The organism is Halococcus hamelinensis 100A6, from assembly GCF_000336675.1.
In the GTDB taxonomy this organism is placed as follows: Archaea; Halobacteriota; Halobacteria; order Halobacteriales; family Halococcaceae; genus Halococcus; species Halococcus hamelinensis.
Genome location: NZ_AOMB01000014.1, coordinates 55769 through 97049 on the forward strand (window position 1 = coordinate 55769; position 41281 = coordinate 97049).

At 66.8% G+C, this 41281-nt stretch carries 44 protein-coding genes and 1 pseudogene (1 of these 45 only partly in view); 21 read left to right on the plus strand and 24 right to left on the minus strand.

The genetic code is table 11. The annotated features are described in order from the left end of the window. A protein-coding gene (locus C447_RS05295) for an RNB domain-containing ribonuclease (RefSeq protein WP_007691613.1) crosses the window boundary here: on the plus strand, positions 1-101 show its 3' end. The gene continues 1177 nt to the left of window position 1, outside the view; the window shows 101 of its 1278 coding nt (coding positions 1178-1278); the start codon falls outside the window, past its left edge; the stop codon is at positions 99-101. 68 nt (positions 102-169) lie between these two features. On the opposite strand, the gene C447_RS05300 is transcribed toward C447_RS05295, so the two are convergent. The 3 genes from C447_RS05300 to C447_RS05310 all read right to left on the minus strand — a co-directional run bounded on the left by C447_RS05300 (position 170) and on the right by C447_RS05310 (position 1640). Next, positions 170-493, minus strand: a complete 324-nt coding sequence (locus tag C447_RS05300) for a DUF5615 family PIN-like protein (RefSeq protein WP_007691615.1) — start codon at positions 491-493, stop codon at positions 170-172. A 2-nt stretch (positions 494-495) separates the two neighbouring features. After that, positions 496-810, minus strand: coding sequence for a DUF433 domain-containing protein (locus tag C447_RS05305; protein ID WP_007691617.1), 315 nt, complete (start codon positions 808-810; stop codon positions 496-498). An 80-nt stretch (positions 811-890) separates the two neighbouring features. Beyond that, positions 891-1640 carry a CehA/McbA family metallohydrolase gene (locus tag C447_RS05310; RefSeq protein WP_007691618.1) on the minus strand — a complete coding sequence of 250 codons (750 nt, stop codon included), beginning with the start codon at positions 1638-1640 and terminating at the stop codon, positions 891-893. Between the two features lie 94 nt (positions 1641-1734). Here C447_RS05310 and C447_RS05315 point away from each other — a divergent pair, with 94 nt between their 5' ends. Then, positions 1735-1953 (plus strand): hypothetical protein, encoded by a 219-nt coding sequence (locus C447_RS05315; protein WP_007691620.1) that lies wholly within the window; start codon positions 1735-1737, stop codon positions 1951-1953. An 18-nt stretch (positions 1954-1971) separates the two neighbouring features. Here the strand turns inward: C447_RS05315 and C447_RS05320 are convergent, their stop codons facing one another. Then, positions 1972-2361: a DUF2267 domain-containing protein gene (locus tag C447_RS05320; protein WP_007691622.1), complete on the minus strand. Its 390-nt coding sequence runs from the start codon at positions 2359-2361 to the stop codon at positions 1972-1974. Positions 2362-2551: 190 nt separating this feature from the next. Here C447_RS05320 and C447_RS05325 point away from each other — a divergent pair, with 190 nt between their 5' ends. The 3 genes from C447_RS05325 to C447_RS05335 all read left to right on the plus strand — a co-directional run bounded on the left by C447_RS05325 (position 2552) and on the right by C447_RS05335 (position 5641). Beyond that, complete coding sequence (locus C447_RS05325; protein ID WP_007691623.1) at positions 2552-2845, plus strand: hypothetical protein; 294 nt, start codon at positions 2552-2554, stop codon at positions 2843-2845. Between the two features lies 1 nt (position 2846). Then, positions 2847-3809, plus strand: coding sequence for an ArsA family ATPase (locus C447_RS05330; RefSeq protein ID WP_007691625.1), 963 nt, complete (start codon positions 2847-2849; stop codon positions 3807-3809). 104 nt (positions 3810-3913) lie between these two features. After that, positions 3914-5641, plus strand: coding sequence for a carbon starvation CstA family protein (locus C447_RS05335; RefSeq protein ID WP_007691627.1), 1728 nt, complete (start codon positions 3914-3916; stop codon positions 5639-5641). 30 nt (positions 5642-5671) lie between these two features. Here the strand turns inward: C447_RS05335 and C447_RS05340 are convergent, their stop codons facing one another. Beyond that, positions 5672-6295, minus strand: coding sequence for a hypothetical protein (locus C447_RS05340; RefSeq protein ID WP_007691629.1), 624 nt, complete (start codon positions 6293-6295; stop codon positions 5672-5674). Continuing rightward, positions 6288-6662: a cupin domain-containing protein gene (locus tag C447_RS05345; protein ID WP_007691631.1), complete on the minus strand. Its 375-nt coding sequence runs from the start codon at positions 6660-6662 to the stop codon at positions 6288-6290. The genes C447_RS05340 and C447_RS05345 overlap by 8 nt, the downstream gene beginning before the upstream one ends. 82 nt (positions 6663-6744) lie before the next feature. Here C447_RS05345 and C447_RS05350 point away from each other — a divergent pair, with 82 nt between their 5' ends. Further along, positions 6745-6954: a hypothetical protein gene (locus tag C447_RS05350; protein ID WP_007691633.1), complete on the plus strand. Its 210-nt coding sequence runs from the start codon at positions 6745-6747 to the stop codon at positions 6952-6954. A 59-nt stretch (positions 6955-7013) separates the two neighbouring features. Here C447_RS05350 and C447_RS05355 read toward each other — a convergent pair whose 3' ends face one another. Further along, entirely contained in the window at positions 7014-8567 is a 1554-nt protein-coding gene (locus C447_RS05355) for an O-antigen ligase family protein (RefSeq protein ID WP_007691634.1), read from the minus strand. A gap of 120 nt (positions 8568-8687) precedes the next feature. Here C447_RS05355 and C447_RS05360 point away from each other — a divergent pair, with 120 nt between their 5' ends. Together C447_RS05360 and C447_RS05365 are read left to right on the plus strand one after the other, a co-directional pair. Beyond that, a complete protein-coding gene (locus tag C447_RS05360) occupies positions 8688-9503 on the plus strand; it encodes an undecaprenyl-diphosphate phosphatase (protein ID WP_007691636.1) in 816 nt (271 codons plus the stop codon). A 42-nt stretch (positions 9504-9545) separates the two neighbouring features. After that, entirely contained in the window at positions 9546-10736 is a 1191-nt protein-coding gene (locus C447_RS05365; protein ID WP_007691638.1) for a GNAT family N-acetyltransferase, read from the plus strand. A 28-nt stretch (positions 10737-10764) separates the two neighbouring features. Here C447_RS05365 and C447_RS05370 read toward each other — a convergent pair whose 3' ends face one another. From C447_RS05370 to C447_RS05390, 5 genes are all read right to left on the minus strand, one after another. Next, entirely contained in the window at positions 10765-11916 is a 1152-nt protein-coding gene (locus C447_RS05370) for an acyl-CoA dehydrogenase family protein (RefSeq protein WP_007691640.1), read from the minus strand. A 73-nt stretch (positions 11917-11989) separates the two neighbouring features. Beyond that, a complete protein-coding gene (locus C447_RS05375; protein ID WP_007691642.1) occupies positions 11990-13639 on the minus strand; it encodes a long-chain fatty acid--CoA ligase in 1650 nt (549 codons plus the stop codon). Positions 13640-13702: 63 nt separating this feature from the next. Further along, complete coding sequence (locus tag C447_RS05380) at positions 13703-14605, minus strand: FAD-dependent oxidoreductase (RefSeq protein WP_007691644.1); 903 nt, start codon at positions 14603-14605, stop codon at positions 13703-13705. Then, positions 14602-15891, minus strand: a complete 1290-nt coding sequence (locus C447_RS05385; RefSeq protein ID WP_007691646.1) for an ABC transporter substrate-binding protein — start codon at positions 15889-15891, stop codon at positions 14602-14604. Before C447_RS05385 ends, C447_RS05380 begins: the two co-directional genes overlap by 4 nt. A 75-nt stretch (positions 15892-15966) precedes the next feature. Then, the gene (locus C447_RS05390) at positions 15967-16533 is read right to left on the minus strand and encodes a thioredoxin family protein (RefSeq protein ID WP_007691648.1); all 567 of its coding nucleotides are present in this window, start codon (positions 16531-16533) and stop codon (positions 15967-15969) included. Positions 16534-16614: 81 nt separating this feature from the next. On the opposite strand from C447_RS05390, the gene C447_RS18515 reads away from it, so the two are divergent. The 6 genes and pseudogenes from C447_RS18515 to C447_RS17610 all read left to right on the plus strand — a co-directional run bounded on the left by C447_RS18515 (position 16615) and on the right by C447_RS17610 (position 25409). Further along, complete coding sequence (locus C447_RS18515; protein WP_007691650.1) at positions 16615-21528, plus strand: PAS domain S-box protein; 4914 nt, start codon at positions 16615-16617, stop codon at positions 21526-21528. 73 nt (positions 21529-21601) lie between these two features. After that, positions 21602-21886 (plus strand): annotated as a pseudogene (locus tag C447_RS18930) (response regulator); the annotation flags it as partial. A gap of 199 nt (positions 21887-22085) precedes the next feature. Further along, positions 22086-23306, plus strand: a complete 1221-nt coding sequence (locus C447_RS18520) for a bacterio-opsin activator domain-containing protein (protein ID WP_007691654.1) — start codon at positions 22086-22088, stop codon at positions 23304-23306. Positions 23307-23389: 83 nt separating this feature from the next. Beyond that, positions 23390-23878 (plus strand): Lrp/AsnC family transcriptional regulator, encoded by a 489-nt coding sequence (locus tag C447_RS05405; protein ID WP_007691657.1) that lies wholly within the window; start codon positions 23390-23392, stop codon positions 23876-23878. Beyond that, positions 23875-25014 (plus strand): pyridoxal phosphate-dependent aminotransferase, encoded by a 1140-nt coding sequence (locus C447_RS05410; RefSeq protein ID WP_007691658.1) that lies wholly within the window; start codon positions 23875-23877, stop codon positions 25012-25014. The genes C447_RS05405 and C447_RS05410 overlap by 4 nt, the downstream gene beginning before the upstream one ends. Before the next feature lie 113 nt (positions 25015-25127). Beyond that, positions 25128-25409, plus strand: coding sequence for a hypothetical protein (locus C447_RS17610; RefSeq protein ID WP_152416134.1), 282 nt, complete (start codon positions 25128-25130; stop codon positions 25407-25409). Between the two features lie 98 nt (positions 25410-25507). On the opposite strand, the gene C447_RS18935 is transcribed toward C447_RS17610, so the two are convergent. From C447_RS18935 to C447_RS17615, 4 genes are read right to left on the minus strand one after another with little or no spacing between them, the layout of a single operon-like run. Then, positions 25508-26458 carry a S8 family serine peptidase gene (locus C447_RS18935; RefSeq protein WP_394295343.1) on the minus strand — a complete coding sequence of 317 codons (951 nt, stop codon included), beginning with the start codon at positions 26456-26458 and terminating at the stop codon, positions 25508-25510. Between the two features lie 53 nt (positions 26459-26511). Beyond that, on the minus strand, positions 26512-26814 hold the full coding sequence (locus tag C447_RS05415) for a hypothetical protein (protein ID WP_007691659.1): 303 nt from the start codon (positions 26812-26814) through the stop codon (positions 26512-26514). A gap of 55 nt (positions 26815-26869) precedes the next feature. After that, positions 26870-27082, minus strand: coding sequence for a hypothetical protein (locus tag C447_RS05420; protein ID WP_007691660.1), 213 nt, complete (start codon positions 27080-27082; stop codon positions 26870-26872). Beyond that, on the minus strand, positions 27082-27573 hold the full coding sequence (locus C447_RS17615; RefSeq protein WP_152416135.1) for a hypothetical protein: 492 nt from the start codon (positions 27571-27573) through the stop codon (positions 27082-27084). Before C447_RS17615 ends, C447_RS05420 begins: the two co-directional genes overlap by 1 nt. A gap of 141 nt (positions 27574-27714) precedes the next feature. On the opposite strand from C447_RS17615, the gene C447_RS05425 reads away from it, so the two are divergent. Further along, a complete protein-coding gene (locus C447_RS05425; protein ID WP_007691661.1) occupies positions 27715-28128 on the plus strand; it encodes a Rieske (2Fe-2S) protein in 414 nt (137 codons plus the stop codon). 1 nt (position 28129) lies between these two features. On the opposite strand, the gene C447_RS05430 is transcribed toward C447_RS05425, so the two are convergent. Continuing rightward, on the minus strand, positions 28130-28438 hold the full coding sequence (locus tag C447_RS05430; RefSeq protein ID WP_010612693.1) for a lycopene cyclase domain-containing protein: 309 nt from the start codon (positions 28436-28438) through the stop codon (positions 28130-28132). 94 nt (positions 28439-28532) lie between these two features. Here C447_RS05430 and C447_RS05435 point away from each other — a divergent pair, with 94 nt between their 5' ends. Continuing rightward, the gene (locus tag C447_RS05435) at positions 28533-29675 is read left to right on the plus strand and encodes a CBS domain-containing protein (RefSeq protein WP_007691665.1); all 1143 of its coding nucleotides are present in this window, start codon (positions 28533-28535) and stop codon (positions 29673-29675) included. 38 nt (positions 29676-29713) lie between these two features. Here the strand turns inward: C447_RS05435 and C447_RS05440 are convergent, their stop codons facing one another. Then, on the minus strand, positions 29714-30574 hold the full coding sequence (locus C447_RS05440) for a cytochrome c oxidase subunit 3 (protein ID WP_007691667.1): 861 nt from the start codon (positions 30572-30574) through the stop codon (positions 29714-29716). A 133-nt stretch (positions 30575-30707) separates the two neighbouring features. Between C447_RS05440 and C447_RS05445 the strand changes: the two genes are divergently transcribed. The 5 genes from C447_RS05445 to C447_RS05465 all read left to right on the plus strand — a co-directional run bounded on the left by C447_RS05445 (position 30708) and on the right by C447_RS05465 (position 34596). Beyond that, entirely contained in the window at positions 30708-31112 is a 405-nt protein-coding gene (locus C447_RS05445; protein ID WP_007691669.1) for a DUF7541 family protein, read from the plus strand. Positions 31113-31177: 65 nt separating this feature from the next. After that, on the plus strand, positions 31178-31534 hold the full coding sequence (locus tag C447_RS05450; RefSeq protein ID WP_007691671.1) for a DUF6684 family protein: 357 nt from the start codon (positions 31178-31180) through the stop codon (positions 31532-31534). Positions 31535-31683: 149 nt separating this feature from the next. Next, the gene (locus C447_RS05455; RefSeq protein ID WP_007691672.1) at positions 31684-33468 is read left to right on the plus strand and encodes a cbb3-type cytochrome c oxidase subunit I; all 1785 of its coding nucleotides are present in this window, start codon (positions 31684-31686) and stop codon (positions 33466-33468) included. Between the two features lie 177 nt (positions 33469-33645). Then, entirely contained in the window at positions 33646-33921 is a 276-nt protein-coding gene (locus C447_RS05460) for a DUF7520 family protein (protein ID WP_007691673.1), read from the plus strand. A 240-nt stretch (positions 33922-34161) separates the two neighbouring features. After that, positions 34162-34596 (plus strand): universal stress protein, encoded by a 435-nt coding sequence (locus tag C447_RS05465; protein WP_007691674.1) that lies wholly within the window; start codon positions 34162-34164, stop codon positions 34594-34596. A 37-nt stretch (positions 34597-34633) separates the two neighbouring features. On the opposite strand, the gene C447_RS05470 is transcribed toward C447_RS05465, so the two are convergent. From C447_RS05470 to C447_RS05495, 6 genes are all read right to left on the minus strand, one after another. After that, positions 34634-35071 (minus strand): hypothetical protein, encoded by a 438-nt coding sequence (locus C447_RS05470; RefSeq protein WP_007691675.1) that lies wholly within the window; start codon positions 35069-35071, stop codon positions 34634-34636. A 24-nt stretch (positions 35072-35095) separates the two neighbouring features. Continuing rightward, on the minus strand, positions 35096-36961 hold the full coding sequence (locus C447_RS05475) for a sodium:solute symporter family protein (protein ID WP_007691676.1): 1866 nt from the start codon (positions 36959-36961) through the stop codon (positions 35096-35098). Beyond that, positions 36962-37273, minus strand: a complete 312-nt coding sequence (locus C447_RS05480; RefSeq protein ID WP_007691677.1) for a DUF4212 domain-containing protein — start codon at positions 37271-37273, stop codon at positions 36962-36964. Between the two features lie 229 nt (positions 37274-37502). Further along, positions 37503-38117, minus strand: coding sequence for an acetate uptake transporter (locus tag C447_RS05485; RefSeq protein WP_007691678.1), 615 nt, complete (start codon positions 38115-38117; stop codon positions 37503-37505). 13 nt (positions 38118-38130) lie between these two features. Then, a complete protein-coding gene (acs, locus tag C447_RS05490) occupies positions 38131-40107 on the minus strand; it encodes an acetate--CoA ligase (RefSeq protein WP_007691679.1) in 1977 nt (658 codons plus the stop codon). Positions 40108-40246: 139 nt separating this feature from the next. Further along, complete coding sequence (locus tag C447_RS05495; RefSeq protein WP_049904382.1) at positions 40247-41212, minus strand: bacterio-opsin activator domain-containing protein; 966 nt, start codon at positions 41210-41212, stop codon at positions 40247-40249. Positions 41213-41281: the final 69 nt, after the last annotated feature.

A 41281-nucleotide genomic window follows, 5' to 3' on the forward strand; every position in this document is an offset into this window, starting at 1 on the left:
CCGAGAAGTGCGAACGCGAGTACAAGCAGTTCCTAGAGGAGGTCGGATTGGACGCGGATGCGGTGAACAACCGGGGGATCGAAGTCGTCGAAGAGGACTGATCAGGGTCCAACGATGTGTCCCTCCAGTGAACTGACTCGCGAACGAACTTCTCGTTCGCTCCCCGGCGTTACGCCCATCCATCGGGAAGGAAGAACTCGCCGTCGGTTAGGTCGATACCGTACTCCTCCAACCGATTGATCGCACCGATGGTCCGTACCACTGTTGGCGAGTCGTTCGGCATGAACAGGATGGGAGCGTGCGGTGCGTCCAGCCCGACGAAATCCTCATCGTGAGTTAGCACGGCCCGGTCGTCGGTGCGCGCCCGACGTTCGATTTCGGTGTCGTCGGTCCCCATTCCGTAGGCACCACGGACGAGTTCGACGTCGTGACCTGCCGAACGGACCGTGTTGACGATTGCATCCGAGACGTTCTCGTCGGCGACGATGCGCATTGTCAGTCGTCCGGTTTCGGTCCCGCATCCGCAGCGCTTCGTGGTTCGATACCGAGGTCTTCGGGGCGCGTCGGGTTCGCGTTCTCGATCGCTTCCCGACGACGCTTCTGCACGGTTCGAATCTCCTCGGGGTGGTCGTAGTAGTAGGCGATCGCACGGTGAATATCACCGAGTTCGAGGTCGTACCGGACGGCCATCTCCTCGGGCGTGAGGTCACCGTCGACCACCAACGAGACGACCTGGTGAACCCCGATCCGCCGCCCCTCGATCCTGGGCTTCCCGCCGAGCACCTCCGGCGTCGAGACGATCTCGGCCATGGTGGTACTTTGGCGTTCTCGGATAAAAACTTCGTGTGGCTACCACGGCTCCCCGCGCTACGTTCGTCGGTGACGACCCCTCACATATCCCGCATCGAGGTCGGCAACGTCGGGAGGAACGGCATGTGGGAGGTAGCGAGGTAGGTCCCCTTCCTCACTGCGCCCTTCGCGTACTGGCGCGCGCTCCGGTGGATCGGGGTTCGTTTGCCGCGGATCTCGGTGTGGCCCTCCCGGATGGCCTCGACGACGTCGCCACCGTCGATGGCATTCGCATCGAGCGAGGCCCCGTCGAGGTCGATGCGGATGTCGGTGTGCGCTCGCCCGAGGTTCGGGAGGAAGTGGGCATCGCTGCCGCCGACGACGGGGTAGCGCTCGGCAGTGGCGAACGTCTTCGCGCGGCGGTTCCGGTAGCCGGTGAAGACCATCGAGTTGTAGGCCTCGATCGCGTCGCAGTCGGTGAGGTTTCGTCGCTTGACGCCGTGACGGCTCCGCTGGAAGGGATGGGGTACGATGGCCACCCCGCCCAGCTCGCGGACCCGCTCGACGGTGGCTTCGAGCGGCCGACCGCGTTGCGGGCGGGTCTCGATCCCGATGGCCAGCAGGTGGCCGTGGGCGGTCGAGACCTCGACGCCGGGGATCCCCAGGAGTCCGTACTCGGGTGCGAGTTCGGCCGCGCGACGGGACTCCTCGATGGCGTCGTGGTCGGTGACGACGACCCCGTCGAGGTCGATGTCGGCGGCGTGTTCGAGGAGCAGCTCGACCGGTTCGCGGCCATCGTAGGACCCCTCGGAGTGGACGTGGGGGTCGATGGTGACCGTGGTCCCGTCCATTGACCACCCTTCGACACCCCGCTAGTTAATCGTTGTTCTCTACCCGGTGAGTGCAGGCAAAGCGCTCTTTAGGCTCTCGTCGTTCTATCGAACCATGATCGGGAGCTCGGTCGTCATGAAGGCCGCGAAGAAGGGGTACAAACGCTACGGGATTCCGGGTGCGGTGGTCGCCGGTGCCGGCACTCTCCTCGGGTTTCGGTTCGTCAAGCGCCGGTTCCTCTCGGGGAACGAGGGCGACGGCAACGATAGCAGCGACACGGACCTCGGCGACGTCGCCGACTCGGTGACCGACTCCAGTTCGAGCAACAACTGAGTTCTACGCCGTTCCGTCTTAGCCGGCCTTGAACAGCCGCTCGTACTCGTCGGGGAGCTGCGAGCGGACCTCGTTCCAGGCCTCGCCGTCGACCGCCCGTTCGAGGCTCTCGAGGACCGCCTGTACGTGGAGGCGGGCGCTGGAGACGTCGAGGCTCGCCCCCTGTTCTCGTTCGGCCTCCCGAACCCAGTCGACGAACTCGTCGGGCGAGAACCCGGCGGCTTCGTCGCCCTCGTTCTTCATCGCCGTCGCGAGGTTCGCGGGGAGTTCGTCGGTGAGCGCGTCGGCCCCGTCCCCGAGGCGCTCGCCGAGCACGCCGAGGGTCGCCTCGGCCGCCGCGACCGCCTCCTCGCGCGAATCGAGGTCGGCACGCGATTCGACATCGCTGAAGAACTGCTCGTCGTCCATGTCCCGTCTCCTCCCGCCCGCTCCTTCGGTGTCGTGCCTGCACCCTCAGGGTGGCGAGCCGCTCCCAGGGTGGTCTCCCCTCACTTCGACCGTCGACCCGACGACCCATCCGACGCGGTCGACCGGAACGTTATTCGGCTCCGGGTGTTAGGTCGCCTCGAACGGGCCGTCACGACGGCCGACCCCCACCATGACAGTCTACGAGCAGTTCGCACGGTTTCGCGAGGCGGCCACGGAGGTGCTCCACGGTCTCTATCACGGGATGATCGAACACCCCGCGTTCGAGCGGATAGAGAACGAGGCGATGGACAGCGAGGACGCCTTCTTCTTCGCGTGTTTCGCCGACGCCTTCGGCATCCCGAGCCCGGTGTCGTACTACACCGCCGAGCTCCTGCCCTACCTCGCCGAGGACTTCGAGGCGTGGGAACGCCGGATGTGGGACCGCGAGAGCGTGCTCGACTGGAAGGGCGACTATCACTTCTAGAATGTCGAAGTTCACCTTCTTCGGCGGCAAGGGCGGCGTCGGTAAGACCACCGTCTCGGCCGCCTTCGGGGTCCGGTCGGCGAACGCCGGCGACGAGACCCTCCTGGTCTCGACCGACCCCGCCCACAGCACGAGCGACGTCTTCGGCCAGTCGTTCGGCGACACCCCGACCCAGGTCACGGGCTACGACGGCCTCTCGGCGATGGAGATCGACCCCGACGCCGAGGTCGAGGCCCACCTCCAGGGGATCCGCAAGCAGATGGCCGAGCAGGTCTCCCAGGTGGTCGTCAACGAGATCGACCGCCAGATCGAGATGGCCCACAACACGCCGGGGGCCTACGAGGCGGCGCTGTTCGACCGCCTGATCCACGTCATGCGCGAGGAGAGCGCGCCGTTCGACCGGGTGGTCTTCGACACCGCCCCCACCGGCGGCACGCTCCGCCTGCTCTCGCTCCCGGAGTTCCTCGGCGACTGGGTCGACCGACTGGTCGAGAAGCGCCAGCAGAGCCTCGACCGGTACGAGATGGCCGCCATCGGCGACACCGAACCCCGCGTCGACGCGGAGACCGACCCGATCATCGCGCGCCTCCGCGAGCGCAAGGAGCGGTTCGCGTTCGCGGGCCGCACCCTCCGCGAGGACGCCGTCTTCTATCTCGTCTGCAACCCCGACGAGCTCTCGGTGGCCGAGACCCGACGGGCGGTCGAGCATCTCCGGAGCCACGACCTCGCGGTCGCGGGTCTGGTCGTGAACAAGCTCACCCCCGAGCCCGACCCCGAGGAGGACGGGACCGGCGCGCGCTACCTCCGCGAGCGGTGTGCGCGCGAGCACGAGCGGGTCGAGGAGGTCGAAACCACGTTCTCGGTGCCCGTCGTCGCCCGGATCGCCGCCCGCAGCGGCGAGATCACCGCCGACGTGCTCGACGAGGTCGCGACCGAGCTCCCGGTTCGCCCTCCGTCAGCCTGAGACGGCTCCAGCCCTCGATCTCCCGGCAGGAATGGCCGCCGTCCCGCAGAATCGAGCGGCGAGGGAAACCGTTATGTCCCCACTTCGATAGTAGATCATGTCCTATGGTCGCACTCATCTGGCTGGTGGTCGGCATCCTCGTCCTGTTCAGCATCGGGTATCTCGGCTACTCGCGCTATCTCGCATCGTTCGTCGGGCTCGACGAGGACAACGAGACGCCGGCACACAAGTACGAGGACGGCCAGGAGTACGTGCCGGCGAAGAAGCCGGTGCTCCTCGGCCACCACTACTCGAGCATCGCGGGCGGCGCGCCGATCGTGGGCCCGATCACGGCGGGCCTGCTGTGGGGCTGGCTCCCGGCGGTCCTCTGGATCGCGATCGGCAACCCGCTGATGGGTGCGGTCCACGACTTCGTCTCCCTCAGCGGGAGCCTCCGTCACGAGGGCCGCTCGATCGGGTCGATCATCGGCGAGTACATCGGCGACGAGGGCAAGAACCTCCTGCTCTGGTTCGCCTTCCTCACCATCATCCTCGTGGTCGCGGTGTTCGCGTTCGTGGTCGGGCTGGTCTTTCAGGAGTTCCCGAGCGCGGCGACCGCGAGCCTGCTCTACATCGCGCTCGCGCTGGTCTTCGGGGTCTACCTCTACCAGCTCGACCTCCCCTTCATCCCCGGCACCGTCGTCTTCGTGACCCTCGTCTTCGCCAGCGTCTTCGTCGGGATCGAGTACCCGATCCAGCTCTCACAGGGTCAGTGGATCCCGATCGTGCTCGTCTACGCCTTCATCGCGAGCGTCCTCCCGGTCTGGACGCTGCTCCAGCCCCGGGACTACCTCTCGTCGTTCCTGCTCTACGCGGGGGTCGGCGGCGCGCTGATCGCCATCATCGTCGGCACGGTGCTCGGCAGCGCGGACCAGGCGCTCGTGACCAACATCCCGGCCTTCACCAGCTTCGGCGGCAACAGCGCCCTCGGGGCGGCCAGTCCGCTGTTCCCGATGCTGTTCGTCACCATCGCGTGCGGGACGATCAGTGGCTTTCACTCGCTCGTCTCCTCGGGCACCACGTCGAAACAGCTCAACAAGGAGACCGACGCCCGGCTGATCGGGTACGGGGGAATGCTCGGCGAGGGCCTGCTCGCCATCGTCGCGCTCTCGGCGGTCGCCGTCGTGGGCGTCACCGCGGGCGACGCCACCGGCGGGGTCGGCCTCGCGCTCCCGAAGTTCGCCACCGGCGGCGGGATCTTCCTCTCTAGCCTCGGGATCCCGACCTCCTTCGGCGCGCCGTTCATGGCGCTCGTGATGGTGAGCTTCCTGCTCACTTCGACCGACACCGCGCTCCGTCTGGGTCGGTACCTCTTCGAGGAGATCGTCGGCACGCCCGACAACACGGCCGAGGAGGTCGCCTCGAACCGCTACGCCAACAGCCTCTTCCAGTGCATCGTGGCCTACGTCCTGATCGCCTCGGGCACCTGGACCCCGCTCTGGCAGCTCTTCGGCAGCGCGAACCAGCTCCTCGCCGCGCTCGCGCTGCTGACCGCGACGGTGTGGCTCGCGAACTGGGACGAGAGCAAACAGCTCATCAGCACCGGCGTGCCGATGGCGCTGATGTCGGTCATAACCGTGTGCGCGCTGGTCTACCTCGAATACTACCAGAACCTCTATCAGGGACTGATCCTCGGGAACGCCGAGACCGCGGCGTGGTCGCTGGTCCTCCAGATCCTCATCGGCACGGTGCTCATCGTTCTCGCGCTCGCGCTCCTCAGGCGCGGTATCGGCAACATCCGGAGCATCCGTGGCGGGACGCCTACCGCCACCGACGGCGGCACGGACGAGTAATCGAGGGTCGAGATCGGTTTTCGACCGACCTCACTCGAAGATCGCGTCGGCGAGCCGGCCGAACAGCCCCCGTTCCCGGGCGGGGGGCGCTCCCCACGTCCGGAACGCCGCGGCGACGTCGGCCTGCTCGCTCGCGACGAGTGTCTCGGTCTCGGGCGCGACCACCACGAGGTTCACCTCGTAGTGGCCGAAGTAGCCGTACTTGAGCAGGGTTCGGTCCCGAAAGCCGTCGACGTAGTCGGCGACCGGGTCCGTGATTTCGGGGACCACGAGCACGAAGGTGAACTCGGTGCTGTAGTGGCGCTCGTCGGGCACGACCCACTCGTCGGCCAGCCGGTGGCCGAGGTCGACGAGCGAGTCCAAGCGGCTCGAATCGACCGTCTCCACCCGCCGAGCGAGGAGGTGTTCGTCGGAGTCGTGCTGACCGTACGAGAGCGTCGGGTGGAGGAAGTACTTCTCGCGTTTGAGAACGAGTTCGCCGTAGAGTGCCCACCCCGTCCCCTCGACGGGGTAGTCGGGTTCGAGGTCGTAGGAGGTTTCGAGACGGCCGGCCACCTCGTCGAGATACGCGTCGTCCCACGTCGGTCGCGTCTCGTCGGGCTCGGCCGCCGACCGCGTCTCGTCGGGGCTCGCCTCGGAACGACCCTCAGCCATCGGCCTCGTAGGCGTGGGCGTCGTCGACCGCGGGCGCGCCGACCGCGACCGCCCGGACACCCGAATCGGCGTCCGCGGGCACGAACGCCCGGTGTGGGCTCCCGGGCTCGGCGACGAACACCTCGCCCGTCGCGGCGGTGTACTCGCGCTCGGGCGTCTCGACGTGGAGGGTCCCGTCGAGCACCACGAACGCCTCCTCCTGTTCGTCGTGGTAGTGGTACTTCAGGGGAACCGTCTCGCCCGGTTCGGCCGTGTAGACGTTCAGCGCGACGTTTTCGAGCCCCGCCGCCTCCCCCACCGCCCGGCGGTCGGCGTCGCGGTCCGGGGTCGGGTCGAGGTCCGCGGGGTCGATGACGTGGTAGCTCACATCGCCCGGAAGACGGCCACGAGTAAAGCCGTTGTCGCGCTCCGGGCAAAGCTATAGGTGAGTCGAACCCGATCGATCGGGCATGGGAAATTCCGACGACGTCGAGGCCTGCGGCCGGTGTGCGACGAGCACCGTCGTCGACGCGACGGGCGTGAGCGCCGACCCCTACGCCGGCGGCCACATCGAGGTCGACGAGCGCGAGGCGCGCACGGTGTCGGGCCACGTCATCGCGCTCGGACGGCTCTCGGAGTGGCTGACCGACCTCGGCCGGCGGCTCACCTACGGTCGGTAGACCGCTCCCCGCACCGGGGTCGGCGGTAAAACAGCACCTTCGACGAACGCAGGAGGGAGTCAGGAACCGAGCTGTCCGGAGGGCTGACTTATCTCCCGCTTCGTGGCCTCGTAGCCGCCCGCCGCCGCACCGACCGTCGCCCCCGCGAGCAGCCAGAAGCCGGTGTTGCCGACGACCCAGCTGTACGAGGACATCCACGAGGAGTAGGCGCAGAAGGCACAGATCGCGGCCAGCACCGCGGCCCACAGCAAGCGGTCGTCCCCGCCGTTCGCCAGCGCGAGCCGGAGCGCGACCCAGAGCACCGCCACCACGGCGAGCACGTAGAACCCGAAGCCGACGTAGCCGGTCGCGGCGAGGTTCGCGAGGACGGTGTTGTGGACCCCGATGTCCGCCTCCCCGATGTAGCGCTCCGAGCGAATGTAGAAGTTGCCCCCGCCGATCCCGAACCAGGGGTACTGTCCGGCGAGCCGGATCGCCGCGGCGTACTCCTCTAGCCGGATGTCGAGCGAACTCGTGCGGAACACCTGCGCGCCACCGTCGGCCGACGTGACGATCCACTGGACGACACGGGCGAGCGCGAGGAGCGCCACCACGATAGCGCCGACGACCGGAAGCGCGGCGAGCGTCGAGTAGCGCCGCTTCGTCCGAATCGCGAGCGTCCCGAGGAGGTAGAGCCCGAAGAACCCACCCAGCAACAGGAGCGTCGCCCAGCCAGCGTCGGTGTCGGCGACCCGTATCGAGAGCACCGCGCCCACGACCCCGACACCGACCGCGAGCAGCGCGGGCCACGACCGCCGGGCCGCGACCGCGACCGCCAGCGGGATGACCATCAACAACAGCATCGCCAGCTCGCGGCCGTGGCCGACGAACCCGCCGGCGTAGAAGCCAGTGGCGACCTCGTAGGGCCCCAGCGCGAACGCCCCGAGATAGCGGTCGGGCGGTTCGCCGAGGAAGGGAAAGCCGAGCATTCCACCGTTCACGACCTGGACGAGCGAGACGACGAGGTTCCCGCCGACCGCGACCACGAACGGCGTCACCACACACCAGGCGTTCGTTCGGCGCGCCACCAGCGCCGCGACGCCGAACACCACGAGATAGCGGAGCTGTTCGACCCCGTACATCAGTCCGGCCGTCTCGGAGCCGCCGTTCGCGACGGCCCCCGCGGCGACCGTCCAGCAGACGAACCCGGCGAGACACGCGGCCGCGAGCCACCCGGCGTTCAACCCGACCGAGGCACCGTCCTCGACCGCGTCGGCCACCAGGAACACCGCGAGCGGTATCGCGACGAGGTCGACGGCGACGAGGTCGAGGGTGGCGATCCCCGGGCCCGTCACGAGCGTCGCACCGATGTCGAACACCGCGAGGACGACGACGGCGCTCGCGAACCCCTCGAACGCCCGGCCGGCCGCCACCACGGCCACGAGATAACACAGGGCCGCACCGACGACGACGGCGGCGGTCGGGAGGTCGAGCGCCGCGGCGACCGCCGGGACGCCGACGGCGAGCAGCCCCGTCAACAGCACCGCGGTCCGGACGAAGGGGGTGGACGCGGAGGGCCGGGTGGAGAGGGCGTTCTCGACCCCGTCGAACCGATCCCTGGTGAGTTCGATCACGGCAGTACTTCGATACGGTACGGAACGTGTGATAATACTTGTGCCGATCTCTTCCACGAAACGGCATGTGGGAGGAGCGGCGACCGGATCGGTTTTATCCGGGCGCTGTGCGGCGTCGGTATGGACCTGTCGGTCGTGGTGGCGTTCATCGTCGGCGTGCTCCAGGGGATCTTCGAGTGGCTCCCGATATCGAGCGAGGGCAACATCACCATCTACCTCCGAGTGATCGAGAACCTCCCGGCGACCGTCGCCGTCCAGCTCTCGTTGTTCCTCCACGCCGGCACCGCGCTCTCGGCGGTTCTCTACTACCGCGGCGTGATCGCCGACGTGCTCCGGGACGTCCCCGACTGGCGACCCACCGACCCCTTCGCCCGCGACACCGCGGAGCTCTCCTTCTTCGCGGTCGCCACAGTGGTTTCGGGCGTCGTCGCGATCGGCTCTTACGTCGCGCTGAGCGAGCTCGTCACCGGCCTCGGCGGCGGGGTGTTCATCGCGGCCATCGGCGTGTTGCTCGTCGCGACCGGGCTCTTCCAGCGGCTCGCGCGCGACGAGGGCGGCACCCGAACCGACCCGGACCTCCTCGACGCCGTGCTCGTCGGTCTCTTCCAGGGGTTCGCGGTGCTGCCCGGCGTCTCGCGGTCGGGCGGGACCACCAGCGCGCTCCTCCTCCGTGGCCACGACGGCCCCTCGTCGTTCCGGCTCTCGTTCGTGCTCTCGATCCCCGCGGCGCTCGGCGGCGCGCTCCTCGGGGTCGTCGACGACGGACTCCCCGCGCTGGCCCCCACGACCGCGCTCGTCGCGCTGGTCACCAGCGCGGTCGTCGGCTACCTCACCATCGGCGCGCTGATGCGGATCGTCGAACGGGTCTCGTTCTGGCTCGTGTGTGTGGTACTCGGAGTACTCGCGGTTCTCGGCAGCACCGTCTTCCTCGTCTGAAACTCGAATAGCTATTTCACCGACCGCGTCGGCCATCGATCCATGCCCACCTACCGGGCGGTCCCCGACGACCGGATCGACGCGTTCCGCGGGATCCTCCAGTACGCCTTTCGCCCCGCCGAGCCACCCGAGCACTACGACACCGTCGAGGAGCTTCCGGGCCCGGCACGACTCGGCGTCCGTCGCGGGATCTTCGACGGCGACGACCTCCTCTGTACCGGCGTCCACCACTGGTTCACGGCCACCGTCCGCGACACTGACCTCCCGATCGCGGGGCTCTCGGGGGTCGCGACGCCGCCCGAGAACCGCCATCGGGGATCGGTCGCCCGGCTCCTCCGCGAGTCACTGGTCGAGTACCGCGACGAGGGCTCCTCCCTCGCAGCGCTCTGGCCGTTCGATTACGCCTTCTACCGACGGTACGGCTGGGCTCAAGCCGGCACTACCGCGACCATCGAGTGCGACCCCGAGATTCTGTCGTTCGCCGCCGACGCGGCGGGCGGTCGATTCCGCGAGCTCGGGCCCGACGATTTCGAGCGGCTGAACCCGGTGCTCGATTCCGCTGGCGAGGGTGTCTCGCTCTGGATCCGCCGCACGGAGGAGTGGTGGCGCAACCGGGTCTTCGAGGGCTGGGAGCAGGACCCCTACGTCTACGGTGTCGAGCGCGAGGGGGAACTCCGGGGCTACGTCGTCTACGAGATCGAGAACGACGACGGCCGGACGATGCGGGTTCGCGAGTGTAACGCGCTCGACCACGAGGCCTCTCTGGACCTCCTCCGATTCCTCTCCTATCACGACTCGCAGGTCGAACGCGTCCGGATCCGTAGTCGACCCGACACCCTCCTGTTCGACCTCGTCGACGACCCGCGCGCCCTCGACTACGAACTCACGCCCGGCGGGATGGTCCGGATCGTGGACGTCGAAGCCGCCCTCGCGGCGCTCGACTATCCCGGGATGGAGGGCCGTCTCGTGCTCTCCGTCGCCGACCCGGTCGCCGACTGGAACGAGGGGCGGTTCGCGCTCGACGTGCGGGACGGCGAGGCGACCTGCACGCGTGTGGACGAGCCGGCGGACGCGCGTGTTCCCATCACGACGCTCTCACAGCTGTTCGTCGGCCACTGCTCGGTCGAGCGCGCGACGGTCGCCGGCGACCTCGCCGTCGAGTCCGCGGACGCGAAGCCGCTGCTCGACGAACTGTTTCCCCCACGCGAGGTCTGCCTCAGCGAAGGGTTCTGAAGACGGTCACTGCGGTGGACGGTTCGCCTCAGCTGGGTCGCTGGCGGTAGATCAGGTTACGCTGGACGGCGTTCGCACCCTCGTAGATCACCGGCACGCGGCAGTCGCGATAGACCCGCGCGATGCGGTTCTCGGTCAACACCGAGCGCCCGCCGTGGAGCTGCATCCCGCGCTCGGCACACTCGACGGCGGCCTCGGTGGAGTTGGCCTTCGCGAGCGCGGCCCAGTAGCCCGTGTTCTCCTGTTCGGCCACCTTGTCGGCGGCGCGCCAGTTGAGCGCCCGAGCGCGTTCGAACTCGATCAGCATCTCCGAGAGGTCGTGTTGGACGGCCTGAAACTCGCTGATGTCCCGGCCGAACGCCTCGCGGTCGTGGACGAACTCCCAGGCCTCCTCGATGGCCGCCGCCGCCATCCCGAGGCCGTGCCCGCCGACCACCACGCGACCCTGGTTGAAGAACTCCGCGAGCATGTAGAAGCCCGCGCCCTCGACACCGACGAGGTTCTCCTCGGGGATCCGGCAGTCGTCGAAGACGATGTGGCCCTGCTTCGAGGCGCGGTAGGCCATCTTCTCGGGGATGTGTTCGGCCTCGTAGCCCGGCGCGTCGGTGGGCACGATGAACATCGAGTAGTTCCCGTATCTATCGTCGCCGTCGCCGCTCTTGGCGTAGACGGTGAGCCAGTCGGCCTCGACCGCGTTGCCGACCCAGTACTTCTCGCCGTTCAACACCCACTCGTCGCCGTCCTTCTCGGCCGACGCCGTCATCCCCGCCAGGTCCGAGCCGGTCTGGGGTTCGGAGACCGCGAGCCCCGTGATCTGGTCACAGGCTGCGACGGGTGCGATGTACTCCTCCTTCTGTTCTTCGTCGCCGTACTCCTCGACTATCTCCGCACCGAAGCTCGCGAGCTGGAGGGTGAGCGCGATGCCCGCGTCGGCTCGGTAGAACTCCTCGGCGATGGCGAGCATCTCGTGGAGCCCGTAGCCTTTCCCTCCGTACTCCTCGCCGATGTCCTGGGCCACGAGGCCCGCCTCCTGGCCCGCCTCCAGGACCTCCCAGGGATACTCGCCGCTGGCGTAGTACTCCTCGGCGTTCGGCATGATGTACTCCTCGGAGAACTCGTTGGCCTCTCGCTTGACCTCGCGAACGTCCTCCGGCACGATGGATTCGTCGAGCAACTCCATGCCACACGTTTCGGTCGCGGTCCCCAAATAGTTCGTGTAAACCGGGGGTCGTTCGTGAATCGTTTATTCTGTCTTACTCCGGGGCGGCCTCCTCGGGGGCACGGCCCTCGACCAGGGACTCGTCCGAGAACTCCTCGCGGAGGTCCTTCTTCGAGAACTTCCCGGTCGCGGTCTTCGGAACGCGCTCGATGTAGACCACCTCGTCGGGCACCCACCACTTCGGGTAGTCGGCGGCCACGAGGTCGAGCAGCTCCGCCGCGAGCCGCTCCTCGTCCGTACCGGCCGCGGGCACCACGAACGCCACGGGCCGCTCCTGCCACTTCTCGTGGGGCACGCCGGCGACCGCCGCCTCCGAGACCCCGTCGTGGGCCATCAGCGTGTTCTCGAGTTCGACACTCGAAATCCACTCGCCGCCGGACTTGATGACGTCCTTCGCACGGTCGACGATCTTGATGTAGCCGTCCGAATCGACGCTGACGACGTCACCCGTCTTCAACCATCCGTGTTCGAAGTCCTCCTCGTTGGCCTGTGGGCGCTCGAAGTACTCCGTCGTGACCCACGGCCCGCGGACCAGGAGTTCGCCGAAGTCCTCGCCGTTCCACGGGACTTCTTCGCCGTCGTCGTCGACGACCTTGAATTCGAGGCCTGGCATCATCAGCCCCTGGGTGGCGCGTTTCTCGTATCTCGCATCCGCCTCCCACGACTCCATGCCGGACTTGAGCCGCGCTGCCGACCCGATGGGACTCATCTCGGTCATGCCCCACGCGTGGAGCACCGTGACCCCGAGGTCGTCGAAGCGCTCGATCACCGACTTCGGCGCGGCGCTCCCGCCGATGACGATCTCTTCGAGTGATGAAAGATCGACCTCGTGGTCGTTCATGTATTCGAGCAGCCCCAACCACACCGTGGGAACCCCGGCGGTGATCGTCACGCCCTCGCTTTCGATGAGGTGAGCGAGGTCTTCGGGCGTGGGTGACGGACCGGGATAGACGTGTTTCGCGCCGGCGGAGGTGGTCGAGAAGGGCATCCCCCAGGCGTTGACGTGGAACATCGGGACCACCGGCATCACCACGTCGGTGTCCCTGATGTCGAGGCCCTGGGGGCTGATGGTCGACATCGCGTGCGACCAGAGCATCGACTGGGTGTACTCGACGCCCTTCGGTCGGCCCGTCGTCCCCGAGGTGTAACACATCCCGGCGCGGCGTTCCTGGGACAGTTCGGGCCAGTCGTACGCCTCGTCCTTCCCCCCGATGAACGACTCGTAATCCACTACCGGGTCGAGGTCCGTCTCGGGAACGTCCTCGCCCATCACCACGAACTGCGTCACCGAGTCGAACGAGTCGGGGTCGTAGGCGGCCCCGAGTTTCTCGACCAGTGAGGGATCGACGAACAGGAGTTGGTCGCCCGCGTTCTCGACGATGTACTGGATGTGCTCGTCGGGGAGGAGCGGATTGATGGTGTGGAGTTGGCGGCCGGAGTCCGGCACCGCGAAGTAGGCCTCGAAGTGGCGGTGGTGGTTCCAGCAGAACGTCCCCACCCGCGCGTCGTCGGCGATGCCGGCGTCGTCGAGGGCGTGGGCGAGCCGTGCGACCCGGTTTCCGTACTCCGCGTAGTCGTAGCGCTCGATGCCGTCGTGGGTTCGCGAGACGATCTCGGTGTCGGGGTACAACCGCTCCGCGCGCCAGCGGAACGGCCGGATGGTCTGGTCGGTGCCTCCGGGCATACCCCGTAGAGGCGCTCGTCAATAATGATTCTTCGCCACGGATCGCCATGCGAAGCGGGGTCGTCAGTCCGAATCCGCCGCGTGCTCAGTTTCGATCTCGCGTGCGGCGGCGAGGATCCGGTCGTCGTCGATGTGTTCCAGCAGTCGGTCCTGTCCCCGTTCGGTTCGGGCCCCGACCGCCTCGTCGTCGATGTAGGTGTCGAACCGCCGGTCGATCTCGCGCTCGCGGAGGTCGACGGCGCGCTCCTCGTCGAGCCCGTGGTCGTCCGGCGTTCGCTCCGCGAACAGCTCCCGCCACCGGTCGCGGTCCGCCCACTCCCCGGTCAGTTCGGCCTCGCTCCGTCGCCAGTCGTAGTGTGCCGCGAGGTCGTCCGGATAGCCGCGTTCGCGGCGCGCGTCCGCGAGCGCGGTGCGGGCGACGTGTGCGCCCCGACCGGCCGCGACGACGACCTGGACGTCGGTCTCGCCACCTGGAGAGGCGACGTAGAGCCCGTCGACGGGCGTGCTGCCGTCGCGGTCGGCGTACTCGGGGTCGAAGCGCTCGTAGGTCTCGCCGTCGTGGACGTACTCGTCGAAGGCCGCCTCCCCCACCACTGGTCGAAGGTAGTCCGCGCCCTGTCGGGTCGCCGCGACGACTCGCTTCGCGCGGACGGCCTCGCCCTCCTGTGGTTCGACGACGAACCCGCCGTCGGTCGCGCGCTCGACCGACCGAACCATGTCCGGGACGAGGTCGGCCCCCGACGCCTCGACGTGGTCGTGGATGAGGTCGTAGAACGTCCCCACGTCGATGCCCGCCGGGAAGCCGAGGTAGTTCTCGAGGTACGCACAGCGCTGGAGCGACGACTGGCCGCGGTCGAAGACGGTCGTATCGAGACCGTAGCGCGCGGTGAACACCGCCGCCGAGCAGCCCGCTGGCCCGCCGCCCACCACGACGACGTCGGACGTGTCGTGCGCCGTCTCGCTCACGTCGTCCCCTCGCCGGTGATGATACGCGCGACGCGCTCGCGGTCGAAGAGCCGTTCGTTCGGGGGGATCTCCGGGTACGGTCCTTTCTCGTAGGTCGGCCACTCGCCGAACCGGTCGGGATAGAGCTGCTTCGCGCTCATCTCGAGCTGGAAGAGGTTGAGGATCGGACCCTGATACCGCGCGCCCTGGGCGTAGACCCGGTCGTTCTCGACCGCCGTGACGTCCGCCGCCACCGGGTCGTCCGCGAGACCGCTCCGGATGCCGGGCATGTCGGTATCGGGGTGCATCCCGCCGAGCGCGAGGACCACCTCTGGGTCCGCCGCGAGCAGGGTCTCCGTGTCCACCGTGTCACCGGAGGAGACGTCGTCGCCGAACGTCTCGGCCGGCTTCAGCGGTCGGATGTGCGCGACCAGGAAGCCGGGGACGCTGACCTTGTAGGCGTAGATGCTTTCGAGGTCGCTGAGGCCGAGCAGCGCCACCGTCGGGCGCTCGCCCGTCGCCGGGAGCTCCGATTCGATGGTGTCGCGCAGGTCCGAGTGGATGGACGACAGCGCCCGATACCGTTCCCGTTCCTGAAACACCGCCGCGACCTTCTCGAACATGTCCCACAGCGAGTAGTAGCGATACCGGTCCTGGTAGGCCTCCGGCGGGGTCGCGTGGGTGTCGCTGTACTGGTTCCCGAACCACGGCGCGACGTTCTCGCCGATCTCGGCGAGGTCGCTCTCGTTCCAGCCCTCGACCGCGAAGACGCTCGCGGGGTCGGCGAGATGCACGTCGCTGTCCAGTTCGTAGAGCTTCTCCTTGCTCGGCTCCCACGAGGAGTAGAGCCCCGACCAGTCGAGCGAGACGCCCGGCAGCCGCGGGGTGAACTGGTTCCAGAGCGCATCGTAGTAGTCGGGCGCGTGCATCGCGTTGACGTCGTTGCCCCGACCGAGCGCGAACGCCATCCCCGCGAGGTGGGTCAGCCGCGTGAAGACGGTCTTCGGGACCGCCTCGAAGCTCACCTCGCCCATCGGGGCCATCGTCACCGAGTACGCGTTCCCCGACCCGTCCGTCGTCCCGTCGGTTCCGTTCGTCCCGCTACCCGTCTCGGTACCCCCGGCGGACCCGCTCGAAGCGGTGTCGGCCTGCGTTTCGGACGACCCGTTCGCCCCACCCGAACCGTTCGAGCCGCCGCTCCCTCCGTTAGTACAGCCGGCGAACAGCCCGCCGCCGATGAGCGCGCCGCCGTACTTCACGTAGTCGCGCCGCGTCGGTACACCGTCTCCCGTCTCGTCGCTCGCCATACGTTTTAGGCCAGCCTAAGACATAAAGCCGTTTTCCTTTTCGGCCGGCCGAATTTCGTGACGGGGGGTCCGGACCTACTTCCACTTGATCGAGCAGCCGCGCGACGGCTGGAACTGCTGGTCGACGGGGACCCCCGTCAACACCGACTCGATCGCGCCCGCCATCTCGAAGCCGTGTTCGCCCGAGGGCTCCTCGTCGGGGCCGGTGGCGTCGTCGAGCCGGCCGTGGTAGGCGAGCTCGAAGCCGCCGTCACGCTTCGCGAACAGGAACGGGTCGGGGGTGCAGACCGCGCCGTAGGCCCGCGCGACCTCCTGGGACTCGTCGCGGAGGTAGGCATCGTAGCGGACCGTGCCGTCCTCGACGAGCTCCTGCATCCGGTCGAAGGAGTCCTCGGGGTACTCCTCGGCGTCGTTGGCGTTGATCCCGACGACCGCGACCTCCTCGTAGCTCTCGGCCAGCCCGTTGAGCGCCTCGATCTTCGCCTGGGCGTAGGGACAGTGGTTGCAGGTGAAGGCCACGAGGAGCGCGTCGTGGTCGTGATAATCCGCGAGCGCGTGGCTCGCGCCGTCGGTCCCCGGGAGTTCGAAGCCCGGTGCGCTGTCGCCTCGTTCGAGGTCGCGTGCGGACTCTTCGAGCGTCATACGCCCTTCGAACCCCCGAAGACGCAAAGGTGTTTTCGCCCGCGAAGCTTTTTCTCAGTTCGGCATCATTCGACGATATCGATGGACGAGATCTCGGTGCTGTGGGTTGACGACGAGCGCTCGGTCGCGGACCTCGGGGCGGCCCATCTCGACCGCCTCCTCGATGGCGTCGACGTGACGACCGAGACGTCCGCCTCGGCGGCGCTCGAACGGTTCGAACGTGCGCCGGGGGCGGTCGATTGCATCGTGAGCGACTACACCATGCCGGGGATCGACGGGCTCGAGTTCCTCGCCACGGTCCGCGAGTCCCACCCGGAGCTGCCGTTCATCCTCTTCACCGGCAAGGGCAGCGAGGAGGCCGCGAGCGAGGCGATCTCGGTCGGCGTCACCGACTACCTCCAGAAGGGCACCGGGAGCGAACAGTACGAACTCCTCGCCAACCGGATCGAGCACGCCGTCGAGGCCGACCGCGCCACCGACCGCGCCGCCGACCTCGCCCGGATCAACGCCNAGTACGAACTCCTCGCCAACCGGATCGAGCACGCCGTCGAGGCCGACCGCGCCACCGACCGCGCCGCCGACCTCGCCCGGATCAACGCCGTGGTGGCGGAGGTCCAGCGCGAACTCGTTCGCCAGTCGACCCGTGAAGGGATCGAAGCACGGGTCTGTGAGTGCCTCGCGGGTTCGGAGTCGTACAGCCAGGCGTGGATCACCACGGCGACCGACGACGGCGGGTTCGCGGTTCGCGAACGCGCCGGCGACGGAGCGGCGGCGTTCGACGACCGCCCGACCGACGACGTGACGCTCGAGGACGGTCCGATCGGTCGAGCGATACGCACGGGCGAACCACAGGTCTATCACGAGGGTCACGACGGGGCGTTCGAGTCGTGGCGCGAGACGGTGGACTGCCACGGGTTCGACTCGGTCGTCACGTTGCCGCTGTCGTACAGCGAGGCCTCCTACGGCGTGCTCGGGATCTACGCCGACCGTCGAGCGTTCGAGCCCGACGAACGCGACGCGCTCACGGAGCTGGCCGGCACCATCGCACAGGCGATCCACGCCGCCGAGACGCGTGGCCAGCTCGAACGCCGCGAACGCGCGCTCGCCGAGTCCGAGCGGAAGTATCGGGCGTTGCTCGATACCGGGCCGGACGCGGTGCTCGTCGTCGACGCGGTCACGGGGGAGGTCGTCGAGACGAACGCCGCCGCCACGGAGCTCCTCGGTCGCGACCGCGAGTCGCTCCTCGGGGCGGACTACACGGCGATCTATCCCCCGGACGAGGCGGAACGGTATCGGGAGTTCTTCGACGAAGGGTCGTTCGTTGACGGGAAACGGTCCGTGGGCGTCCACGACGGGTCACCGCTGGTGGTCGAGCGTGCCGACGGCGAGCACGTCCCGGTGGAGGCCGGCGCGAGCATCGTCGAGCTCGACGACCGGCGGTTGATACAGGGGGTGTTCCGAGACGTCTCCGAGCGGCGGGCGCGCGAACGCGAACTCCACGAGGAACGGGCGGTCATCGGGAGCCTGTTCGACGCCACGCCGGACCCGATCTTCGCCTTCGACGCCGACGGCCGGATGCGCAGGTGGAACGAGACCTTCGAGTCGGTGGTCGGCTACTCGCCCGAGGAGATAGCCGGGATGAACTGCCTCGAGTTCATCCCGCCGGCCGACCACGCGCTGATCCGAGAGGAGATCGAGGCGGTGGTCGAGCGTGGCGAGAACGTCACCGTCGAGTCGGCGTTCGTAACGAAGACCGGTGAGACCATCCCCCACGAGTTCAGCGGCGCGCGGATCGCGACCGAGGCGTTCCAGGGGGTCGTCGGCACCGGGCGCGACATCACCGACCGAAAGGAGCGCGAGCGCGAGTCCGAACGCTACCGGACGGCGACCGACGCGGTCGACGACGCGGTCTACGTGCTCGACGGCGAGGGCCGTTTCGAGTTCGTCAACCAGGGCTTCACCGACCTCACGGGCTACGAGGTCGCGGACGTCCTCGGCGAGAGCGTCGAGCGTATCAAGGACCCCGAGACCACCGAGATGTTCGAGGAGCTCGTCGGCGAGATGCTGTCGGCGGGTGCCGAGGAGACCACCGTCGAGTTCGAGGTCCGGACCGCCGACGGCGAGTACGTCCCGTGTGAGGACCACCTCGCGCTTCGGCTCGTCGACGGCGAGTTCCGGGGGGTCGCGGGCGCGATCCGCGACACCACCGAGCGCCGCGACCGCGCGAAGACCGTCGCCGCGCTCCACGAGGCGACCCGGGACCTCATGCGCGCCGAGGACCGTGTGGACGTGGCGGACGCCACCGCCGCGGCCGTCGAGGACGTCCTCGGCTTCTCGCTGGCCGCGGTCCGGTTCTACGACCCGGAGACCGACAGCCTCGACCCCGCCGCGCTGACGCCGAGCGGTGTCGACCAGTACGGCGACCGGCCGAGCTACGACCGCGACGAGGGGTTCCCGTGGCGCGCGTTCGAGGCCGAACAGCCCATCGTGGCCTCGGGGAACGCCGTGATCGACACTCACACCGACTTCGAGAGCGCGCTCTACGTCCCGATCGGCGACCACGGCACCCTCAGCATCGTCTCGGTGGACGGGGACTTCGAGGACGCCGACATCGAGCTCGCCCGGATGCTCACCGCGAACGCCGCGACCGCGCTCGACCGGCTCGCGCGCGAAGAGCAGCTCCGGCGCTACCGCCGGATGCTCGACACCGCCGGCGACAGCATCTACGCGCTCGACACCGAGGGTCGGTTCATGGCGGTCAACGACCGCCTCCTCGACGTCGTGGGCTACAGCCGCGAGGGACTGGTCGGCGAACACATCTCGGCGATCCTCGAAGGGGACGCGGTCGAGGCGGGCAACGACGTCGTCCGCCGACTCCTCAGCCACGACTCGGAGCGCGACACCGCCTCGTTCGAGTTCGAGGTTCGACTGGCCGACGGCAGTCTCCAGCCCTGCGAAGCCCAGATCACGCTGCTCCGGTCCGACGGCGTGTACGAGGGAAGCGTCGGCGTCATCCGCGACGTTTCGGAGAAGAAGGAGAACGAACGGTACCGACGGAAGCTCTACGAGACGACGTCGAGCAGCGGGCTCGATTTCGACGAGCGGATCGACCGGCTGCTCGAACTCGGCTGTGCGTATCTCGACGCCGACGTCGGGTTCATGACACACATCGAGGACGGGACGCTCCGGATCGAGGCGGCGCGCGGCTCGCACGAGGCCATCGAGCCGGGTTCGGAGTGTCCGCTGTCGGCGGTCTACTGCCGACGGACCGTCGAGACCGACGGCCCGTTCGCGGTTCACGACGCGGTCGCGGCGGGCTGGGAGGGCGACCCCGCGCGCGAGTCGTTCGGGCTCGACAGCTACATCGGCGGGAAACTCACCATCGACGACGAGGTCTACGGGACGTTCTGTTTCGCGGACCCGGCCCCGCGCGACCCGTTTTCGAGCGCCGAACAGGGCTTCGTCGACCTCGTCGCCCGCGGGGCGAGCCGCGAGCTCGAACGGCGAAAACACGAACACGACCTCGAAGCCCTCCACGACGCGACTCGACGGATGATGACGGCGGTCGACCGGGACGCGGTGGCCGAGACGGCCGTCGAGACGGTCGAAGACGTGCTCGATATCCCGATGAACGGGGTCTGGCGCTACGAGGACGACGAGGAGGTGCTCCGGCCGATGATGATGTCGGATAGATGCCATGAACTGTTCGAGACCCAGCCCACCTTCGAGGGGACGGATAGTCTCGCGTGGGAGGCGTACGAGACGGGCGAACCGCGCTATTACGACCACGTCGACGACGAACCGGGCGTCTACAACGCCGAGACGACCATGCGGAGCGAGATGATGCTTCCCATCGATGAGTACGGCGTGCTGATCGTCGGGTCGGTCGAGCCGGGGGCCTTCTCCGACCGGGAGTTCTCGCTGGCGAAGCTCCTGGTGACCAACGCCGGAGCCGCGATGCAGCGCGCCGAGCGCGAACACCTCCTCCGCGAGCGACAGCACGACCTCGTGACCGAACGCGACCGGCTGACCGCGCTGTTCGAGAACGTCACCGACGCCGCGGTGAGCTACGAACTGGTCGACGGCGAACCGATCGCCAGGCGAGTGAACGCCCGGTTCGAACGGATCTTCGGCTATCCCGGCGCGGAGGTCATCGACGAGAACATCGACGACTACATCGTCCCAGCCGAGCACGAAGCCGAGGCGGATTCGTTCAACGAGGCGCTCATCGAGGGTGAGAGCCTCCAGACGACCGTGCGCCGGCGGACCGCGGACGGGGTTCGGGACTTCCTGCTCCACATCGTCCCGCTCGAACCCGACACGCGCAACCTCGCTGGCTACTCGCTCTACACCGACATCACCGAGCAAAAGCGCCACGAGCGCGAGCTCGAACGTCAGAACGAACTTCTCGACGAGTTCGCGAGCGTGATCAGCCACGACCTCCGGAGCCCGATGAGCGTCGCGCGCGGCCGGGTCGAACTCGCCGAGGCCGAAGCCCCCTCCGAACACCACGAGGACGCGCTGTGGGCGCTCGACAGGATGGACACCCTGATCGAGGGCGTCCTCACCCTCGCCCGTCAGGGCCAGGTCATCGGCGAGACCGAACCCGTCGCCTTCGAGGACGTCGCCGAGCGCGCGTGGCGGGCGACGGGCACCGAGACGGCGAGCCTCACCATCGAGGCGCTCGACACCGTCGAGGCCGACCCCGACCGCCTCACGCGGCTGTTCGAGAACCTCTTTCGAAACGCGCTCGACCACGCCGGCGAGGAGGCGTCGGTCGTCGTCGGGGCGCTCGAAAACGGGTTCTACGTCGCGGACGACGGCCCGGGGATCCCCGAGGGCGAGCACGAGAAGATATTCGAACACGGCTACTCGACGACCGAATCGGGGACCGGGTTGGGCCTGATGATCGTCCGGAACATCGCCGAGGCCCACGGCTGGGACGTCCGTGCGGTCGACGGAGCCGACGGTGCCCGCTTCGAGGTCACGACGTAACCGACGACGTCCCGTCCGTGGCCGAGAGGGGATATTTTTTGTAGCTCCCGGTGTAGAGATATGTATTGTGGCGATGCAGCGATCCGCCGATGCGGATGCCGACCCGATCCGGGTGTTGTTCGTGGACGACGAGCCGGCGATCGTCTCGCTCGCCGCGACGGTGCTCGGGGGGATCGACGGGTTCGTCGTGGACACCGAGACCAGCGCCGCGGCGGCGCTCGACCACCTCGACGACGCGTCGGTCGACTGTATCGTCAGCGACTACCGGATGCCGGGAACCGACGGGCTGGAACTCCTCGCGACGGTTCGTGAGTCCCACCCGAAGCTCCCGTTCATCCTCTCGACCGGCAAGGGCAGCGAGGAGGCCGCGAGCGAGGCGATCTCGATGGGCGTCACCGACTACCTCCGGAAGGGCGGCGGGGTGGACCAGTACGAACTCCTCGCCAACCGGATCGAGAACGCGGTGGACCAGCGTCGCGCCGAGAAGGCGCTCGCCGAGCGCGAGCGCCGGCTCGAACGCCNAGTACGAACTCCTCGCCAACCGGATCGAGAACGCGGTGGACCAGCGTCGCGCCGAGAAGGCGCTCGCCGAGCGCGAGCGCCGGCTCGAACGCCAGCGCGACGAACTCGCCCGGCTCGACCGGATCAACGTCGTGATCCAGGGGATCATCCGCGGGCTGGTCGGGGCCGCGACCCGCGAGGAGATCGAACGCACGGTCTGTGAGCGGATCGCGGCCTCCGACCTCTACGGGGTCGCGTGGATCGCCGAACGCGACGGTCGAGGCGACCTCGCGGTCGAGACCGGTGCGGGGGTCGAGGACATCGCGGCGGTCGCCACCGACGGCGGGCTGGCGGACCCGGGCGTGCGCGCGCTCGAAACCGGGACGGTTCAGGTCGTCGAGGAGCCGTCCCCCTCGGCCGCCGACGAACCCGGCGGCTCCGGGCCGGTGGCGATGGTGCCCCTCTCCTACCGGGAGGTCGTCTACGGCGTGCTCGGGCTCTCGGCGACCCACCCGGACGCCTTCGCCGAACGCGAACGAGCGGGTCTCACGGTGCTCGGCGAAGTCGCGGGCTTCGCGATCAGCGCCGCCCAGAACATGAAGCTCCTGCTCTCCGATACGGCGGTCGCGGTCACCCTTCGCCTGACGGACGACACCGCGTTCCCCATCGCGGTCACCGACCGGCTCGACTGCCGCTACCGCCTCGACGGCATGGTTCCGGCGGCCGACGACACGGTTCTCCAGTACGTGACGATCGAGGGAGCCCCACCGGAATCCGTGCTCGACCTCGCCGAGACGTTCTCGGGGGTCGCGGAGGCGCGCCTCGTCTCCGGCGGCGAGAACGGCGGGCTCTTCGAGTTCGCCACCACCGAGGGGCCGGCCGACGTCGCGATCGACGTGGGCGGGACGGTCCGACGGCTCACGTCCGAGGACGGCGAGGCGCGGCTGGTCTGCGAGGTCGCCGCCGACACGGACGTCCGGCGGGTGGTCGACGCCTTCGAGGCGGCCTACCCCGGAACGGCGCTCCTCTCGAAGCGCGCGGTCGAACTCCCCGTCGGGACCGAGGCCGGCTTTCGGCAGGCGGTCGACGACCGACTCACCGAGAAACAGCGCGCGGCCGTGCGGGCGGCGTTCTTCGCGGGCTACTACGACTGGCCGCGCGGCTCGACTGCCGAGGAGCTCGCGGCCTCGATGGGGATCTCCTCGCCGACGCTCCACAGCCACCTCCGGAAGGCCCAGCGAAAGCTCCTGACCGCGTTCCTCGACGAGGACGGGTAGTTCGGACTCGCGTCCGAACCGGCCCGCGCCGCAAAAACCGGCCGGGAGCCAACCTTTTTGCGACAGTGGCCGTATCTCGCGGTATGAACACCCGCGCGGAACTGGTGTCGTTGCTCCGCGAGAACGCCCGATACACGACCGTCGACCTCGCCCGGATGACGGGGGCCGAGGAGCGCGAGGTCGAATCGACCATCGAGGCGCTCGAAACCGAGGGAGTCATCCGCGGGTACAGCGCGGTGGTCGACTGGCGCAACACCGACGACGAACCCGTCCGCGCGCTGGTCGAGTGTAACGTCACCCTCGACCGCGAGACGGGCTACGACGACATCGCGAAGCGGCTCGTCGGCTTCCCCGAGGTGGAATCCCTCCGGCTCGTGAGCGGCGAGTACGACTTCTCGATGACCGTGGAGGCCGACTCGATGGGCGAGGTGTCGCGATTCGTCTCGGAGAAGGTCGCGCCGGTTCCCGAGATAACCCAGACCGTGACCCACTACCTGATGGAGTCCTACAAGGAACACGGCATCGAGTTCGACGGCGACCGGGACGACGACCGGCTGTCGGTTTCGCCATGAAGATATCCGAACGAGTGAATCAGGTGCCGCCCTCGGGCATCCGGCGCTTCTTCGAACTCGCCGAGGAGATGGACGACGTGATCTCGCTCGGGGTGGGCGAACCCGACTTCACCGCGCCGTGGAGCGCGCGCGAGGCCGCCATCGACTCGCTCGAACGCGGCAAGACCTCCTACACCGCGAACCGCGGGATGCGGGAGCTTCGAGAGGCCATCGCGGGTCGGGCGGCGACCGAGTACGACCTCGATTACGACCCCGACGAGGAGATCCTTGTGACGGCGGGGGCTTCCGAGGCCATCGACGCGGCGTTTCGCGCCTTCTGCGACCCGGGGGATACGGTCGCGGTGGCCCAGCCCTCGTACGTCTCGTACGTGCCGGGCGTGGTCTTCGCGGGCGGCGAGCCCCTGCCGGTGCCGACCCGCGAGGCCGACGAGTTCCGGCTCACGGCGGAGGTGCTCCGCGAGGCGGGCGCGGAGGAAGCCGAGGCGCTGGTCTACTGCTATCCCAACAATCCAACTGGGGCGACGATGCGCGAGGAGCACCTCGAACCCGTGGCCGCGTTCGCCCGCGAGCACGACCTGACCGTGCTCGCCGACGAGATCTACGCCGACCTGACCTACGACGGCGACCACACCTCGATCGCCACCCTGCCGGGGATGCGCGAACGAACGGTCGTCTTCAACGGCTTCTCGAAAGCCTACGCGATGACCGGCCTTCGACTGGGCTACGCGCTCGCCCCCCCGGAGGCGATTCAGGCGATGAACCGGATCCACCAGTACGGGATGCTCTCGGCACCCACCACCGCGCAGTACGCCGCGCTCGACGCGCTCGAACACTGCAGCGACGACGTCCAGGAGATGCGCGCCCAGTACGACCGCCGGCGGCGGTTCGTGCTCTCACGATTCGCGGAGATGGGCATCGAGTGTTTCGAGGCCACCGGCGCGTTCTACGTCTTCCCCGAGAGCCCGTGGGAGGATGCCGAAGCGTTCGCCGAGGCCCTCCTCGAAGAGTGCGGCGTGGCGATGGTCCCCGGCGACGTCTTCGGTGCGGGCGGCGAGGGCCATCTTCGAGTTTCGTATGCGACGGGACTGAACGAGTTGCGCGAGGCGATGGACCGGATCGAAGCGTTTCTGGAGTGAGTGCTGATTTCTTCGACAGGATATGTCCGATAGATTGGGGCTATCACTTAACACTACGATCTATTTCGCCGGTGGAATAAAGACTTATCAGAGGAATGATTGTATTGACCACCATGTACGATTTAGTAGTCAAGATGTCCGGTGGGTTAGTGATCTTAGGAGGGTTGGGATTAGCAGGACTCGTGTTGCTCTGGCCGGCCAGTTTTTCACACCCGGCAACAGTCTTATACTGGCTGCTCACGCTGCTTGTTAGCATATTCGTCTCAGGATGGATCATCGGCTACGGTGCGAGCTTAGTTTTCAGGCGGAGAAGATACACGACTTATGGAATTTGCATCAGTGTAGCAGGCGGGCTCGGTGCCGGTTTATGGATTGTGGCGGGACATCTCATATAGTGTTGGGATAGTTGCCGCCCGGCGGCTGGTTTTGTCAGTGCCATATCTCTGAGTACTGTACCCTCGCGCTGGAGAATAAACCCGGACCTCGCCTTAGTTCACGAAAGCCTATTCAACACTGCCTCAACGTTGAGCTTTCCGACAGGCCCCTTGTCGATTGGCACTGTTTCGCCTACGATAGCACGTTGTATCTGCTTAGGGTTGGGGTTCTTCCCGCGATTGAACAGCTCACCTAGTATCATTGCCAGCGACCCAGTTACGATAGGAGCAGCGTAGCTTGTACCGCTAGCGAGGAAGGGTTCACCGTCCGAAGTTGTATCCAGTTGGTGACAAGGAGCGAGTACGTCAGGTTGCCCCCGTTGATAACTGATGTTCCTTTCCCAGGGTCTTTCCAGTCGGTTGTTTTCACAGCTTATGTCTGGCGTACATCCTAAGTAGCCACAGTAGTGGTCGCGAGGGTACCCATACCAACCATCTGATTCAGAAGGGGGGCTCAACCAGTACGAGCCATTCGGTCTAATTGTGGGGGTTTGTCGGTGTAAAGGTTGTTCTCCGCCAACATCGGTGGTACAGACTGCTTCGTAAGCACCGACACTGATTACATCGTCCTGTAATGCCGGACAGAATAGTGATAGAGGCTCATCACGCCTGCGGTTACCCGCACCAGCAACCACACAGACACCGTCATTGATAATTCTCTTTGCCGCGACACAAAGTCTACAGTTTTGATTGCAATCTGGCCGGTGTTTCCCTGCAGAGACGTTTAGTAGATCCACTCCAGCGTTTCGGGCAGCATCAAGCGCCTTAAGCATATTCTGGGGAGTGAACAGGCGATCTTCTGCAATCGTACGATAAAGATGAAATGTCGCATCCTTGCAATAGTGCTGAAGTAGAGCGAATACTCCTATGCCATGACCAGTAGTGTCGGCTTCTGTGCTAGCGACGAAGTTTTGTCGTTCGGCAATTTCGTGGTCCGAGTCAAACGAGAGGTTGTATAATGAGTCAATCAGACCAACCTTGATAAATCTGCCATCAGGACCTGAGTTGATAGGACGACTGACTCCCGTGTCATGGGATTGGTAAACAAAGGCACGGAGATCATCTACCGACTCGAATTTCTCAGCGGGTTCCCGTTTCCCTGGCTTAGATCCTCCAGGCTTTCGTCAGTCTCGATAGACTCCAAGCCCTCTATTTCGAGTAGATTCGTGATGGCGTTCTCTGGAACAGTCACCTCCAACGTATCGAAGGGTAGTTGTTCGGTGACCTCACCCCCTATCGCTTCGACTTGTTCCTCAACAGCAGAGAGAGAGTCGCTCTCAACGCCCAGTAGGAGGGTAGTGGATGCGCTGCTATCGGGATCCTCCCGCATTTGCTCGACAGCGCGCTCCACGTACCTCGTGGACATCCTAAGTGAGTATTAGCCGCCGCCGGGTTAAGTCTGGTCATCAGTGTAACAAGGTCTATTGGTCAGAACGGCGCTCGATGTCCTCTCGCTGAATCGCCATCAGTGCCGAGATGGTCTCGGGCATGAGGTCGGTCACAGTGTCGGGATAATTATCCGACCATGACCACCCCTCGCGGGTCTCCGAGCCGACACTGTTGCCGTCGGGGTCGTAGACTGTGAGCGTCTGTTTCTTCGTTCCGAGGCCACTGATGCCCCATGTCCACGTCATTATATTTCTCCTATGAGGACCAATTTGGTCACATATACTGTCCCCGAACTACCAGATACCTTCATTTCCGTGGATATTCGAGCATATCCGTTCTGGCCAGGATTGTATGGTATCAAGCCCGAAACCACAATCGGGTATCCTGTATCGCCAGTGTGGGAAATCTCCGCTTCAGGTTCGTTAGAAGGCCCACCTTTCAGTTTGTGATAGACGGTTTCGTTGGCATCGTCGATGTGCAAGGTGGAGACCAATTGTAGGTAGTAATTCGAGTAATCCAGCGAGGTGGCGATACCATCTGTGAGAAGTCCCATTTCTGTGACTGACGTAAACGCATTTTCGTAGGTGGTCGATGTTGTCGACTCGCTCGTTCCACTATACACGGTCGCGTCGATGACTTCATGACCTTCATCTTGGAGCGGAATGGTGCTGACCCCTCCTCCTTCGCCGACCGATAGTACCAGTATCGGTCGTCGCCTTCCTGATTGTGTCCTCACTGGTGGCGGGTTCGTCCTCTACGAAGGGGTCGTTCGTGCAGATGAACAAAACGTCAACCGAAACAGCCTCGTGAGCTAACGACGGATCCCGAACAGCCCTCGAAGCATCACGGCTTTACCGCCCGATCCCATGCAACCGACATGGTCGACGGAGCGCACATCGCGGACGTTGCGGACGTTCCCGAGGGCGGATCGTATCTCTTCACCGCCGAGGACGCCTTCACCAACGAGCAGGAAGTGATCCTCGTTCACTGCGACGAGGAGCCAGGCATCGAGGCGTGGGTCAACACCTGTACCCACGAGACCCAGCGCTTCGACCGGGGTTCGGGCGCGCCGATCCGCGACGGGCAGATAATCTGCCCGAAACACGGTTCGCTGTTCGACACCTGCTCGGGGGAGTGCGACAACGGCGAAGCGGCGGGGACGACGCTCCCCGGCGTCGAGGTCGCCGTCACCGACGGCGAGGTGGTGCTGACCGACGACAACTACGACTACCTCCGGGACGGCGGCACCGGCGACGACGGGCCGTCTTCGAGTTCGCACCTCTCGTTCTGACTCAGGTGTCGTCTCTTGGATTGACGACTTCGTAGAACCCGACCACCAGCGAGGGCACCACGACCATGAAGAGGTGCTCCTCGATGGGGATCCCCAGAAATTCCTTGCCGGTGCGGAGGTTGATCTGGAAGACCCCGACCTCCAGGGTGTAGCGGTCCCAGACGTACGCCAGCGGGTAGAGCGCGACGACGGTTCTGGCGGCGCGGCCGAGCGCGCCGGTCGCCGAGAGGAGGGCGTAGGCGAACGCGCCGAAGACGACCTCCGTCACGAGATACGTGTACCGACCGAACACGTCGATATCGGGCACCATTCGGAAGGCTACTCGCGGTGTGAACAAGGCTCTGACGGTCACACGGGGCACAGTCTTGATTATCCCCGGCGTCCAACCCTACGGGGTGAGCACGATGAATATCGCCGATATCGCAACCACGGACTACACCGCAGTGAGCACCGACGAACGGCTCGGGAAGGTGCGGACGGCCTTCGACGAGGAGAGTCCGCGGGGGCTGATCGTCACCGACGACGGCGCGTACGCCGGCGTGCTAACCCAGCGTTCGTTGATGCAGTCCCACGTCGAGGACTCGACGAAGGTCAGCGCGGTGATGGACTCCGCACCGCGGATCGAGCGCACCGCCGACGTTCGCGAGGTCGCGCGGATGCTGGTCGAGGGCAACACCAAGGTCGCGCCGGTCGTCGAGGGCGAGGAGCTCTGGGGGATCGTCACCGCCGACGGGATCCTCGATGCGGTCCTCGAGAACCTCGACGCACTCACCGTCTCCCAGATCCAGACCGACGACGTGGTCACGGTCGCCGAGGACGCCCGCGTGGGCCAGGCGATCAACCGCCTCCGCGAGCACGGCATCTCGCGCCTGCCGGTCGTGAACGACGCGGGCTACCTCACGGGCGTGCTCACCACCCACGACCTCGTGGAGTTCGTCGTCCGGAACATGAACCAGCCGACCGAGGGCGAGCGCTCGGGCGACTCACAGCGGATGCTCGACATCCCGGTCTACGACCTGATGAACTCGCCCGTCGAGACCGTCTCCAGTGCGGACACGGTTCGCGAGGCGGTCGCGAAGATGCTCGACAACGACTACAACGGCGTCATCGTCACGCCCGGCGACGACGACCGCCACGTCGTGGGCGTCCTCACCAAGACCGACGTGCTCCGAGCGCTGACGTTCACCGAGGAGGACCACATCGACGTCCAGATCACCAACATCTCGCTGCTCGACACCATCACCCGTGACGGCGTCCGCGAGTCGGTGACGCAGGTCGCCGACAAGTTCGGCGAGATGCAGGTCCAACACGCCCACGTCCGCTTCCACGAACACAAGGAGAAACTCCGCGGGATGCCGCTGGTGCGGTGTGGCATCCGCCTGCGAACCGACAAGGGCCAGGTCGCGGGCACGGGCGAGGGCTACGGCGCGGAGAGCGCCTTCCGGGTGGCGCTCGACAAGCTCGAACGCAACGTGCTCGAACGGAAGGGGATCCGGGCGGACGAACAGCGCCGGGGCCAGATCCTCAGAAAGCTCAACGAGATCTGAGCCGCGAACCGGTCTTTTTGATGACTACCCGAGGTGGGTCACGGCGCGACCGCGCCGATGTAGATCACGGCGACGAGGAAGAGCCAGACCACGTCGACGAAGTGCCAGTACATCGAGACCGTGCTCACCGAGGTGTGGCGCTCGGCGGAGTACTGGCCCATCACGGCGCGGGCCAGCACGATGAGGATGAGGACCGCTCCCATCGAGACGTGGAGCCCGTGGAGGCCCGTGAGCCCGAAGAAGGCGCTCGCGAAGAGCCCCGACGTGAGGGTGAAGCCCTCGTGGATGATGAAGAGGTTGTACTCGTAGATCTGGCCGCCGATGAAGACCAGCCCGAGCAGGAGGGTGACCCCGAGCAGCGCGGTGAACCGCCGGTGGTTGTCCTTTCGGAGTTCGACCTCGGCGAAGTGGAAGGTGAAACTGCTGACGACCAGCAGGACGGTGTTGGCGGCGACGAGCGGGCTCAGGAGTTCGGGGGGGATCTCCGCGCCCGACCAGCTCCCGGTCCGGATGAAGAAGTAGTAGACGAAGCCCGCGCCGAAGGTGAATATCTCGGTACAGAGGAACAACAACATCCCGAACCGGAGCATGTTCCCCGAGTGCTCGTCGGCGGCGCGCTCCCAGTAGTTCGCGACGAAGGCGTGATAGAGCCAGCCGAAGATACCGGTCAGCGTGAGGACGACCGAGACCCCGAACACGGCGGGGCCCGCGATCGCGGGCACGATTGAGGCCCCGTTGTGTCCCATGAAGAACAGGGCCGCGCCGATGTAGATCCCCGCCGCGCCGACCGACGCGATGTAGGGCCACCAGCTGGCTTCGCCGAACCCGCGCGGGAAGTCCGTCACCGCCGGGAGGTGATGTCCGCCGCCGTCGTCGCTCGTATCGTCCGCTGTTCCCATGGCGGCGGTTGCACACCGACCAGTAAAAGTCCTCCTACACCGTTCGGGCTCGCCGCTTCCACGACGACCACCTCGGACCGACGGCGACGACCGTTTCCGATGGGTTTGTTACGCTCGCGGCCCTCCCGTCGGTATGGACGAGCAGCCGGGTCTCAGCGACCAGTACCGGATGTCGAGCCCGTGGCCGATCATCGTGGTGCTCGGGCTGGTGTTCTCGGAGCTGGGGCTGTTGTTCAACGTCTTCCCGGTCGCGGTCGGCGGCCTCCTCCTGTTCGTCGGCAGCGTCGCGGGGATCCTCCTCGAATCCGGCTACGCACAGCGGCCGTGGAACGTCCTGCTCGGGTTCGGGGTCGTGCTCGTGGTGCTCGGCGGCGCGCTCACCGCGACCCAGCTCGATGCGGTCTCGGTCGACGCGCTCGTCGGGGTCCTGACCCAGCCGAACGGGATCGTCGGTCGCGGCGCGGAGATGCTGATCGCCGGCGTCGTGGTCGCGGTCGCGGGCGCGGGCGGCCGGTTCGTGGAGGCCGGCTCGGCCTGAGGACCGCTCCCCCGACCGCCGACGAACCGACAGGCTATTGATTCGCGCGCCGCGAGGGTGGGCCAATGGCAGAGCGCACCTTCGACCGTGAAACCCTCCTCGACCTCACGGTCAACATCATTCCGCTCGGGATCATCCTGTTCTTCGTGGTGGTGTTTCTCATGATCCGGCCGTGGGGGCCGAACCTCTACATGGAGACCGTCAGCATGGGACTGTTGGTGATCCCGTTCGTCGCGTTGGCGGCGCTCACCTACTTCTCGGGCCGCATCATCTCGCGTGACGAGGCCACGACGACCGAGGCCGACCTCTCGTCGACCGACGCCACGCTCTCCGAACAGGAACCCGAGGAGGAGGCGGGCGAGGACTACGAGATGGTCGAGGACACCCTCGACGCCGAGCCCGACGAGGACGACACGAACTGAGTTTCCTCGCGGCCGCGATCCCGACGGCTCGGTAGCGCCGCGACCGAACACGGACCCGGGGGGACGGCGTGGCCGAGATCTAAGGGTTCTTTACCCCGTGGTTCATCCCACGATCCATGGCAGACGCGCAGCTAGTACTGACGGTGTTAATGGGGCTGTTACTCGTGGGGGTGGCGGCGTGGCTCTCCCGACTCGAGGACTGGCGCTCGTACACCCCGGTTGGTGGCGGCGGCGCGGTGGGTCGCGAGTCCGGCTACTCCAACGAGAAACCCAGCGGGCTGATCCGGTGGCTGACGACCGTCGACCACAAGGACATCGGGATCCTCTACGGCGTCTTCGCGGTCATCACGTTCGTGGTCGCCGGGCTGATGGTGACGCTGATGCGGACCGAACTCCTCACGCCGAGCGAGGCGATCATCGGGCCGCAGTTCTACAACTCGATGCTCACCAGCCACGGCATCACGATGTTGTTCCTGTTCGGGACGCCGATCATCTTCGCGTTCGGGAACTACTTCATCCCGCTGTTGATCGGCGCGGACGACATGGCGTTCCCGCGGCTCAACTCCATCGCGTTCTGGATGCTCCCGCCCGCCACACTCCTGATCTGGGGTGGGTTCATCGTGGTGCCCTTCACCGACATCCAGCCCGCCCAGACCGCCTGGACGATGTACACCCCGCTCTCGGCGGGCGTCGGCAGCGGCACCCAGTCCGGCACCGCCGGGCTCGGCGTCGACTACATGCTGCTCGGCCTCCACCTCTCGGGGATCGCCACCACGATGGGCGCTATCAACTTCATCGCCACCGTCTTCACCGAACGCGGCGAGGACGTGAGCTGGGCGAACCTCGACATCTTCAGCTGGACCGTCCTGACCCAGGCCGGGCTGATCCTCTTCGCGTTCCCCGTGCTCGGGAGCGCGCTCGTCATGCTCCTCCTCGACCGGAACTTCGGGACGACCTTCTTCGTCGGCGGCGGCGCGATCCTCTGGCAACACCTCTTTTGGTTCTTCGGCCACCCCGAGGTCTACATCCTGGCCCTCCCACCGATGGGACTCCTGAGCCTCATCATCCCGAAGTTCAGCGGCCGGAAGCTCTTCGGCTACAAGTTCGTCGTCTACTCGACGCTCGCGATCGGCGTGCTCTCGTTCGGCGTGTGGGCCCACCACATGTTCACGACGGGTATCGACCCCCGTCTCCGCGCGAGTTTCATGGCGGTCTCGCTCGCGATCGCCATCCCCAGTGCGGTGAAGACCTTCAACTGGATAACCACGATGTGGGGCGGTGACATCCGACTCACCGCGCCGATGCTGTTCTGCATCGGGGCGGTCTCGAACTTCATCATCGGCGGCGTGACGGGCGTGTTCCTCGCGGCGGTGCCCGTCGACCTCACGCTCCACGCCACCTACTACGTGGTCGGTCACTTCCACTACATCGTGATGGGGCTGATCGGCTTCGCGGCCTTCGCGGGGCTCTACTACTGGTTCCCGCTCTACACCGGGAAGATGTACCAGAAGACGCTCGCGCGCTGGCACTTCTGGCTCTCGATGGTCGGCACCAACCTCACGTTCTTCTCGATGCTCTTCCTGGGCTACCTCGGGATGCCCCGGCGCTACGCCACGTACAGCCTCTCGATCGGCCCGCAGGGGATGATGCAGATCTTCCACCAGGTCGCCACGCTCGGGGCGTTCTTGATCCTCGTCGGCCAGGCGATCTGGCTCTGGAACTTCGTCCAGTCGTGGTTCGAGGCCCCCACCATCGAGGACACCGACCCGTGGAACCTGAAGGAGACCAACCAGTTCACCCACGAGTGGCGCTGGAACGAGCGCCGCGTCGAGACCGCGCTGACCGACGGCGGCGAGGAGGAAGCGGCTCGAACCGACGGCGGCGAAGCCATCGACGCGGAAGCCGACGACGCGACGACCGACGCGGAAGAATAGGCGTTTTGTAGCGGTCTTCGATCGGCGGTCCTCAGCTGACGACCAGTACGAACGTCAGCACGACCATCGACACCGAGATCCCGACGAGGATGGCTAGCAGGTACTCCTTTTCGGCCATAGCGCGGTTCGGGGACGCGCGGACAAAAGGCTAATCCTCCGGCACCCGATAGACGAGGTATGTCCGAGAACCCGACGGCCGGACGCATCGCCGGCCGCGACGGCCGGAGCGTGGTGCTGTTCGTCTACGTCGTCGTCGTCGCCATCGCGGGCTTTTGGGGCTATCTCCTCGGTGCCCTCGGGATCCAGGACCTCCAGCCGGTCTCGCTGTTCTTCCTCTTCGAGATCCAGCCGACGCCGGTCGGCCTCGCGGTCTACGGTATGATCACCCTCGGCGTCGGGCTGGGGGTCGTGCTGTTGGCCGTCGGCTACGTCTCCCGACGCTACACGGCGTAATCGGTAAGGGCCGAGCGCGTCCATCGCCCCCGTATACACCGCCGTCATGGGGGCGGGCCACTACGACCGCGCGCTCACGACCGCCCGCGCCGCCCTTGTCACGACGGCGGGCGAGTCGAACGAGCGAGCCCCTCGATATCGGCCGAACAATCCCACCATCGAGCACCGACCGTCCTCTTCGTCTCCCGACGAACTATAATGGTCGATAAAAATAAATAACTGGATCGCGTCACGTCACCCATGTATCAGGGGATATTGGTGCCGACGGACGGGAGCGAACTCATGGACGAGGTCATCGAGCGGGCGGTGGATCTCGCCGGGAAGTACGACGCGAGCGTTCACGCGCTCTACGTCGCCAACATGGGGACGATCGGGACCCTCGACGTCGACGACCGCGAGCGCATCGAAAGCCGTCTCGAAGCCCGTGGCGAGCGCGCCGTCGAGGCGGTCAACGACGCGGCCGAGGGGGCGGGGCTCGAAACGACTACGGCGACCCGGCGAGGGACCCCACACCAGCGGATCACCGAGTACGTCGAGGACCACGACGACGTGGACCTCGTCGTGATGGGGACCCACGGTCGGACGGGACTCAGCCACGTCCTGCTGGGGAGCGTCGCGGAGAACGTGTTGCGACACACCACGGTGCCGGTGTTGCTGGTTCGGGTAACCGAGTGACCTGACCCACTGTCGTTGGGGAGGTCCCGGGCGACCGTCAGCGACCCAGGTCGAGGACGTCGAAGTCGGAGGCGTCCGCCCCCTCCTCGTCGTCGGTCTCGTCCTCGGTGATGAACGTCGACCCGAGCCAGGCCGCGAGCGCGAACATGGCGTAGTACGCCCGGTCGCCCTGGGGGCCCTCGATGAACAGTTGTAGCGCGATGCCGATACCGAGGGCCGGGATCGCGATCAGGGCGGTTCGGACGACCCGTGGCAGGCCGGTCTCGCGCGGGAGCGGCGAGGCGAAGCTGAACGCGACACCGAGGCCCACGCCGAGACAGACGACCACGAGGATCGCGACGAGGTCGACCGGCGTCGGGAACGGGTAGTCGAAGAGGTAGTAGCCCGCGAGATAGAACACGGACAAGCCCGCCCAGAGACCGATGGCTCGGCGGACCGCGAGCAGCGCGAGTTCGGTGTTGTCGGGCCGGTTCATTCGAAAACGAAACGAGTCACGACGTTAGTTCGTTTCGTCCCGGTCCGACGGGTCGTCCGTTCGGGCGTCGTGGGCGGCCGTCGCGAGGTCGGCACCGCCGTCGGTCCGGACCTCGCCACCGTCCGCCTGGACCTCGCCGCCGTCGGCGGCGGCCGTCTCACTGCCGGTCCGCGAGCCCTGTGGCAGCCGGATGTCCTCGACGAGGTTCTGGATCTCCTCGGGTGGCGGCGGCGTGACCCGCGAGACCGCGAACGCCACCACGAAGTTGAGGATGGTTCCGACGAGCCCGATACCCTGGGCTTCGAGCCCGAGGAAGGTGGGCAGGATCGGCTCCGGCGTCCCGAAGATCGAATCGGAGGTCATCAACACGACCATGACGAGCGTGAAGACCAGCCCGACGAGGATGCCGGTGATGGCACCCTCGCGGTTCATCCGTGGGTCGAAGATCCCGAGCAGGATCACCGGGAACAGGCTGGCGGCCGCGAGCCCGAAGGCGATCGCGACGACCTCGCCGACGAAGCCCGGCGGGTTGATACCCAGGTACGCCGCGACCGCCGCGGCGACGATGACGACGACCCGCGCGATGAGCAGGCGCTGGCGTTCGGAGGCGTCCGGATTGAAGATCTTGTAGTAGATGTCGTGCGAGACGGCGCTCGACATCGCGATCAGGAGGCCGTCGGCCGTCGAGAGCGCCGCCGCCAGCCCGCCCGCCGCCACGAGGCCGATGACGATCGGCGCGAGCCCCGCGACCTCGGGCGTCGAGAGCACGATGATGTCGGCGTCGACGACGACCTCGCTGCCCGCCGCGCCGAGGCCGCCCGCCATCTGGATGACGCCGTCGTTGTTGAGGTCCTGAATCGTGAGCAGGCCGGTCTCGGACCACCGACTGACCCACGGGATCGCTTGGGCCTCCTGAACGGGCGTGTTGTGCAGCGTGCTGATGAGATTGAACTTCGCGAAGACCGCGAGCACGGGCGCACACACGTAGAGGATCGAGATGAACAACAGCGCGAAGCCCGCCGACCGGCGCGCGTCCGAGGCGCTCGGCACGGTGTAAAAGCGCATGATGACGTGGGGCAGCCCCGCGGTCCCGAGCATCAGCGTCATCGCGATGGCGAAGACTTGGAGCTGTGAGTACTCCTGGAAGGGTAAGAAGTACTCCCCGGCACCGATCTCGGCCTGTAGCTGGCCGAGTCGCGAGGCAATGTCGCTCGTCACGAGCGCGCCCTGTGGGAAGGGATTGTTCGTGAGGTTGAGCGAGATCGCGACGGTGACGAGCACGAACGCGAAGATCAGGATGAAGTACTGGGCCGCCTGGGTCCAGGTGATCGCCTTCATCCCGCCGAGCACGCCGATCAGCGCGACGAGCCCGAGCGCGACGATGATCCCGAGGTTGATGTCGACACCCAGGAACCGACTGAGCACGATGCCGACGCCACGCATCTGCCCGGCGATGTAGGTCAGCGAGACGAACAGCGTCGCGAGCGCGGCGACGCCGCGCGCGGTGTTCGAGTAGTAGCGATCACCGATGAAGTCGGGGATCGTGTACTCGCCGTACTTTCGGAGGTAGGGCGCGATGAGCAGCGCGAGCACCACGTAGCCGCCGGTCCAGCCCATCAGGTAGACGGTGCCGTCGTACCCGAGGAACGAGACGAGACCCGCGAGCGAGATGAACGACGCCGCGGACATCCAGTCGGCGGCGACCGCCGTGCCGTTCGCCCACGCGGGGATCGTTCGACCCGCGACGTAGAAGTCGTCGGTGTCGCCGACGTGCATCACGACGGCGATACCGAAGTAGAGGACGATCGAGAGGGTGATCAGGATCAGACTCCAGGTGTCGATCCCGAGCCCGAGTTGTGCTGGGATCAACGCGGTCGAAAGTGCAGTCATCTAGTCTTGCACCCCGAATTCGCGGTCGAGTTTGTTCATCCGCCAGACGTAGATCCAGATCAGCGCCACGAAGACGACGATCGACCCCTGCTGGGCGAACCAGAACGGGAGTGGAATCGCGCCGATGTTGATGGCCGAAAGCGGCTCCGCGAGGATGATCGCCACGAGGAACGAGACGACGAACCAGACGACGAACAGCCCGGCGATCAGCTTGACGTTTCGCCGCCAGTACTCCTTGGCGTCGGCCTCGCTGATACCGGTCCGACCCCGTGCTTCGTCGTCGGGCGTCGTCCCCGTCTCGGATTCACCCATGACCACCGACCTCCGGCGGCGACGGGTGGACGGTTCGGAACGGTGAACGACGCGACGCCACGTCACACGGACAGGTTGTTACATCTGCCATGAGTGTGCCAGTGACGGGAGTGTTAATAAAGATTGTGTAGGTTTCCAGTATGCGATAGATCAGTTACGCCGCTAATCGAAGGCGCTTACACCCCGTGGGGTCGACCGGCGGACGGGGTGGTGTGCGTGGCCGTGGCGGTCAGTCGGCGGTGTCGGTGGTGGTGGTGGTCGAGCTGCTGCCCATCGGCGCGTCGCCGAGCGGGGCGACCGTGTGGCCGAACGACCAGTTCGCCACCTCGGCGAAGCTGACGTACATCGCGAGCACGCCCGAGAGGATGCCGGCGTAGCCGCCGAGCATCAGGAGGAGGTCGATGCCCAGCAGGTCGCCGAACCCGAGGAGCGCGAACGTGATCCAGAGCGTGAGGAACACGCTCCAGAGCCCCCAGTTGAGCTTGAACGTGCTGATCCACATATAGAACGTGAACACGCCCCAGAGGAGCAGCGCCGCCCCGAGGGTCTGGGTGTGGATCGAGAGCCAGCCGTTGCCGTCGAAGAGCAGGAGCAGGCCGAACCACCACCAGAACGCCCCGTAGCTGAAGAAGGCGGTCTGGCCGAAGGTGTTTCCAGTGCGGAATTCGAGCACGCCCGCGACGAGCTGTCCGGTTCCGCCGAACGCGAGCGCCAGCGGTAACACGACCGCCTCGCCGGCGCTCGGCAGGAGGCCGGCGTTGATGAGGCTCAACAGCACGGTGGTCAGTCCGAAACTCACGAGACCGAGCGGTGCGGGATCGCCGATGTCGGTGTCGAGTGGCATGTTGGGGTTCTCCTCAGTCCGCGTGGATCTGGTCGCGAATGCGTTCGGCGACGCTCGGGTCCCGGAGCGTGGTGGTGTTGCCGAGATCCTCGCCGTTCGAGATGTTCTCTAAGAGCCGCCGCATGATCTTGCCCGAGCGGGTCTTCGGGAGGTCGTCGACGAAGATCACCTCGTTGGGGCGGGCGAACTTCCCGATCCCCTCCTCGATCGACTCGACGATCTCCTGGCGGACCTCCTCGCTCTCCTCGACGCCCTCCCTGAGGGTGACGTAGACGTCGGGGACTTCGCCCTTCTCGGCGTCCTCGCGCGAGGCCACCGCGGACTCGGCGACGGCATCGACCTCGGAGACCGCGGATTCGATCTCCATGGTGCCGAGCCGGTGGCCGGCGACGTTCATCACGTCGTCGAGCCGCCCGAGGATCCGGTAGTAGCCGTCGGTGGCCTGGACCGCACCGTCGCCCGCCTCGTAGACCCAGTCTTCGGAGTCGTTCGAGTCGGTGTCCGAGAAGCGCTCCCAGTACTCGGCGATGAACCGTTCGTCGTCGCCGTAGACGGTCTGGAGCATGCCGGGCCACGGCCGCTCGATCACGAGGTTGCCGGCCTGCCCGGTCTCGGCGTCGACCGGTTCGCCGTCGTCGTCGTAGATCGCGGGCTCGATGCCGGGCGCGGCCACCCCCGCACTCCCGGGTTTCATGTCCTGGATCGCGGGGAGGTTGGTGATCAGGTGGCCGCCGGTCTCGGTCTGCCACCAGGTGTCGACGATCACCGCGTCCTCGCCGCCGATGTGCTGGTAGTACCACAGCCACGCCTCGGGCTGGATCGGCTCGCCCACGGTGGTCATGTGCCGGAAGTCGAAGTCGTGGCCCTCGATGTGCTCGGTGCCCCACTTCATGAACTGGCGCACTGCCGTGGGAGAGGTGTGGAAGATGTCGACGTCGTAGGCCTCGGCGATCTCCCAGGTCCGGCTCTTGTCCGGGTAGTCGGGCGCGCCCTCGTACATCACGGTCGTCGTTCCGAGCGCGAGCGGGCCGTAGACGATGTAGGTGTGACCGGTGATCCAGCCGATGTCGGCCGAACACCAGTAGGTGTCCTCGGGTTTGATGTCCTCGACGTAGTTGCAGGTCCCCGCCGCGTAGGCGAGATAGCCCCCGGTACGGTGCTGACAGCCCTTGGGCTGGCCCGTGGTGCCCGAGGTGTACATCAGGAATAGCGGGTCCTCGGCGTCCCGGGAGACCGGCTCGACCTCCTCGCCCTCGTGTTCGGCGAGGAGGTCGGCCACGAGGGTGTAGTCGTCGCTGACGTCGACCTCGGGTTCGTCGTGGCGCGTCCAGACGAGCACTTCGGGGTCGTGGTCGACGTTCCCCATCGCCTCGTCGGCCTTCTCGATGTGGTTCAGGAAGTCACCCCGTCGGTAGTAGCCGTCGATGGTGACGACGTGGTCGGAGTCGGCGCTGTTGACCCGGTCGGAGAGCGCGGTCGCCGAGAACCCGGCGAACACCACGCTGTGGGGCGCGCCGATCCGGGCACACGCCAGCATCGTGACCGGGAGCGCCGGTACCATCGGCATGTGGATCGTGACGACCTCGTCCTCCTCGACGCCCGACGCCCGGAGCGCGGCCGCCATCTCGTTGACCTCCTCGTGGAGCTCGCGATAGGAGATGTGTCGGGTCTCGCCCTCCTCGCCCTCCCAGAGAATGGCGGTCTCGTCGCCGCGGTCGTCGAGGTGGCGGTCGATGCAGTTGGCGGAGGCGTTGAGTTCGCCCCCGACGAACCACTCGTAGAACGGCGGGTTCGAGTCGTCGAGGACGGTGTCCCACTCCTCGTTCCAGTCGAGCATCTCGGCGTACTCCTCGAACCCCTCCGGGAACTCGTCGAAGCGGTCGTAGACCGCCGGGTCCGAGACGTTCGCCTGCTCGACGAACTCCTCGGGGGGCTCGAAGTACTCCTGTTCGGTCAGTCGGGCTTCGAGTTCGATGTCTTGGTCACTCATACCCGACCCCACGTTCTACACCATTCTTCATAAGCGAACTAGCTAATTATCGTAACGACCGCCCGAGACGCAGCGCGAACGACGTGCCGTCACCCGGTTTCGTGGAGCGGACGGCCCGGTCGAAGCCGGTCGTCACCGGTCACGTGCCGTCGAGGAAGGCCCGGAGGAGTTTCTGTTGGGCGACCCGGAGGTGGTGGTGGAGGGTCGGCGGCGAGACGTCGAGCGAGTCGGCCAGTTCCTCGGCGGTGGAGTCGCGCGGCCACTCGAAGTAGCCGCCGAAGAACGCCGCCCGGAGCACCGCGGCCTGACGGTCGGTGAGGTCGTCGGCGAGCGGTCCCCGGAAGCCCCCGCCGGTCGCGACCTCGTGGTCGGCCTTCCGCTTCGCCGCGAGGTGGACCCCGGGGAACGCGTCGGTCACGGCCTCGACGACGCCGCGAACGTCGGTGTCGGGGGCGAGTTCCCCGACGATCGTCCCGCCCCCGGCGTCGACTTCGTACGACCGGGCGTAGCCGCCCGCCGTCGCGAAGGTCCGGAGCGGGGAGCGATGGAGCGTGACTTCGAGCACCACCCCGTCCTCGTCGTCGCCGACGAACCGGACGTCCCCGACCGCGTCGGTGGCCGTCGCCCGTTCGAGGACGGCGTCCGGGGTGGCGTTCCGGACCGCGACGTAACACAGCAACCCCTCCTCGGCGGGGACGACCCCCACCAGCTCGAAGGCACAGTCGAGCGCGGTCGCGACCCGCGGGAGCACGGCCGCGTCGGCGTCGACGTCGAAACGGAGCTCGGTCACGCTGTCGGCGAGCAGGAGCCGTCTGTGTTCGACGGCCGCCAGCGCGTGGCCGACCTGCGTGCCGAGCACCGCAAGGAGGTCGCGTTCGAGCGGGACGACCGCCCCGCTCGCGACCCCGAGCCCCAGCACGCTCCGGGTCGGCTCCCGGCTCACGAGCGGGACGACGACGAGCGTGGACGACTCGCCCGCCTCGGTGCGGATCGTTCGGTCGTCGAGCGCCCGGCCGACGAGCTCCGCCCGGTCGAGGAGGGTCCGTTCGACGGCATCGGCCGCCACGCCCGCGCGTGCGTGTACCGTGGTGTCCTCCCCGGTCACCGTCGCGGTCCACGCGAACCGATAGCCGTCGGTGTCGGCCAGCCGGGCGCAGACGGTCTCGTGGATCGC

Excerpts from the sequence above, each read along its gene's own strand:
- C447_RS05435 (WP_007691665.1), top strand. The coding sequence starts at position 28,533 with ATGAATATCGCCGATATCGCAACCACGGACTACACCGCAGTGAGCACC.
- C447_RS05340 (WP_007691629.1), bottom strand. The coding sequence starts at position 6,295 with ATGGCTGAGGGTCGTTCCGAGGCGAGCCCCGACGAGACGCGGTCGGCG.
- C447_RS05370 (WP_007691640.1), bottom strand. The coding sequence starts at position 11,916 with ATGGAGTTGCTCGACGAATCCATCGTGCCGGAGGACGTTCGCGAGGTC.
- C447_RS05360 (WP_007691636.1), top strand. The coding sequence starts at position 8,688 with ATGGACCTGTCGGTCGTGGTGGCGTTCATCGTCGGCGTGCTCCAGGGG.
- C447_RS05300 (WP_007691615.1), bottom strand. The coding sequence starts at position 493 with ATGCGCATCGTCGCCGACGAGAACGTCTCGGATGCAATCGTCAACACG.
- C447_RS05450 (WP_007691671.1), top strand. The coding sequence starts at position 31,178 with ATGGCAGAGCGCACCTTCGACCGTGAAACCCTCCTCGACCTCACGGTC.
- C447_RS05365 (WP_007691638.1), top strand. The coding sequence starts at position 9,546 with ATGCCCACCTACCGGGCGGTCCCCGACGACCGGATCGACGCGTTCCGC.
- C447_RS05465 (WP_007691674.1), top strand. The coding sequence starts at position 34,162 with ATGTATCAGGGGATATTGGTGCCGACGGACGGGAGCGAACTCATGGAC.
- C447_RS05445 (WP_007691669.1), top strand. The coding sequence starts at position 30,708 with ATGGACGAGCAGCCGGGTCTCAGCGACCAGTACCGGATGTCGAGCCCG.
- C447_RS05315 (WP_007691620.1), top strand. The coding sequence starts at position 1,735 with ATGATCGGGAGCTCGGTCGTCATGAAGGCCGCGAAGAAGGGGTACAAA.
- C447_RS05410 (WP_007691658.1), top strand. The coding sequence starts at position 23,875 with ATGAAGATATCCGAACGAGTGAATCAGGTGCCGCCCTCGGGCATCCGG.
- acs (WP_007691679.1), bottom strand. The coding sequence starts at position 40,107 with ATGAGTGACCAAGACATCGAACTCGAAGCCCGACTGACCGAACAGGAG.
- C447_RS05455 (WP_007691672.1), top strand. The coding sequence starts at position 31,684 with ATGGGGCTGTTACTCGTGGGGGTGGCGGCGTGGCTCTCCCGACTCGAG.
- C447_RS05385 (WP_007691646.1), bottom strand. The coding sequence starts at position 15,891 with ATGGCGAGCGACGAGACGGGAGACGGTGTACCGACGCGGCGCGACTAC.
- C447_RS05475 (WP_007691676.1), bottom strand. The coding sequence starts at position 36,961 with ATGACTGCACTTTCGACCGCGTTGATCCCAGCACAACTCGGGCTCGGG.
- C447_RS05485 (WP_007691678.1), bottom strand. The coding sequence starts at position 38,117 with ATGCCACTCGACACCGACATCGGCGATCCCGCACCGCTCGGTCTCGTG.
- C447_RS05420 (WP_007691660.1), bottom strand. The coding sequence starts at position 27,082 with ATGACGTGGACATGGGGCATCAGTGGCCTCGGAACGAAGAAACAGACG.
- C447_RS05425 (WP_007691661.1), top strand. The coding sequence starts at position 27,715 with ATGGTCGACGGAGCGCACATCGCGGACGTTGCGGACGTTCCCGAGGGC.
- C447_RS05440 (WP_007691667.1), bottom strand. The coding sequence starts at position 30,574 with ATGGGAACAGCGGACGATACGAGCGACGACGGCGGCGGACATCACCTC.
- C447_RS05480 (WP_007691677.1), bottom strand. The coding sequence starts at position 37,273 with ATGGGTGAATCCGAGACGGGGACGACGCCCGACGACGAAGCACGGGGT.
- C447_RS05335 (WP_007691627.1), top strand. The coding sequence starts at position 3,914 with ATGGTCGCACTCATCTGGCTGGTGGTCGGCATCCTCGTCCTGTTCAGC.
- C447_RS17610 (WP_152416134.1), top strand. The coding sequence starts at position 25,128 with ATGTACGATTTAGTAGTCAAGATGTCCGGTGGGTTAGTGATCTTAGGA.
- C447_RS05350 (WP_007691633.1), top strand. The coding sequence starts at position 6,745 with ATGGGAAATTCCGACGACGTCGAGGCCTGCGGCCGGTGTGCGACGAGC.
- C447_RS05430 (WP_010612693.1), bottom strand. The coding sequence starts at position 28,438 with ATGGTGCCCGATATCGACGTGTTCGGTCGGTACACGTATCTCGTGACG.
- C447_RS05305 (WP_007691617.1), bottom strand. The coding sequence starts at position 810 with ATGGCCGAGATCGTCTCGACGCCGGAGGTGCTCGGCGGGAAGCCCAGG.
- C447_RS05470 (WP_007691675.1), bottom strand. The coding sequence starts at position 35,071 with ATGAACCGGCCCGACAACACCGAACTCGCGCTGCTCGCGGTCCGCCGA.
- C447_RS05330 (WP_007691625.1), top strand. The coding sequence starts at position 2,847 with ATGTCGAAGTTCACCTTCTTCGGCGGCAAGGGCGGCGTCGGTAAGACC.
- C447_RS05415 (WP_007691659.1), bottom strand. The coding sequence starts at position 26,814 with ATGTCCACGAGGTACGTGGAGCGCGCTGTCGAGCAAATGCGGGAGGAT.
- C447_RS05320 (WP_007691622.1), bottom strand. The coding sequence starts at position 2,361 with ATGGACGACGAGCAGTTCTTCAGCGATGTCGAATCGCGTGCCGACCTC.
- C447_RS05325 (WP_007691623.1), top strand. The coding sequence starts at position 2,552 with ATGACAGTCTACGAGCAGTTCGCACGGTTTCGCGAGGCGGCCACGGAG.
- C447_RS05405 (WP_007691657.1), top strand. The coding sequence starts at position 23,390 with ATGAACACCCGCGCGGAACTGGTGTCGTTGCTCCGCGAGAACGCCCGA.
- C447_RS05375 (WP_007691642.1), bottom strand. The coding sequence starts at position 13,639 with ATGCCCGGAGGCACCGACCAGACCATCCGGCCGTTCCGCTGGCGCGCG.
- C447_RS05460 (WP_007691673.1), top strand. The coding sequence starts at position 33,646 with ATGTCCGAGAACCCGACGGCCGGACGCATCGCCGGCCGCGACGGCCGG.
- C447_RS05390 (WP_007691648.1), bottom strand. The coding sequence starts at position 16,533 with ATGACGCTCGAAGAGTCCGCACGCGACCTCGAACGAGGCGACAGCGCA.
- C447_RS05310 (WP_007691618.1), bottom strand. The coding sequence starts at position 1,640 with ATGGACGGGACCACGGTCACCATCGACCCCCACGTCCACTCCGAGGGG.